The organism is Paeniglutamicibacter gangotriensis Lz1y, assembly GCF_000348945.1.
Lineage (GTDB): Bacteria > Actinomycetota > Actinomycetes > Actinomycetales > Micrococcaceae > Paeniglutamicibacter > Paeniglutamicibacter gangotriensis.
This window is the reverse complement of record NZ_AOCK01000016.1, coordinates 1-43,766: the sequence shown is the minus strand read 5'-3', so window position 1 is coordinate 43,766 and position 43,766 is coordinate 1. Positions and strand designations below refer to the sequence as shown.

Sequence of the window (43,766 nt, the reverse complement as noted above, 5' to 3'; positions counted from 1 at the left end):
GTGCTCACAGCGTCCGGCCTGGTTCTCCAATGCTCATCACGGGGTCTTACTGGTAACGCCCGCTATTCAAGTGGTCTGTATTCATGTGGCGTCCCGGCTGTGGCCGATGGGTCATGGGCCCCTGCTGCATAGCCACTCCAGGGTGATCCTGCTTCGGCGGCGATCCTGGTGGTGCTGGTGTGGTGGTAGCCCAGGGCTTGGGCAAGGACAGGTGCCGGGATCTGGAGCGCAAGGTGTCGTATCGCGGAGATTCGTCCACGTTGGGGCGGGATGCCTAGTTTGTGAAGGAAACTGAGAAGCGTGGACTGGTGAAGGGGTTCTCCGGCGCGGTGCCCCGGGAACAGCCAGCAAGATCCGGGATTTGTTGCCGAATCCATGTGGGGGCGGTTTGCCACATAATCATGCAAGATCCGGGCCAGCGGTTCGGGTACCGGCGTCGGCGGATCTCCCAGACGAATGGTGGTGGTGCCACCGTCGGTGGTGATGTCGCTGGTTCTGAGTCTCAAGATGCGCGTTACCGGTTGGGCGTAGAGCAGTACCAGCAGCCCGGCGATTCTGGCAGGCAGCGGGATGCTCTCCTCGGTGAGGAGTCGCTGGATGGCGTTGATTCTGTGGTGTTGGCCCATGGGTGTCTGGGCGCTTGACTTGCGGTAATGGACGGTCAGGACGGGCATGGTGCCGATTTTCATGCACCACGTCAGAAATGCGTTGGATGAGCGGCGTGTCGAGTAATTCTCGCTTTGCCAGAGATCCAAATCGGTTTGCCGGGTGTGGTTGAGGGCCGTGCCGCGGCGGTTGATCCAGATCAGGAACGCCAAGGCCTGGGGCCATTTTGGTCGGAGAGATGCCCAGCGGGGCCTTGGCTGCCTTGGCCCGGAGCTTGCGGAGTTGGTGCCAGGTGGCGAAACGGCGCAGCAGCCGGGCGTGCTCCAAATCCGTCACGGCTGCCAGATGGGTGTCCAACCACCGTTCGAAGAGCAGGAGCTGCCTGTCCTTGAGGGGCAGGATGCCGCTTTGCATGAGCAGGTCGCGTAAATAGGCCGCGCTTCTCCAATTGGGCAGTTGCTGGAACGCTTCTTGGGTCAACTCGAGCCGACCGGAGGCAAGATCACTGAGCAGGGCTTGGGGTTGTGGACTCCTGAGCCAGCCCAGCCCCAGTGCTGGCTGCTGCATGGTCCTCAGCTGATCGAACAGCGGGATCAAGGGTGGGTGGATGCGGCCGGTGCCATCATCAAGAAGTGCCCTCAACCGGTCGGTGAGGGTGCATCCTTCACACAGTCTTTTACCGAGCAGTCGTCCTTCAAAGCGGCAACGGTTGCAGAAAAAATCCCGGGTAATTCCCGCGCAGTCCCGGCAGATAGGCGCCCCCGCACCGTCCCTGCCCGGCAGCAGTCGTTCGGCATCGCAGCAGGGGCAGGAACCGTAGGTGCGGGTGGCATTGTCCAGGCAGTTCCGGCAGATTGGTCCATCCGACCAGTTCGCCGCTTTGGCAGCCCACCGGCCGCAGCGGACACAGGTGCGCACGTGCCACCGCTCATACTTCTCACGACTGTCGTAGGCCGGGCTCACGGTTCGGGGGTGATCCTGGCGCGCTTGGGCCGAATGGTGGCGGTAAAGTCCACGACTTCGGCGCCAGCGGTGGCCGTGCGGCGCGGGGCCACGGCCTCTGCCCGGGTGGCGATCAGCTCTGCGGGGGTCACATCCAGGATGTCGCAGAGCGCGGCGAGGACCGGTAGGGAGAGTCGCTCGGGGATCCGGGTGACCAACCGCCAGACCTGCACCGAGGACAGCTCGATGCCACGCTGGAGCAGCAGCGGGGATAGGTCGGTGGCGGTGAAGATCCCTCGGGTGGCCATGACCTCCCGCAGCATCCACTGGTAACTGACATGGCGTTTCATTGTGGTTTCCTTTCAAGCTTCAGGGCAGCAGCAACAGCGGTGTCCAGGGCGCGGCGGAGCGTCCTGGTGCGGAAGTCGGAAGAGACACAGGTATAGATCGAGGTGGTGGATGCGTGTTCGTGGCCGACCTGTTCCTGGACGAATCGGGCGTCCCAGCCATCCTCGATCAGGTGCGTGACGTAGGAACGCCGGAAGGAATGGAAGTCCAGTCCCTGGTCCAGGCCCAGGCTGTCCCGGTAGGTGCCGAAGCGGGTGTTCATCTGGGTGAAGCCCACGTGTGCGGATCGTTCCGAGGGCCATAATGCCCCGGCCTTGGCCGTTGGGAACATCGGACGGACTTCTTCATTCCATTGCTGCAGGATCTCCGCTGACCAGTCGAAGACCGTCAGCACGCTGCGGCGTTTGGGTGGGGAGCCTTTGTTTGCCTTGCCGTGGAGGACGTAGAGGACGCCGTATTCCCCGAACTCAGGGCCCCGGGGGTTGCGGCCAAAGTCCACAACATCAAGCATCCTCGTCTCGTTGCGGCGCAGTCCGAAGGCGTATGCGGTCTTGAAGAGCATTGCGTCACGGAATGCCGGCAGCCAGCCCTTGCGTCCTTGCCCGCGCACCCGGCTGACCTGTTCATCGGCATGGTCAAAGAATGCCTGTAGTTCATCGCGGGTGAAGGCTCGCTTGGCCGGTCCTGCCTCGGCTTCCTGGACATGCACGGCGGCGTTCCACTCGTGGATCACCTGGATCGGGTGGGTTCCGAAGCGTTCCTGGCAGACGGTGGCCCAGCCATAGCCGGGATCGGTAATAAAGGCACAGAACGAACGGATGGTGCCTTGGTAGTTCCGCAACGTGGAGCGACGCAGGTTCCGGACCGAACGCAGATCACCCATCCACTCATCGACCATTTGCGGGGTCCAGGTCCACGGAAAGGCATCGGCGTGGTGGATGAATGACCGCACAGCATTCTCGCGGCCCTCGATCGTGGAGAAAGCCAGGTTCCGCGCCAGCTGCTGGTTGCGCCAGCCGTCAAGCATGGCGGTGAAGACCTGCTCCTCCGGCCGCAGCAGCGGCAGATTACCGAGCAGATGGAGTCCCACCGCCCCTCGTTCGAAGCCGTTTCCGACCATCAAAAATCACCCCTTCACCGCTTACATCAGGTGAATGTATCTTTCATCAGATGTAAATCGATTACAAGGGTTCAGGTCAAAAGGAATTTCATGGCCGCACACCAGCCCCACCGGGCTGGCTCGTCCGAGAGAGCCCCGCGCCGGGTTATGCCTCTGACCTGACCCAATGGCGAAATCTCTCGGAATGTTCAAAGTGCCCGCAATAGAACATCAGATGAAATTGCGTTTATAAGGATGATCGGCCCGGAAATTCACGCTAAGGAGTCCGCTGCCTGTTGAATGGGTTCCATGGCGGTCGATTTTCTAAGTGATGAGCAGGCCGCAGGGTTCGGCAGATTCCCCGACGAGTTACCGGCGGAGGACCTGGAACGCTTCTGTTGGTTGGACGATGCCGACCTGTCAGTCGTTGGTCGTCGCCGGGGAAAGCACAACCGCCTGGGATTCGCCGTCCAACTGATCACGGTGCGGGCGGTGGGACGGTTCCTGACGGATCCGCTGGCAGTCCCGTGGCCGGTGGTGGAATCCCTGGCCGGGCAGCTGGGCATTGCCGATGCCTCCGTTCTCAAGCTCTACGCGCAACGGGGACAGACCGCTTACGAGCACGCCGCGGAAATCTCCACCGTGTACGGGTACATGGAATTGGCCGATCCGGCCAAGCACGAGGAGCTGAGGCTTTTCCTTTCGGCCCGCGCGTGGACCTCGCCGGAGGGACCGGTGCGCCTGTTTGAACGGGCGGCCCTCTGGCTGCGCGAGCGCAAGGTCCTTCTCCCCGGCGTCTCCACGTTGACGCGCCTGGTCTCGGAGGTCCGTGCCGGATCCAATGAACGTCTTTATACCATGCTGGTCGATGCGGCCGGACCCGCCCTGGTCCTGGAGCTGGAAGGCCTGCTGCGCGTTGGGGACGGCTCCAGGCTGACCGCGTGGGAAAGGCTGCGGACCGGGCCCTCGAGGGTATCGGTGCCGGAATTGCTGCGGCAGCTGGACCGGCTGGCACGCCTGCGGGCCCTGGGGGCCGGGACCATCGATGTACAGACGATCCCCGAGAGCCGCATGAATGCCCTGGCCCGCTACGGGTTGGCGGGCAAGGCCTCATCGCTTCGAGGACTATCGGGCCAGCGCCGGGGCGCAACCCTGCTCTGTGCCGTGCGCGCCTTGACGTCGGAGGTTGCCGATGACTTGTGTGACGCCCTGGACGCCATTGTCACCGAACGCGTTCTGCGCAAGGCAACCAGGGAATCCACTGCCGCCCGCTTGAAGTCACTGCCCCGCTTGTCCAAGGCCTCACTGCAGCTGGCAAAGGCCGCGAAAACACTGGTCGAGGTCCTGAGCAACACTCAATATTCCAGCACAGAGACCGCCTCGGCGCTGGCCGAGCAGGTTTCCCTGCCCGAGCTACGCGCCGCGGTGGACGTGGTGAACGAATTGGTGAATCCCGAAGGCACCGAGGGCGACACTGCGGCGCAGATGATGCGCAGGTTCACCACCGTACGGTCATTCCTGCCGACGTTGGCCGCGGCGGCACCCTTCGGGTCCACCGCGGGCGGGGCGCCAACGCTGGCGGCACTGGCAGCGCTGCCGGAGATCCTGGACGGCCGCAGAAAGGCCCCGGGCGAGGTTGACCTGTCCGTGCTCTCGCCGGCATGGCAGCGCCTCGTCACGGCTTCGGATGACATCAATCGCAAGGCCTACACGGTGGCGGTGATGGATGCCGTGCACAAGGCGCTGCGGCGCAGGGACATCTTCGTGGTGGGCGGGCGCCGCTGGGGAGATCCCAGGGCGCGGTTGCTGAGCGATCCGGCGTGGCAGGAAACCAAGAACGAGACCTTGAGGGCACTCCAGCTGCCCGAAGAGCCCGCAGAGCACCTTCAGGGTGTCCGCCACCGCCTGGATGCCCGCTATCGTGCGGCGGCAGGCCAGCTGGCAGGTCATCCCGCGGTACGCATTGACGACGCCGGAAAGGTCCACCTCTCACCCCTGGAAGCCAAGACGATACCGGAGTCCCTGGCGCAGTTGCGGGGGCTGGTCTCAGGGATGCTGCCGCGGGTGGACCTGCCCGATGTGCTGCTGGAAGTGCATTCCTGGACGGGTTTCCTCTCGGAATTCAGCCACGTCTCGGAGGCCTCCGCGAGGATGGGCCGGCTCGATGTCTCCGTCGCCGCCATCCTGGTCGCCGAGGCCTGCAACGTAGGGCTGACACCTGTGGTCAAGGACGGCCACCCCGCCCTGACCCGCGGACGCCTGAGCCACGTCGACCAGAACTATGTGCGCGCCGATACGCTGCGCGCGGCCAACGCCCGCCTCATCCAAGCCCAGTCCGGTCTCGGACTCGCGCAGCGCTGGGGCACCGGCCTGCTGGCGTCCGTCGACGGGATGCGGTTCGTGGTGCCGGTGTCCACCGTCAATGCCGGGGCGAATCCGCGCTACTTCGGCCAGGGCCGCGGCCTGACCTGGCTGAACTATCTCAACGACCAGGTCTCCGGCCTGGGCGCCGTCGTCGTCCCGGGAACGGTCCGCGATTCCCTGCACATTCTGGACGGGCTGCTCGATCTCGAAGGGGGCCAACGCCCCGAGATGGTCGCCACCGACACGGCCTCCTACTCGGACCAGGTTTTCGGGCTTTTCACCCTGCTCGGATACCGGTTCTCGCCCCGCCTGGCGGGGTTGCCGGACCAGCGGTTCTGGCGCATCGACACCGCGGCGGACTACGGGGAGCTGAACGCGGTGGCCGGCCGCAACCGCATCAACATGGATCTGATCACGACCAATTGGCCAGACATGCTCCACCTGGCCGGATCCCTGACCGCCGGGACCGTGCGCGCCTCGGAAATCCTGCGGGTCACCCAGGGCGGAGGGACACCCACCCTGCTCGGAAAGGCATTGGCGGAGTACGGCAGGATCGCCAAGACCGAGCACCTGCTGGACTTCATCGATGCCGACGAGGGTTACCGCCGGCAAATCCACACGCAGCTGACGCTGCAGGAATCCCGGCATGCCCTGGCCAGGCTTATCTTCCACGGCAGGAGGGGGCAGATACGCCAGTCTTACCGGGAAGGCCAGGAAGACCAGCTCGGCGCCCTCGGCTTGGTCCTGAACGCGGTCATCTTGTGGAACACCCGCTACCTGGATGCCGCGCTCACCGAGCTCCGCGGCCGGGGAGCAGGTGTTGCCGATGAGGATGTGAAGCGTCTTTCGCCGCTGGGATCGGAACACATCAACATGCTGGGCCGCTACTCTTTCGCTGCGGACGCCACTGGCACGCAGCTTCGACCCTTCCGGAACCCCGATGAGGAGTGAGAGGGGCGGCCATAATGTGAAAAAGTGAAATATCCGACGCTAAGGATTAGTTCAGTGTCGTAAGTGCCTGTCATTTCGGTTCCCCATAGGATTGACCTTCTGCTTTCACGGGCGGGGCAAGGGTGTGCAGAAATGTCGCGCACAGTAACGATGCGACGGATGCGAGGAGCACGAGCACTCCGAACCCCGCAGCGATGCTGACTGCCATTGCGATCGAGCCGACGAGGAAAGTGTCCTCCGGAGTCACCGATTTGCCGGTCGAGTTCTGCCGATCCCACGGTTCGGTCCATTTGTTCCGGAGGAGTTGTTGCGGCGAGCTGGGCAAACGCAAGAGGTGTCGTGATGCCGATGAGGACTGCTGCCGCGTAGAGCGTCGCGGGCCATGGCGCGAGGACGACGATCCCCACAGCGAAAAGGCCAACCCCGAACCGTGCACGTGGGATCTTCACCGCTGAGCCGGAATGCCGGATGATGAATTCTGTGTTTGGGGACGGCCCCGTCGGGTGGAGGTACTGCGTGATTGTCCTTTCGGATGCACGCTCCCGTAAAATGATGCAGAGTCATCCGGAGCACCGGACCCATGGCCGTGGTTTCGATGGCCCTGCGTTTTGGCAGTCGCACCCGGTGCCATGGCACCGGCAACAGCCGCGGGCCCCACCTGGTTCTCGACGCGTACCGGGTGGCTCACTGCACCATAGTTGTGGCGCGTTGACCTGAATCCCGGCCAGCTCTCCGGAACGCCGCACGAACAGGTCCGAAACTACTGGGAAAGGAAGCCCGCCGTGAACAAACGACGAGCAATCCTGCCCTCGGTGATTCGCCCTGCGTTCCTGATGGTGGCCCTGATCCTTGGCCTGCTCGCGATGCATATCCTCGGCGTGGACCACCAGGTACCGCACGCAACACATGGTTCCCCTGTCACAGTCACCGAGCAGGCAGGGACTCCGGATTCCTCCCGGGACCTGACCCACCTGTCGGCGCCGGCGCAGCACGCCCCTGTCGACGATTCCAATGCCTCTTTTGCCGGGGATTCCCTGGGCGGCATGGAATCGGCCGTGCTCGGCATGTGTATCCTGGCCCTGTCCCTCGGCGGAATCTTCTTACACCTGGTGTCCCGAGCCTTCCGACCGGTCCCCGGGCGCGGGCTCGCTGCCCCGCCGGTGACCTGGTTCCCACCAAGCCGCGCCCGCACCACACCTTCACTGGTTCAGCTCTCGATCAGCCGCACGTAAAACCAATGGCTTGCCCCGGGCCAGCCATCCCTTTTTCGTGCCCGTTTCCGCCACAGAAGCCCCGATAAGCACTGAGGCTAAAGCCGTCCTTGGTGCCACCACATTATCCGTGCCCAGGATCGCCGACCATGTCTTGACCTGCTCCACTTCCTTGCTTGCTGCGGTGATCCCAGCTGTCACGCGACAGCTGCGATCGGCGATGAACGCCACGGAAAAAGCACTGCCGAACAACAGGTGGCATTTGCCGGACCGACCAATGCATTCGGTCGGCTGCCCGCCGACACCATCTACGCAGTGAGTGGGTTTGGGGCACCCAAGCATCACTCCATCAGGCTCATTCCTGCACTTTTTCCCCTGGAGAACCATGTCTTCCACCCTGCCCATTTTTCGTCGCACCCGAAGGTGGTCGGCGACGGCCGTCGCCGTGCTTGCCACCCTGGGACTTGCCGCGTGCGGCGAGCCCACGAATTCGAGTGCCGGCGAACTGCCACCGGCCAACCCCTATGGCCACATCCACGCCATCACCATCGTGGAATCAACCCACCGAGTCCTGCTCGCCACCCACAACGGCCTCTTTGACGCCACCGAAACCGCTCCCCAAAAGATCGGCCCAACGGTCGACCTCATGGGATTCACTGCCACATCGGACGGGACCTTCTACGCATCCGGGCATCCCGGGCCGGGTGCCGATCTGCCCAATCCTCTGGGCCTGACCAAATCCACCGACGGCGGAGAATCCTGGACACCCCTCTCGTTGCAGGGTGCATCCGATTTTCATGCGTTGACCGTGACCAGCGACCTGATCATCGGCTACGACGGGAACCTCCGCTCAACGGTTGATGGCCACCAGTGGTCGGATATCGGTCCCATGGCACCAACCCCCTACGCGCTGGTGGGAAGCCCCGAGAGTACCGTGGTCCTGGCGACCACCGAGGAGGGGGTCTGGCGATCCCTGGACAGCGGAAGAACCTGGTCGGCCCCCAACGGAGGACCCCGGCTCCTGACGGCCGCATTCGCGGATCCAATGACCATCGTGGGTGTCACGCCCGAAGGCAGCGTGCACCTGAGCCTCGATGCCGGGCTGTCCTGGAAAGGAACCGGAGCCGAGGTGGATCAACCGGCGACCATGGGCGCCACCCGAAACGCGGATGGAAACATTTCCCTCTGGATGGCTATGGAACGCGGACTGGTGAAGTTCACCTACGACGGCACCACCCTCACCGAGGAGACCCGATGAGCCAGATGGAACTGAAATTTCCCAGCACCCGATCCCCCGTGGTCATCAGGCAGGCCACGGAAGAAGACCTGCAATTGATGGCCTCGGACGTGATCCTGTTTCTGCCCGAGGGGCTGTTCCCCCGTTTGGGCAAACGCTTCGTGCGGCGGTGGATGAGAACCTTTCTGACCGAACAATATGGGGTGGCCCTGGTCGCGGTGACCATCGATGCCCCGCAGCAGCAAGTGGGGCTCCTGATCGGCTCCACCAACCAAATCCACCACGTCGCCGACGTCCTGCACCAGCACAAGTGGAGCCTGCTGCGCGCGGGGTTGGCGGCGCTCTGCCTTCGTCCACGGGTGCTGCTTCACTTTCTGCGCACCCGGGCCCGACCCTACCTGCGCCGCATCATGGGGCACACCAACAACCCGGAGGCCGGGTCCGGCCCCAGACCGGCAACGGCCGTGATCACCTCGCTCGTGGTGCGGCCCACGATGCGGGCCGGGGGAATCGGACGATTCCTGGTGGAGGAATTCCTCGACCGTGCAACGGCGGACCAAGCGTCCCTGGCCGAGCTCGTGACCACGGCAGGAGCCGAGGGGGCGGGGGCCTTCTACACGAAGATTGGCTGGAAACGCGTGGAGGAACGATATTCAAAGGACGGGACGCCAATCCACACCTATCACCGCTCCCTGCCGTAGCCGGCCGCAGTAACAACGCGGCGCTCCGGCCGGGAGATGGGCAACGGCATCGAGCGGGCGCCGCAGCAGACGCCGCCGCTCAGGAATCTGCCGTTTGAACATGTATACCCCATGGGGGTATGTTTGGGGTGTTGTTGGTGAAGTAGCCGGCCGTCTGCCGGGTCCGCACTGATCAAGGAGAATCATGGAAGAGCAAAGCAAGGGGCACCTCCACCAGGAGACGATGCCTGGCATGGATCACGCGGCCATGGGGCACGGGGAGATAGTCCACGACGACCATGCTCTCCATACCCAGGGCCAGCATGCCGGGCACAGCACCGCCATGTTCAAAAACCGCTTCTGGCTGACCCTGGCCCTGTCGATTCCGGTGGTGTACTTCAGCCCCATGGTCGGGCACCTGCTCGGATACAACCCACCGCAATTTCCCGGCTCACTGTGGATCGCCCCGATCCTGGGCACGATCATCTTTTTCTATGGCGGCCAGCCGTTCCTGAAGGGCGGCTGGCAGGAGATCAAGGCCCGACAACCGGGCATGATGCTGCTGATTTCCATGGCCATCACGGTCGCGTTCATCGCCTCCTGGGTGACAAGCCTGGGGATCGGCGGATTCGACCTGGACTTCTGGTGGGAACTGGCCCTGCTGGTGGCCATCATGCTGCTGGGGCACTGGATCGAAATGCGGGCCCTGGGCTCTGCCCGCGGCGCCCTGGACGCGCTGGCGGCCCTGCTCCCCGACGAGGCCGAGCGGGTCATCGACGGCGGCACCGAAACCATCGGCATCACCGAACTGGTGGCCGGGGATATTGTCCTGGTGCGCTCGGGGTCGCGCATGCCCGCTGACGGGCTCATCACCGAAGGCTCCGCCGAGGTGGATGAATCGATGATCACCGGGGAGTCAAAAACCGTCCCCCGCACCATCGGGGACCCCGTGGTGGCAGGGACCGTTGCCACCGACAGCTCCCTGCGCCTGAAGGTCACCGCCGTCGGGGATGACACCGCACTGGCCGGGATCCAGCGATTGGTGGCCGAGGCCCAGTCATCCACCTCCCGGGCCCAGGCGCTGGCCGACCGGGCCGCCGCGTTCCTGTTCTACTTCGCCGCCGGTGCCGGCGTCATCACCTTCATCGTCTGGTCAATGCTGGGCAGCATCCCGGAGGCGGTGACCCGCACCGTGACGGTCCTGGTCATTGCCTGCCCACATGCCTTGGGGCTGGCCATCCCGCTGGTGATCGCGATCTCTACCGAGCGGGCCGCCCGCGCCGGGGTGTTGATCAAGAACAGGATGGCCCTGGAGCGGATGCGCACCATCGATGTGGTCTTGTTCGACAAGACCGGCACCCTGACCAAGGGAGAATCGGCACTCACCGATATCGAGTCGATCCCTGGCCTGCCGACCGACGAGGTGTTGGCTCTGGCCGCCGCCGTCGAATCCGACAGTGAACACCCCGTGGCCCGTGCCATCGTCAACGCCGCCCACCTCACCGGTGCACCGGTGCCAACGGCCACGGACTTCAGGTCCATGACCGGACGCGGCGTCCAGGCAACCGTTGAGGGCTCGGTGCTCGCCGTGGGCGGACCGGCACTTCTGGCGGAGTTGAACCTGACCGAGCCCGAACAGATCGCTGCGGCCACTAGGGGTTGGAAGGACCGGGGCGCCTCGGTGCTGCACGTCATTCGGGACGGGGCCGTGATCGGGGCCGTCGCCCTGGAGGACGAGGTCCGGGACGAATCCCGCCAAGCGGTCCAGGCGTTGCAGAACAGGGGCATCAAGGTCGCCATGATCACCGGGGATGCACGCCAGGTGGCCCAGGCAGTGGCCGCCGAACTGCACATCGATGAGGTGTTCGCCGAGGTCCTGCCGCAAGACAAGGACCAGAAGGTCGCCGAGCTGCAGGCCCGCGGACTGAAGGTCGCCATGGTCGGTGACGGCGTCAACGACGCCCCGGCCCTGGCCCGTGCCGAGGTCGGCATCGCGATCGGTGCCGGCACGGATGTCGCCATGGAATCGGCCGGGGTGGTGCTGGCCGGCAACGACCCGAGGGCCGTGTTGTCCATGGTGGATCTCTCCCACGCCAGCTACCGGAAAATGTGGCAGAACCTGGTGTGGGCCACCGGCTACAACATCATTTCCGTGCCGCTGGCGGCCGGGGTGTTCGCGTTTGCCGGGATCGTGCTGTCCCCTGCCGCCGGTGCGGTGCTGATGTCCCTGTCCACCATTGTTGTGGCGTTGAATGCCCAATTGTTGCGTCGACTCAAGCTCAACCCGGCCGACGTCCGCTGACCCCTTCCGAGGCGCAGAGGAACCACCCAGCTTGCGTCCGTAGAATACACAACGACCTCATCACCCCCGCCATTGACCGGAAGGACCGCCACGGTGCGCACGACCAAAACATCACCCGGTGTGGGGTCCGTCCTGTCCAGGATCGGGTGGTTGGCCGTTGTCTTGGCCATCGTCGGAGGGCTCCTTGGCATGCATGTGATTGGTGCGGTCCCGGCAATGTCGATGGAGCATTCGGAGGTGACCAGCACCGATGCGACGACCACTGCGCTCATGCACACCGCGGCGCCGAGGCACACGATGTCCCCAACCTCACCGCCAGCGGGACAACCGGCTGCCCACATGTTCATGCCTGACCAACAGGGCGGTCCGATGGACTGCGGCGGTTCGCCCTCCGAAGGCCACGCCTCCATGAACGGCCACGGAACCTGTGTCCCCTCCTTCGGCTCAGACATCTTGAGCTTGCCCTTGCCCGGTGTTCTCACCGGGATGCAAACCGGTACGGCATTTACCAGCGTGCCGGGACCCAAGTCGAAGGGTCGGGTCCCCGACCCACCCTCGTTGACTCAGCTCTCGATCATTCGAACGTAAACCACCGATGTTTCCCGCCACCCCGGTGGCGGGACCCTCATCCATGTGTCCCAACGGGATGCTTGTTTACCTTTCGAAACCTTTGAACGAAGGAATGATCCCTTTGAAGAAATTTCTAGTCCTTTCAACCACCGCACTGGCCGCCGTCATCGCCCTGGCCGGGTGCGCCACCGGGGCCGGCGAAGAGATGCCGGGCATGGACCACAGCACCTCGGCGACCTCCGGCACGACAACGGATGTCGCCGTCGGGGAGCATAATTCAGCTGACACCATGTTCTCCCAGATGATGATTCCCCACCACGAACAGGCAGTGGAGATGAGTGACATCATGCTGGCCAAGACCGGCCTGGACCCCAAGATCGAGACCTTGGCCCAAGACATCAAGGCCGCCCAAGCCCCGGAAATCCAAAAAATGACCGATTGGCTCACCGCTTGGTCCGAGCCGACCTCCATGTCCGGAAGCCACGGCATGGACGGCATGATGACCGACGCCGACCTGGACAAGCTCACCGCGGCACAGGGAACCGAGGCGAGCAAGCTGTTCCTGACCCAGATGATCGCCCACCACGAAGGGGCCGTGAAGATGGCCAAGACAGAGGTCGCCGACGGCAAGAACGCCGACGCGGTTGCCCTGGCCAAGGACATCGTTTCCTCCCAGGAAGCCGAGATCCAGGATATGAGGGACCTGCTCGCCACCTTGTAGCAGCCCCCGGCATTGCCTTTTGCGGTGGTGGTTCCGAAATGTTTCGGAACCATCACCTGCGCCCCTTCTGCCCTGCGTGTTCTTCGGAGTGTTCACCCAACCCAGTGTGGCTCGGTTCCGAGCTCCGGGTCGGTGGTCGGTGGGTCAGCTTAGATGCAGGCCGGTGAGACAGGTGGGTCCGTCCGGTCCGGAGTTGAAGGTAGAGGTGGCTGTTTCGCCGGGAGTCGTTACGGTGACCGTTCCGGTGTGATCTCGGGGGATCCAGAAGCCGATGAATCCGTTGGTGTAAGTGACCGCGTCTTCGTCCACGAGGCTCTGGCCGGAATCGGTCGTCACGGTGACGTGGACCGGGGTGCCGGTGAGCTCTCCCTGGCATCCACCGAGGCTGTGATAGTAGCATTCGTGCGTCTGCGTGCGATATGGCGCCATGGAAAGGTAGAACTGCCCTCCCGTGAGGGGGACGTTCACTTGGTTTGTGTCATCCGAGAAGAGCACTTGGTCGTAGCCCACGGAGCCGGTAAGTGGCAGTGGGCGCTGCTTGGCCATCTGGTCGAGTGCGGTGATGGCATCTTCGGCGGTGTCGGCCTGGATGCCGTGGGCGGCGAACAGCTTGCGGGCCTGGGGACCGAGTGCTTTCGCGGCCCCGTCTGTGGGAACCGTGCCGGAACTTTTGGGGGCCGCCGGAAGCGTGGATGAAGTCTGGGGTGAGCAGGCCACCAGGGCCGTGGAGCCGAGCAGGCCAAGGCCGCCGGCGATGATGGATCTGCGGGACAGGGATGTCATGGGGGTCCTTTCCTCCCCGAGGGAACCACCGGGGTCAACGTCCCATTATCCCTTGACTTTGCCCCTGCGTTGCCTGTTTCGGTTTGTGTTCAAGGCCTCGTGAAGTTTTGCTGGCGCGAAGTCCCTGCCGTGGTTCCGCCCGCTGGTCGAAGCCGGTGGGAACAGACTGAGGTTATGGGGGTGAATTCGTCGAGCATCCGGTGCCGAGACATCTTAGCGTCCGGTAACGATCGTTCGCGAGACACTGCTACTTCGGTTTCGTGGCCCCCGGATTCCCGAGGCCGATTTTGTGTGGTTTTCAACGCTAAATGTCGCACTTCCACCCGCCCAAGGCTCACGGCATCCTTCAAACGCGGTGCCGCCGGCGGCCCGGGGACCACTGTCCCGGAAAGGTTCTTGGGGGCCGCGAACGAGCCAGCCCGGAAGACGGAAGAATCCCCAACGAGATGTGCGGGGTCTTGAGTGCTGATCGTTTGTCACCGACAGAAAAACCTGGCTGTGACTCCTATCGATTCCCGGGTCGGAAATCGGTCAGATGTAGCGACAGACCTGGTCGGCGGAGCAGGAATCCGGCTCCGGCTTGCTTGCCTTTTCGTGGAGCTGGGAAATGGTTTCCCTGAGGGCCAGAAGCTCGGAGATCTGGGCATCGAGTTCCCGGAGGCGTTCACCCAGCAAGCCCTGGACGTGCGAGCACGGTGTTTGGCCGTGCTCACGGATCTTCAGGATCTGCCGGATCTGGGCGAGGGTGAGCCCGGCGGCCTGGCCGCGGTGGATGAACCCGACCCGTCCCACGGCCTCCTCGGCGTAGTCCCGATAGCCGGAGGCCAGGCGCTCGGTCGGAGGGAGCAACCCCGACTCCTCGTAGAACCGCAGAGTCTTGGTCGTGGTCCCGGTCGCTTCCGCAAGTTGCCCGATCCTCATGTTCGCCGATTCCCCTCACTCAATGGCCACCCCACTTGACCTTCCACTGTACTGGAAGGTTCATGATGGTGCATAGGAACTTTTGAACCACAGGGAAGAGGCATCTGGAATGACAAACGAACGGTTCGATCTGGCGATTATTGGTTCCGGGGGCGGGGCGTTTGCGGCCGCGATCCGGGCCACCGGACTGGGCAAGCGCGTCGTGATGGTGGAGCGCGGCACCGTGGGCGGGACATGCGTGAACACCGGATGCGTGCCCTCCAAAGCGCTCCTGGCCGCCGCGGAGGCCCGCCACGTGGCGTTGGACTCGGCCCGCTTCCCCGGGGTGGCGGCCTCGGCGGGCCCGGTGGATATACCGGCCCTGATCCAGGGCAAGGCCGCGCTGGTGGAAAGCATGCGCACGGAGAAGTACATCGATCTGGCCGCGGACTACGGCTGGGCCATGGTCGCGGGGGACGCCTCGTTCACCGGGACCCCGGACGCACCGCTGCTCCGGGTCGCCTCCCCGGACGGCGCGCTGCGAACGATCGAGGCCGAACACTACCTCGTGGCCACCGGCTCCACCCCCTATGTGCCGTCCGTCCCAGGACTGGCCGAGTCCGGGTACCTGACCTCGACGACGGCGATGGAACTGGACGAGGTGCCCGAATCTTTGTTGGTCCTGGGTGGGGGCTATGTTGCCCTGGAAATGGCGCAGCTTTTCTCCCGGCTCGGCTCCCGGGTGACCATGCTGGTCCGCTCCCGGTTGGCTTCGCAGGAGGAACCGGAGGCATCCAAGGCCCTGGCGGGGGTGTTCGCCGACGAGGGGATCCGGGTGGTCCGGCGGGCCACCGTGGACACCGTGGAGCGCGATGAGGCAAGCGGAGGGATCATCGCCTCCGCATCCGTGGCCGGCGGAAAGGAAACGTTCCGGGCCGACCGGCTGCTGGTGGCTGTGGGGCGCCGCCCCGTCACCGAGGACCTGGACCTTGACGCCGTCGGGGTGAAGACCGGCACCGCGGGCGAGATCGTGGTCGATTCCCGCCTGGCCACGTCCAACCCGCGCATCTGGGCCGCCGGGGACGTGACCGGCCACCGGGAGTTCGTTTACGTCGCGGCGGCCCACGGCGCCCTGGCCGTGGACAATGCGTTCACCGACGCCGTGGCCGAGGTCAACTACCGGAACCTGCCGCGAGTAACCTTCACCAGTCCCGCACTCGGGTCGGTCGGGATGACGGAGAAGGAAGTCGTGGAGGCCGGGATCCGTTGCGAGTGCCGGGTCCTGCCCCTGGAGTACGTGCCGCGCGCCGTGGTCAACCGAGACACCCGCGGCTTCATCAAGGTGGTCGCCGAACTAGGCACAGGACGGATCCTGGGCATTTCCGCGGTGGCCAAGGACGCCGGGGAAATCGCCGCCGCCGGCGTCTACATCCTCGAAGCGGGAATGACCACCGCACAGGTCGCCGCCGCCTGGAGCCTGTACCTGACGATGGCCGAGGGCATCAGGATTGCCTGCAAGGCCTTCACCACCGACGTGGCAAAGCTCTCCTGCTGCGCCTGAACCGCAGCTCACCTGCAGCAAAGGCATGCCACGAGCCGTGGCTGTCAACCCCGAATTTCGCATTGTTCGCAGCGATATATGCCGCCGACCCGGGTGGGGCAGCGACAATCGGGCCCGTGGAGCTCCACGCCAAATCGCCTGATTCCGGCGATGCCTGGCGGTTGTTGAGTGGAGGTGCCTTCGACTATGGTCAGTCGCCGGGCCGGGGCGCCGATCGAAGCGTGCCGAGGGCATAAAACACGACCCCTGCGGTGACAAAGACATCGGCCAGGTTGAAGGTGGGGAACCACCCGGTGTGCAGGTAGTCCACGACGCCACGCCCGTCGAGCCGGTCAATGAAGTTGCCCATTGCGCCGCCCAGCAGCAGTGCCCCGCCAGCCCGCGAGAGCCCCGTCATGGTGGGTGCCGATGAGAGCAGATACCAGGCCAGGGCGACGATGATCAGTCCGGTCGCGGCAATGACGGCCCACGAGGGCAGGGAGGACCCGAAGCTGAACGCAACGCCGGGGTTGTAGAGCAACCGGAAGTTGACCAACCCCAGATCAATCACCTGCCCGTCGGAGAGCAGGGCCTCGGCCGCCGCCTTGATCACCAGGTCGGCGGCGGCCAGGGCGGCGGCCCAGGCGAGCAGCACGGCCCGGAACCGCCGGACCGGGCGCGGACGCGTCCCGGTCCCCGGTCCCGTTTCGGCGCTCACGCGCTAGGCTCCAGCGCCGGGGCCGACTGCGTGCTTTTCAGTGCGGTCCTGCGGTTGATCCGGCCGGCCCGGACTCCGTTGGCGATCACGACGATTTCCGCCAGTTCGTGGATGAGCACCACAGCGGCCAGCCCGAGCACCCCGAAGAGGGCCAGCGGGATCAGCACGGCAATCAGCAGCAGGGACAGGCCCACGTTTTGCAGCATGATGCGGCGGGTGTTGCGCGCGTGGTCCAGGACCTGGGGCAGGTGGTGCAGGTCCTCGCCCATCAGGGCAATGTCGGCGGTTTCGATGGCCACGTCGGTGCCCATGGCCCCCATGGCGATGCCGGTGTCTGCGGTGGCCAGGGCGGGAGCGTCGTTGATGCCGTCCCCGACCATCGCGGTGGGCTGCCGGGTTTGGAGGGTGCGGATGATCTCCGCCTTGTCCTCGGGGCGCAGGTCGGCGTGGACTTCGGTGATGCCCGCGGCCTTGGCCAGGGCGGTTGCGGTGATGAGGTTGTCCCCGGTGAGCATGGCGGTGGTGTAGCCGGAGGCCGTGAGCCTGGCGATGACCTCGGTTGCTTCGGGGCGCAGTTCGTCGCGGACCCCGATGGCGCCGATGACCTTGCCGTCGTCCTCGATGAGCACGGCCGTGGCTCCGGCGTGCTGCATCCGCTCGATGTCCGGGGTCAGGGCTCCGGCATCGATCCATCCTGGGCGTCCGAGCCGGACACGCCTGCCCTCGAGCCGTCCCTCCAGGCCCGCCCCGGGGACGGTGTCCACGTCGGTGACCGATGCGCGCTCGGTGGTGGCGGCGAGGATGGCGCGGGCCAGCGGGTGTTCGCTGCGGGATTCCAGGCCCGCAGCCAGGGCAAGCACCTGTGTCCGGGTGGCGGGTGCGGTGCCCACGACCTCGATCACGGAGGGTTTGTTTTGGGTCAGGGTTCCGGTCTTGTCCAGGGCGATGGTGCGGATCTTGCCCAGGGTTTCCAGTGCTCCGCCGCCCTTGATGAGTACCCCGATCCGGCTGGCGGCCCCGACGGAGGCAACGACGGTGACGGGCACGGAGATGGCCAGCGCGCAGGGCGAGGCGGCAACCAGGACGACCAGGGCGCGTTCGAACCACAGTGCCGGTTCCCCGACGATGAAGCCGAAGACGATGATCAGGGCGGCGGCGATCAGGATGCCGGGGACCAGTTTCCTGGCGATGGAGTCGGCCAGGCGTTGGCCCGGGCCCTTGCGGGATTGCTCGGCCTCGACGATGTGCACGATTTTGGCCAGTGAGTTGTTCTCGGCGGTGCTGGTGACTTCCACTTCCAGCGGGCCGGTGCCGTTGATGGACCCGGCGTAGACCTCGGAGCCGGGGCCGACCTCGACGGGGACGGATTCGCCGGTCAGCGCAGAGGTGTCCAGGGAGGTGCGTCCGGTGAGGATGCGCCCGTCGGTGGCCAGGCGTTCCCCGGGGCGGACCACCATGCGGTCCCCGGGGACCAGGTCGGAGGGGGACACCGTGGTTTCGGTGCCGTTGCGCAGGACCCGGGCTTCGGCCGGCACCAGGTCCAGTAGTGCCCGCAGGCCGCGTCGGGTTTTTGCCAGGGAGTATTCCTCAAGCCCCTCGGAAATCGCATAGAGGAAGGCCAGCATCGCGGCTTCCTCGAACTGGCCCAGGGCCACCGCGCCGATGGCGGCGATCGTCATCAGTGTCCCGACGCCGATTTTTCCCTTGAGCAGGCGTCGGAGCGTGGAGGGAACGAACGTCCAGGCGGCAACCAGCAGCGCACCGAGTTCCAGGGGAAGCGTCAGTATCCGGGGGCCTCCGGCCAGCGAGGCAATCCATCCCGCCAGCAGCAGCACGCCGGAAACGGCGGCCGCGCGGACCTCGGTGACCTGCCAAAACCCCGGGGCCTCTTCGGTTTCACCGGTTTCGGTGGTCTCGTCGCTGCATCCGCAGGCGTCACTCATCGGGCGTTCTCCTCTTCAGTCATCGGGGCGGTGGTGCCGTCGGGGCCGTAGGTCGGGCACAGGCTCACCGCGCTGCCGGTGGCGGCCAGCAGGACCTCGGCCTGGGCGAGCATGTCCATCAGTTCCGGATGGGACAACGAGTAGTACACGCTGCGTCCCTGGGAGCGTCCCTCAACCAGACCGCAGTCACGCAGGCAGGCCACATGCATCGAGGCCGTGGACTGGGGAAGACCCAGCTCGCGGGTGAGGTCTCCGACCCGCACTTCGCCGCCGACCATGCGCTTGAGTATCTTCAGCCGGATCGGGTCGCCGAGGGAGCGAAACAGCGCGGCCGCGGGGTCCAGACCGCACGCATCCGCAGGGGTTTTATGATTGATCAGCATTTTATGATGATATCAGGAAATGTTGATCAATCCTTTGCGGAATGATCACTGGAGTCCGCCTCAGCGGCCGCCCGGGCTTGCTGGGAGGGGCACCCCGGGGCGTTCGCATCTTAGCCGCGCCCCCACGCCTGTCTCATAAATGTAAAGCTTTTTGAGACATTGATGCGGAGCCCGATCCAGATACCGGCTGGCCCGGGGTGGCGGGGCGCCACGTGTCTCGTCAAGTCGTCCCGCTGCAAAACGTCTTAGCGGCTTGGCGTCGAGGGGTTTTTGAGTCAAAATGACTGGGTGAGACTTTTGGGATACACGCGGGTAAGCACCTCGGGCCAGGATGCGCAGCTGCAGCTCGACGCGCTGGTCAAGGACGGGGTGCAGAATCGGGACGTGTTCGCCGATATCACCTCCGGCAGCAGGACGGCGATCGAGCGGCCGGGGATGAAGAAGCTGCTCGAGTACGCCGAGGCCGGGGACACCGTGGTGGTCTGGCGGGTCGACCGGCTCGGACGCTCACTGGTCGATGTGCTGAACACCGTGAACCTGCTGCGCGAACGCGGCGTGCAGGTCCGGTCCATTTCAGACGGGATCGACCCGGCGACCTCGACCGGGCGGATGATGCTGAACCTGCTGGCTTCCTTGGCAGAGTACGAGCGAGAGTTGATCGTGGAACGCGTCAATGCCGGGATTGCCGCCGCCCGCCAAAACGGCACCCGCTTCGGCCGGCCGCTCTCGGACCCGGCGGTCATCGCGGACAAGCTCGCGATCGCCAAGGACGCCCGCGCGAAGGGACGCACAGCCGAAGACGCGGCACGCCTGGTCGGATGGAGCCGCGCAACCCTGTACCGCCACCTCGGCCAAAGCACCGGATCCGTCACGGGCCAGTGACCGCCGATTTCCATGCGGAGTGCGGTCAAATTCTGAATGACACATGTCCGAAGGGAAAAACCTCCGCGAGCGTCATCAACTTCACCCTCAGCCGGGGACCAGGATCATATGCTTAGCGCCACCCGCTGTACCGATGGTCCTACGGGCCAAATTTCAACACCCACATCCGAAATCAATACCGGTCCGTCCTTAGCGTGAATTTCCGTAAGAATCTTCCTCAGACCCCTGACCCATGTCATCGAAGAGGACGGTGCCGGCACGTACCGTTCGCAGGCACTGTGGCAGTTCGTCCTCAAGGACCGGCAACATGGGGGTGCCTGCACGGGCGTCTGTACTCCAGGATGAAACCCGCAGATCGGGTGTCTGGACTGAAAGCTCGGCGGCATCCCAGATAGCGAACGTCGCTTCGGCACCGTTGACCAATTGCCCGGCGAATGGGCTGGGCGAGCCCAAGGCACGGAACCCCGAACGAGTGTGGGCCATGAATGCGGCCCGGGCCGAGATTCGTGCCGCCGGGTCGCGGAGCTCCAAGCAGGCCTTGACCGCTGACCAGGGGCTCACGGGGGTGACCGGAGCATCCGAACCGATGACCACCGGCACACCCGTGGATAGGAACTGCCCAATACCGTTCATCGCGTCGGCACGGGTGGCCCCGAGCCGTTGTTCGTACATCCCGCCGGTCCCGGACCATGCAGCATCGAAGCCCGGCTGCATCGAAGCTGTCAAGGCGAAGCCCAGCATCCGTTCCCGCGCAGCGTCATCAACCATTTCTACATGCTCAAGCCGGTGCCGGCCCGCCTGCACCTTGGCCAGTCCCACCTTTTCTGCCGCGCGGTCAAAGCCTTCGAGGGCAAGGTCCAGACCGGCGTCACCAATGACGTGGAACGAGGTTTGAATACCGGCCAGCGAACAAGCAGCGATGTGGGCGCCGATGCGCTGTGCGTCCAGGTACGCGGTGCCGCGATCACCGGGAGCGTCTGCATAGTCCGCGCGGAGCAGTGCCGTGCGTGAGCCAATGGAGCCATCAATGTTCAAATCTCCGCCCAGGCCCACCACTGCGGTGGAATCGAAGGAAGCCAGCAGGTCTCGGGCCTGCTGTTCGCTGTCCACCAGCTCCGCCCAATAGGCGAAGACCTCGGGGGTAGCGGCTTTCTCCTGATCGCTGCGTCCCAGTAGCGCCTCGAGGTCGGCACGTCCGGAAACGTGCTCGGCTGCCATCTCCACCACCGTGCCGTGTCCGGTGGATGCCAGGTGCGCTAGGGCGCTGTTGCGGTTCCGTGCAGACGTTGCCTCCTCGAAGGCGAACACCGCGGCTCGGACGCGTTCGTGGGCTCTTCCGCGCACCAATGCGCCGGAATACTCAGGTCCTTCGACCAGACCCAGACGGTCGGCCAGTTTGGGGCTGACCAAGGCCGAATGGACATCGGCACGGGCCAAATACACCTCCCGGTCACCGACGGCTCGCTGCAGTTCCTCCGGTCCCGGAACGGTGCCGGAAGCAAAGCCTGACTCGTCCCAGCCAGCGCCGAGCAGCAGTCCGGTCCCCTCGTCGGCGGCAACGGCCGCCAGCAGTTCGTCGGCACTGCGGACCCCGGAGAGGTCCAAGCCGTTGAGCTTCGCACCCAGGGAAGCCAAGTGCGCGTGCGAGTCCACGAACGCGGGAGTCACCAGGGCGCCTTGCAAGTCAATCTCGGTCATCCGCGAATCGAGCAGGGCACCAGCCGCGGCCTCGGTGCCGATCCAGGCCACCGTCCCGTTTTCGACCAGCATGGCGGTGGCGAAAGGGTCTGCCGGGGAGTAAATGGAACCATTGCGGTACAGCTCGAGTGACATTCTTTACCTTTACTTGTCAGCGCCCGAAATTCACTGGCGCCCTTGGATCTTGCACGTGCCGGGTATCCCCCGGTCCCTGGTTCTGTCAGTCAACGACGTTCGAATAGGACACGACGCCGCGGCGCACACGTTGCACCGCACGGTTGCAGGAGCGGACCAGACCCGCATCCAGGTCCGGGATCTTGGCCAACTGGTCCAGCACGTCGATGACCTGCTTGGCCCACCGCACGAAGTCCCCGGCCGCCAGATCGGTACCGCGCAGGCATTCGCGCAGATCCGAGCCCCGAGCCCACTTGTACATGGGCCAGATCAGCCCCGAATCCGGAGCAGCGGTCTCCGGCAGTCCGGCGCTGGCTTCGGCGTCCGAGAGTTGCGACCAGAGATTCACGGAGGTCTCCCAGGCCAATTGCACCTTTGCGGTGGGCATGCGCGGATCGGGTCCGTTTTCTTCGCGGCGGGCATGGAAGACCAGCGCAGAAATGAACCCGGCCAGCTCCTCCGCTGTCATGGTGTTCATGGCCCCGGTCTCCATGACCAGGGAGGTGAGCAGATCCCGCTCCCCATAGATCCGACGCAGCCGCTGACCGGCCACGGTGATCTGCCCCTGGTCCGCATCCGCGGAAGCCGGGACCAGGTACTCAAAGTCCTCGAGCACCGTCGCCACCTTGTCAAAGGTCTTCGAGATGGTGTTGGTCCGGCCGCTGATCTGGCTACGGAGCTTGCTGGTGTCGCGTAGCAGCCTGGTGTAGCGCTCACCCCAGCGGGCATGGTCCTCGCGTTCCGGGCAGCCGTGGCACGGGTGAGCCTTCAAGGCGGTGCGTAGTTCGGTGATCCGGGCTTCTTCTTCGGCGCTGCCGGTGAAGTCGAAGCCCGGCGCCCCGCGACGCGGCGGACGGGACTCGGCCAAGGCATTACGGAGCGATGCGGCCAGGTCCTTGCGTTCCTTGGGGCTGCGACCGGTGAATCCCTTGGGGACGCGGATCTGCGAAACGACCTCAACGGGACCGTTGAGGTCCTGTACTCCGATGCGGCGGATGTGTTTGTCTTCGGTGAGCACCGTGGGGCGCGGATCGTGCCACGCCGAATCCAGTTCGATGACCACGCAGCGGCCCAACCGCCGGGTGCCGGTGACTTCGATGACATCCCCGCGCATGAGTGTTTCTAGCGATTCTGCGGCGGCGGAGCGGCGCAACCGTGACACGGTCTTGGCCGCGTCCTTTTCCGCGTTTGAGAGCTCCGCGCGCAGGCGCGCGTACTCGGTGAAGTCCCCCAGATGGCAGGTCATCGACTTCGCGTACCCGGCCAGGGATTCCTCGCGGGAACGTACCTGCTTGGCCATGCCCACCACGGAACGGTCAGCCTGAAATTGGGCGAAGGAGGTTTCTAGGATGCCGCGTGCCCGCTCGCGACCAAATTGCGAGGTCAGGTTCAACGACATGTTGTAGGTGGGTCGGAAGCTCGAGTTCAGCGGGTAGGTGCGCTTGGAGGCCAGTCCGGCGACGGCCGCCGGGTCGGTGTCCTGCTGCCAGAGCACCACCGCGTGCCCCTCGACGTCGATGCCACGGCGTCCGGCCCGACCGGTGAGCTGGGTGTACTCCCCCGCCGTGATGGCCACATGCGATTCGCCGTTGAATTTCTCCAGCTTCTCCATGACCACCGAGCGTGCGGGCATGTTCACGCCTAGGGCCAGAGTCTCGGTGGCGAAGACCACCTTGACCAGGCCTCGGATAAAGAGGTCCTCGACGATCTCCTTGAAGATGGGCAACAGCCCTGCATGGTGGGCGGCAAATCCACGCATGAGCCCCTCGCGCCACGGCCAGAAGCCGAGCACCTCGAGGTCGTCGGGCGGCAGCTTATGTGCCACCAGATCGATGGCCTGTTCGATTTCGGTGGCCTCGGCGATGGTGGTCACGGCCAAGCCGGAGCGCACACATTGGGCCACCGCCGCGTCGCAGCCCTTGCGCGAGAAAATGAAGACCAGCGCGGGCAGCAGCCCGGCATGGTCAAGGGCCATGATTATCTCGGGGCGGGAGACCCGGGTGCTCAGCTGCTCGCGCTTGTCCCCCCAGGATCCTGACCCGGGGCGGCGACCGCGTTGGCCGTGTGGCCTGTTGGACGCCATGGTGCGGTGCGCGAGCTTCGTCAGTTCGGGGTTGACCGTTGCCACGGACTCCGGGGCGTTGGGAGCCTGGTCGAAGGACAGGTCTTCCGCGAACAGGTTCAGCAGCCTGCCGCCGACCATCACGTGCTGATAGAGAGGAATCGGGCGGTGTTCGGAGACGATGATGCGGGTATCCCCGCGTACCGCGTCCAGCCAGCCACCGAACTCCTCGGCGTTGGAGACCGTGGCGGAGAGCGAAATGACCTGGACGTCGTCGCGCAGGTGGATGATGACTTCTTCCCAGACCGCGCCGCGGAACTTATCCGCCAGGTAGTGGACCTCGTCCATGACCACGAACCCGAGCGAATCGAGGGTATCGGAATCAGCATAGAGCATGTTGCGCAGCACTTCGGTGGTCATCACCACGATCTCTGCTTCGCCGTTGATGGTCATGTCACCGGTGAGCAGTCCGACGCGCTCGGCACCGTAGGTGTCCACTAAATCCGAGTACTTCTGGTTGCTCAGCGCCTTGATGGGGGTGGTGTAGAACGCCTTGCGGCCCGTGCGTAGCGCCTGGAAGATCGCGAATTCTCCCACCACGGTTTTGCCGGCTCCTGTGGGGGCTGCAACCAGCACCCCGGACCCGGTGGCCACGGCACGGCAGGCCTCTTCCTGGAAGGGATCAAGGTCGAAGCCCAGGCTGGCCCGGAACTCCGGCAGACCGGTTTCCGTCTCCTGGCTGCGTTCCTTGGCTGCGGTGTATCGCTCGGTCGGCGTGTTCACGCTGGGACCCCTTTCACGGCTGTTGCGGCTGCGCCCCGGAACCACTCTCTGGCGCCGGGGACACTAGCTATGGAAGATCCGGTGTTTCGGGCAGGGTGGAACCCTGCCCAGCGGTGGCGGCGTTTTTCGCCTCTTGTTGCGCCCGCTTCTTATCGCGCTTCTTGTCGTTGAAGTGGCAGATCAGCGTGGCCGTGGCAAAGGTGATGAACAGCGGACCGGCCAGTGCAAACATGGTGATCGCGTCGCCGCCCGGTGCGGCCATGGCGGCCACCAAGGCAATGAGGAATACCGTGATGCGCCAGTGCTTGAGGATCATTTTCGCCTTGAGCACCCCGACCATGTTCAGCCCGACCATCAGCACCGGAGCCAGCATGGCCAGCCCAAAGGCAATCAGCAGCCTGAAGACAAACGGCAGGTAGGTGTCGGTGGTGAGCCACGATTGGGCGTTGTCGGGAGTCAACGAGATGAAGAACTTCAGCGCGTGCGGCAGCACCCAGTAGGCCATGCCGACACCCATGATGAACAAGGGCGCCGCGGCCGCCGCGAAGGCAATGGCGGTATTGCGTTCCTTCTTTTTCAGGCCCGGGACGATGAACGCCCACACCTGATAGATCCAAATGGGGGCCGAGAACACCAGGCCCAAGAGCATCGAGGTCTTGAGCATGATGTCAAAGGGTGCCATGACGGAGGCGAAGTTGACCTCGCCGCCGTTGTCTCGTACCGGCGCCACCAGCAGATCAAGAACGTTGTCGTAGAGGAAGAATCCGCCGACGGTGCCCAGGACCAGGGCGATCAACGAAATGAAGAGACGGTTCCTGGCCTCAACGAGGTGCGCCTTCAGGGCCATGCGGCCCTCGGGGTCCTTCTTCCGTCCCTTTTTAGGGGTGGCTTCTTGTTCGCTCACGAAATATTAGGCGTTGTTCTCACGACGGTCGGGATCAACGATGTTGCCCTCGACGGTTTCTTCGCCGGCTTCCGGGGACTTGTCGTCGTCCTTCATCTGGCGCACTTCGGACTTGAAAATGCGCAGGGACTGGCCCACGGAGCGTGCCAAGCCCGGAAGCTTCGGGGCACCAAACAGCAGGAGTGCCAAAATTACGATGATGACCAGATGCCATCCTTGGATTCCACCCATAGGGAACCTACCTTTCAATCACCTTTAGTCTACCGTCAGAACAGCTCTAGATCGGCCACACGCTGCGGCTGTCCGCGGCGGTACTTGCGCTGCACCCGGGCATCGCGCCTAGCGGTGATGCGCCGCAGCTTCCCGTCTTCACGGAGCTCACGGGCCGTACCGGGGTCTTGGAAAAGTGCTGCAACCCCCGAGGGCATTCGGTCGGCGACCGCAGGATATTCTCTCGGATCGGCGTCGGCGCCCATGGCCGTACCTACTGCGTCCATGGCCTCACCGACGTCCCCGGCCAGAGCCATGAACCCGCGAAAGAGCCTAATTCCGGCCAACACCAGGAAAAGTAGCGTGGCCAACGCCAGCACGGTCCACAATAGGATCCAAAACCACCAAGGCAACATCAGCTACTTCACTTCCGATCCGGTTGTTGCGGCACTGAGCCAGGCTTTGACCTCGGTGCACAGGGATACGGGACCGATGGCCCGCAGGTCTCCCCCATGATATGCGACCATGCCGGGGATGGTGCGGGTTGAAGACATACGGATCTCGGCGATGATTTCGTCCCCGGCCTTCGCCCATCCCTCGGGTGCGTATTCGTCCACGAGCGAGGCAAGCCGCGGAGAAAAGCCGAGTACTACCAGCTGATCTGCCGGACCCGGGGTGAAGAAAATCTCGTCGGTATCCTCGTGCCGCGCGGGATCCAGGGCAAAGGAAACACCGGTTTCGGTGGCTGACTGGATCCTGTCGAGGCGGAAGCTGCGGATCTGCTCGTTGCGCAGCGAGTAGGCGCGCAGGTATTGGCGTCCTGCATGTTCCAGGAGCCGCAGTGGCTCGACGCGCCGCTGAGTGACAGCGTCGCTGGACGCGCTGTAGTAGGTCATTTCGACTTCCAAGTGTTCGCGGATAGCGTGCACCAGGGTCGCATAGGCGGCGTTTTCTTCGGTGGAGCGCAACGCGATCGAGAGCACGGACTCGAGTCCCTCGAAGCCGACCGCCGCTTCGCGCAGCTTGGCGTGGGCCGAATCAACGGCGTGCGCATGTTCGAAGTCCGGCAGCCCGCGCAGCGAGGCCAGGCCGGCAAGCATGGTGGCGGCCTCGGGCAGGCTCAGCCGGATCGGAGCGTTGAGCGCCTCAGCGTTGTTGATGCTGATGGTCCCGGCTTCCCACTCCACATCGATCAGTTCATCGGGCAGCCCGTTGGGGACCCCGCACATCATGATGGTCTGCAGGTGGGCGAGCAATTGCTTTTCGCTCAGGTCAAAGTGCGCGGCAGTCTGTCCCACCGTGGGTGAGCCGTGTCTAGCCACATAGGAAATAATGTCCAGATTGCGGGCCACCGCGGCGGTGGAGGGCGGGCGTCCGGCGTTGCGGCGCCTACTGAGCTTGTACTCGGGCACCGGGGCTTTCTGGGCCGCCAAGGCGTCGTCGAGTTTCCGCCGCACCATCACGGCCAAGGGCGCAGGTGACAGCACCTGGGCGCCGTCCCCGAGCTTGGCCACCTCAGCGGCAAGCCCCATCAAGTCATGGAATTGTACGTAGACCTCGTCGTGGGTCTCTGCGGGGGTGATGGAGGTGGCGCGGGCGCGCAGGGCCCACCCGGTGTCCTTGCCCAGCCGAAGGTGCGCTGCTTCTCCGGCGATGTCCGGATCGAGTCGTCCCAGGGTGTCGGCCATGGAGAAGCCGGCGGGCCGTGACTCGTGGGTCTTTCCGGTGTGCAGTCCGCTGAGGATGCGGGTGAGGCGGAACATCCGGGTTTCTTGGCGCTTGTGGTCCAGACCCACCAGGTACCAGTTGCCGAAGCGTGAGCCGATCCCCCAGGCATCGACGGTGCGTTGGGTGATCAGGCCCTGCGCATCGAGATATTCGAAGGAGAGTTCCTGACTGGCCCAGACTGCCTCGAGACAGGCTCCTACGGCGGGACCAACGGCGTGCAGCCGTGGCACGTATTCGGTGAAGTGCACCCCGTGGCCGATGTCTTCCAAGCCGGCCGAGAGTCGGCCGTTGGCACGTGAAGCAAAAGATTCCAGATCCGTGTCTTTCCAGAGCTGGGCGGCCAGGCCAAGTACTGCGGCTTCCTCGGTGCTGAAGGCGACCTCGGGGAGCCGATAGCTTTCGGGGGTGATCAGGTAGCGTTCCTCGGCGCCGGTGCCAATGGTTTTCACCGGAACCGCCATGTCGCGCAGGTCTTTTTTGTCGCGGTCGAACTTCCGGTCGAAGGCGGCGTCGTTCAACCCCTGATAGTCGTCAACGATCTTGCGCAGTTCACGCTTGGAATACCCGTGCGGGGTGTTGATCAACGCATAGGTGAGACTGACGAGTTTCTCGGCACGGGAAGGGGTGCCGGGGTTGAATTGAGCCACGTTCGCAAGATTACCCCGTGGTGGTGAAGCGGGGCCAATGCAACGCCGCGTTAAACGCCTTCGGCCGTGTTTTCCCGGTTCAACATGGGAAAACACGGCCAAAGGCTGCCACTAAGAGCGGGTGCTAGCGCACTGCCACGAGGTCGACGACGAAGATCAAGGCTTCGTTCGGGCCAATGGCTCCGCCGGCTCCACGGGAACCGTAGGCCATCTCCGAAGGAATCTCCAGACGGCGGCGTCCGCCGACCTTCATCCCGATCAGGCCCTGGTCCCAGCCCTGGATGACCTGGCCGACACCCGCACGGAAGTCCAGCGGCGCACCGCGGCCCCAGGAAGCGTCGAACTCTTCGCCGGTGGACCAGGCCACACCGACGTAGTGAGCCGAGATGTTAGAGCCCGGGACAACTTCGGTGCCGTCGCCGGGGATCAAGTCCTCGATCTTCAGCTCGGTCGGTGCCTCGGTTCCCGGGAAATCGATCTCGGGTTTGGTGCGATCGTAGTCGCGCTGTCCAAAAGACATAGGTGGGGTCCTTTCGGTTGATTGCTAAAAGCTACTGGCTACTTTACTTCTTTGAGCTCCACAAAGAACACCAGGGTGCCGGCCGGGCGCCCCTGGGCCGAGGCTTCGTCAAGCCCGTAGGCCAGATCGCCGGGAATGGTGAGCATGACCTGGGTGCCGGCCTTCAGACCGGTCAGGCCCTGGGTCCAGCCGGCGATGACGCCGTCGAGGCCGAAGTCCGAAGCCTCGCCCCGGTCGTAGCTGGAGTCGAACTGCTTGCCGTCTTCCCAGCGCACGCCGGTGTAGTTAGCCGAGACCTTCGAGGTGGCGGTGGCAACCTTGCCGGTGCCTTCCTTGACGACGTCAACGACGAGTCCGGCTGGTGCTTCCTTGTCCTTCGGGATGGTGATGGACGGCTTATCGTCCTTCATCTCGACGGTCGGCAGCGCGCCTTCGTCCTTCAGCTTCTTGACCTCGTCGTCACCGAGCTTCTTGGAAGGCTCTGCTGCCGGCGGGATCTCCTCGGTGGAAACGACCTTCAGGACCACCACGGTCTTGGCCTGTGGCGTACCTTCCTCGGCCGACGGCGAGGCGCCTTCCTCGGTGGTTGCTGCTGCCTCGGCGGCAGGTTCGACCATGGCAACCCAGGAACCGACCTTGGCCTGCATGAGGGTTTCATACAGGGCAGGCAGCTGAGTCTTGAATTCTTCGTTGGTCGGCAGGGTCACCGGCTCGCCGGCAAAACCGGATCCGGCTATGGCGCCGTCTTCAGCATTGTAGGCAATGGACTTGAACTTGATGTTCTGGTTTTCCTTGATGTCATCGCCCTTGCCCTTCACGATGACCTGGGCCGCGGTTTCCGTGGCGACCAGGGGGGTATCGAAGGTGACCGTCGGGTCCGAAGTGTCATCGGATCCCGGGGTGATCTTGATCGAGGACAGGGGGGCAGCGTCTCCACTGGAGGCCCCGGTTGAGCCACAGGCCGTCACGAGCAGCAACGAGGCCGTTGCAACGAGTGCCATAACTTTGCGCACGAAATCAACTTTCAGTTGGGGATTTGTACATGAAACACCCACACTGAGCGGTGAGCTTTCGAAAACATGTCTTAATCAGCTTAAGGGCCGTATCTGTGAATCTCCTTATTGCTGGCCGAGGGCGGCCCGTGCCTGCTTAGGCACCCAGCGAGGCAATCAGGGCATCGACGCGCGGGTCCGTATTGGCGAAGGGGTCCTTGCACTGCACCGTCTGCCCCGGGTGGTCGTTGAGCTTCAAGTGCACCCAATCCACGGTGAAGTCCCGTTCGGCGTTCTTGGCCGCGCGCACGAAGTCTCCGCGCAGCTTCGCCCGGGTACTTTGCGGCGGGTTGTCCACCGCAGAGTCGATGGCGTCTTGGTCGACGACCGAGGCGACCCGTCCGCGGGCTGCCAGCAGGTGGAAGAGCCCGCGCTTGGTATCGATGTCGTGATAGGTCAGATCCAGCTGGGCCAGCCGCGGGGACTCCAGGGACAGGGAGTGCCGGTTCGCGTAGGAATTGATCAGCTTGTGCTTGATGGCCCAGTCGATCTCGGTGTCGATGCCCGAGAAATTGCCGGACTCCACCGCATCCAATGTCCGGGTCCACAGATCCAGCACGGCCGGGACCTGCTCGTGGTGTGCACCCTCGCGCTCCACGAAATCGGTGGCCAGGGTCAGGAAGCGGCGCTGCAGCTGAAGTGCGGAGAGCTGCTTGCCGTTGGCGAGCTTGACCATGGTGGTGCCGTTGAAGTCGTGGGAGATCTCGCGGATGGTGCGGATCGGGTTCTCCAGGCGCAGATCTTCCATGATCTTGCCCGATTCGATGATCCGCAGCATCAGGTCGGTGGCCCCGAGCTTGACCAGCTGGGTGGTTTCGGACATGTTCGAGTCCCCCACGATCACGTGCAGCCGACGGAAGTATTCGGCGTCGGCGTGCGGCTCGTCGCGGGTGTTGATGATCGGCCGAGAACGGGTGGTCGCCGAGGAGACACCTTCCCAGACGTGGTCGGCGCGCTGCGAGAACGCGTAGAGCGGTTCTCCTTCGATGTTCACGATTTTTCCGGCACCGGCGATCAGCTGTCGGGTGACCAGGAACGGGATCAGGATCTCGGCCAGCCGGGCGAACTCGAGTTTGCGCGGGATCAGGAAGTTCTCGTGGCAGCCGTAGGAGTTCCCGGCGGTGTCGGTGTTGTTCTTGAACAGGTAGAGCCGCCCGTTGAAGCCGTCGGCGGCCATGCGTTCCTCGGCGCTTCCCACCAGGTCGTTGAGGATCGATTCCCCGGCCCGGTCATGGGCGATCAACTGCGTGATCGAATCGCATTCGGCGGTGGCGTATTCGGGGTGCGAGCCGACATCCAGGTACAGCCGGGAGCCGTTGGTCAGGAACACGTTTGAGCTGCGCCCCCAGGCCACCACCCGCCGGAAGAGGTAGCGTGCAGATTCTTCCGGGGTCAGCGGGCGCCCGGTCGGATCCGAATAGTTGATCCCGTATTCGGTTTCGATGCCCATGATTCTGCGGTCCATGACTCTACTTTCCTGCTCCCAGGATGCGGGAAATCGTGTGGTCGTCGAGGCGTCGGAAATGCCGGTGGGACCCGGTGGAGGTGCTGCGTTCAAGCATCGCGACCTCCAACAGATGCGCGTCCTGCGCGCTTTCGCCCACGCCGGGCAGCACCAGGGCAGCGGCGCGGATGACTTCGTCGATCCCGGCCGAGGCCAGGTCCTTGCCCTGCCAGATGGTGTTCCAGGTTTCGCGCAACGCCGCGGTGTCCCCGCCCATGATGATGAAGCCGGGCATTTCGGCGATCGACCCATCGAAGTTCAGTGAGAACAAGGTATCTGTTTCCGGTGTGGCACCGAGTTCCAGGACCGCCAATTCCACCTCGAAGGGTTTGGCGTCGGCGGTGAAAACTCCGCCCAGGGACTGGGCATAAACACTGGCCAGCCCGCGGCCGGTCACATCAAAGCGGGAGTAGGAGTAGCCGCGGGTGTCGGCGTAGCGCACCCCGGCCTGGCGCAAGGACTCGAACTCGTTGTACTTGCCCACCGCGGCGAACGCGATCCTGTCGTAGATCTCACCGATCTTATGCAGTGACCCCGAGGGGTTTTCGGCGATCAACGCGATCCCATCCGCGCAGGAGGCGGTGATGACGGCCCGACCGCGGGCGATGCCCTTGCGAGCAAAATCCGCGCGGTCCTTCATCAGCTGTTCGGGTGAGACGTAATATTGTGCGCTCATCTAGGACTGCCTCCCGTTGGCGGTGCGGTCCGCGACGATTGCCGCGGCCATGTCGGCGAGGATCGCATCCTCGACGCGGTGTGCCCCGGTGGCGTCCACGGTGTAGACCACCGGCCAGAGCTTGCGCACGGTGTCAGGTCCCCCGGTGGCCGAGTCGTCGTCTGCTGCATCGTAGAGCGCCTCCACGGCGACCCGTACCGCGGCAGTGGCCCCCAGCCCGGGTTCCCAGAGCTTTTTCAGGGCCCCGTGGGCGTACGGGGAGCCGGAGCCGATGGTGTGGTGCTCGACCTCCTCGTAGCGCCCGCCGGTGATGTCGAAGGAGAAGATCCGCCCGGTGCCCGCATGGGTGTCGAAGCCGGCGAAGAGCGGGACGACGCTCATCCCCTGCATGGCCATGTGCAGGTTGGCACGGATCATCGAGGCCAGCCGGTTGGCCTTGCCATCCAGCGAGAGCCGGGTGCCCTCGATCTTCTCGTAGTGCTCCAACTCGACGGTGAAGAGCTTGGCGATGTCGATGGCAACACCCGCGGCACCGGCAATGCCCAGCACCGAGAACCTGTCGGTCTCGAAGACCTTCTCAATGCGCCTGGAGGCGATCACATTGCCCATGGTCGCCCGGCGGTCCCCGGCCATCACGATGCCATCGGCGTAGCTGGCCGCCACGATGGTGGTCCCGTGCGGGACCTGGCCCGAGGCATCGGCGTGGAGCAGGGCCGCGGTGGCCGGCAGCAGGTCGGGGCGGTCCCGGTGCAGGTGCTCGACGAAGGAAGGTCCAGGCCCGAGCTCGTTCACTGTCCGCCCTTTTGCACGAAGCCGCGCACGAACTCCTCGGCGTTTTGCTCCAGTACACCGTCGATCTCATCGAGCAGGTCATCGACCCCGGCATCCTGGCCGGCCGCCGCGACGACGTCCTGGTCCTGGGCCGTGGTCTCTTCGCGGCGTTGTCCGGAGTGTTGTTCCTGTGTCATTGCGGTACCGCTTTCTTCCGTAGTGGTGCGGCGGGGATTCGAGACGGTGCGGCGTTTCTCTGCGCACCGGGGTCTGATCCCGCCCGAGGGGTTGTGCCCTTCACTTACATCTTGCCACTGGGTAGGGGTTTTAGCTCCGCAGCGAGGCGATGAACTCGCCGATCTCCAGATCCCGGTCCAGCAGCTCCCCCACCAGCGCCTTGGTGCCGCGCAACGGTTCCAGGGTACTGATACGTTCCAACCGGCGGGCACCGGGAACCGCGAAGGACACCGAGTCCCAGCTGGCCGCCACCACGTGCTCCGGGTACTGGTTCAGCACCCGGCCGCGGAAGTAGGCCCGGGTGTCTTCCGGCGGATTGGCCGCGGCATGGGCGATCTGCGCGCCCGAGTACAGGGTTTCCATCATCCCGCGCTCGGCCAACCGGTGGTACAGGCCTTTTTCCGGGCGGATGTCGGCCCATTGCAGGTCCATGGCCGCGATCCGGGTGTCGGTGAAATCCACCTGGTGGCGTTGGGCGTAGGAGCTCATCAGCTTGTACTTCGCCACCCAGTCCACGGTGGCGGCCGCGGAGAAGACATCGGTGCCCAACTGGGCCAGGGTTTCCTCCCAGCGACGCTGAATTTCCACGGTGGCCTCGTCGGTGGCATCGGTGGCCCCGCAATGATCGGCAGCAGCCTCGGCGTAGATCTCCTGGATTTCCAAGGCGGTGAGCCTCCGTCCGTCCACCAGCTCCACGGTGGCTCTGAGCGTGGGGTCATGGCTGATCGCTTGCAGTGCGGCCACCGGATCACGCAGTTCCAGAGCCGGGGCGGTGCCCGCCTCGATCATGGACAGCACCAGGGCGGTGGTGCCGGTGCGCAGCAGCGTGGACACCTGTCCGAGGTTCGCATCTCCGATGATCACGTGCAGCCGACGGTACTTCTCCCAATGCGCGTGCGGCTCATCGCGGGTATTGATGATCGGACGCCTAATGGTGGTTTCCAGGCCGATTTGCGCCTCGAAAAAGTCCGCGCGGGCCGAGACCTGGAAGCCGGGGTGTGAACCGAGCATGCCGCGCCCCACCCGACCGGAGGCACAGATGATCTGGCGGGTGACGAAGAACGGGATCAGTCCGGCGGCGATCTTCTCAAAGGGCACCGAACGGGGCATCAGGTAGTTCTCATGCGCCCCGTAGGAGACCGACTTGTTATCGGTGTTGTTCTTGTACAGGTGCACATCGGGCACCCCGGCCAGCGTGGCGATCCGGCGCATCGCGGCCAGGGCCACATGGTCCCCTGCCTGGTCCCAGAGCACCGCATCAAAGGGGTTGGTGGTCTCCGGGGAGGAATACTCCGGGTGCGCGTGATCCACGTAGAGCCGCGCCCCGTTGCCCAGCACCATGTTCATCAGCACCTCGGGTTCGGTGCCCTCCCGGGAGTAGAGTGTGTCCCCTAGGACCGCGTCCCCGCCCGAGAGCGCGACGGCCTCCGCGTCCAGTTCCGGCTCCACGTCGGTGAGCTGGGAGGGATCGGCGGCGGCACGCTCAACGGTGAAGCCGCGTGCATCGTTCAGCGGGGTCTCATCGGTGTAGTCCCAGTGGGTTCCGGCGATGGCCCCGTGCCCGGCCCGCACCAGGGCAGCATAGGAGTTGATGACCTGGGCGGAGAGCATCGTGGCGTTGGCTCCGGGCATGGTGGGGGCCAACACCCCGTATTCGGTCTCCAGGCCCATCACCCGGTGCACGCTCACAGGTACTGTCCGGTGTCGTCGGCCCCGGGGGTGGGCAGGGTCTTGCCGCGCCCGTTCTTGTCCGCCACGATGGTGCGGATGTAGGTGATCCGCTCGCCCTTGCGCCCGGAGATCCGTGCCCAGTCATCCGGGTTGGTGGTGTTGGGCATGTCCTCGTGCTCATGGAATTCCTCCACCACGGCATCGAGCAGGTGCTCCATGCGCAGCCCGCGCTGCTGGCCGGTGAGCAGCGCCTTGATGGCAGATTTTTTGGCGCGGTCCACGACGTTGCTGATCACCGCTCCGGAGGAGAAGTCCTTGAAGTACAGGATCTCTGTTTCGGTGTTGGCGTAGGTGACCTCCAGGAACTGGTTTTGTTCCCCGGTGGAGTACATGGCATCGACCGTCGCCTGAATCATGGCGCGCACGCAGGCCTGAGGGTCGTTGCCGTGTTCGGCCAGATCATCCGGGTGCAGCGGCAAGTCCGCGGTGAGGTACTTCGCGAAGATCTCTGCCGCTCCCTGGGCGTCGGGCCGACGGATCTTGATCTTCACATCCAACCGGCCCGGGCGCAGGATGGCCGGGTCGATCATGTCCTCGCGGTTGGAGGCGCCGATGACGATGACGTTATCCAGTCGCTCCACTCCGTCGATCTCGGCCAGCAGCTGCGGGACGATGGTGGTTTCCACATCGGAGGAGATCCCGGTGCCACGGGTGCGGAACAGCGAATCCATCTCGTCGAAGAACACCACCACCGGGTTGCCGCCGGCGGCCTTTTCGCGGGCGCGGGCGAAGATCAGCCGGATATGGCGTTCGGTCTCCCCGACGTACTTATCGAGCAGCTCGGGGCCCTTGATGTTCAGGAAGTAGCTCTTGGCCGTCCCGGTGTCGCCGTTGCGCTCGTGGGTGCGCTCGGCCAGTGAGTGCGCCACGGCCTTGGCGATCAGCGTCTTGCCGCAGCCCGGGGGCCCGTACAGCAAGATACCCTTGGGGGCGGTGAGCCCGTGTTCGCGGTACAGATCCGGGTGCAGGAAGGGCAGTTCCACGGCGTCGCGGATGGCCTCGATCTGATCGCTCAGCCCGCCGATATCGGCGTAGGAGATGTTCGGGACCTCCTCGAGCACCAGCGACTGCATGTCGGAGAGGTGCACCTTTTCCAGGCCCAACCCGGTGCGGGTATCCAGGGTCAACACGTCGCCCACCCGGACGTTGTCGTTGATCAGCGGGGCGGCCAGACGGATGACCCGCTGATCATCGGCCCGTCCCATGGCCACCACCCGGTGATCCTCCAGGACCTCTTTCACGGTGACCAGTTCCCCGGATTTCTCGTAGCCGAGCCCGGCGACGATGACCAGGGATTCGTTGAGCAGCACGTCCTGGCCGATGGCCAGCTTGGTGAATTCGAGCAGCGGGGAGATCCCCACGCGCAGTTTGCGCCCGCCCTGGACAATGTCTGCCGATTGCACGCCGGTGGAGGAAATGGCGATCCCGGCCTCCGGGTGGCTGCGGGCGTGCAGATCCACGATGGTGCCGTGGCTGAAGGGGGTGTCCCCGTCCTTCTCGAGCCCGGACTTGAGGTTCAGGATCTCCTCGCGGGTGCGCTCCAGCATCGCGACCATCCGGGAGTTGTTGGCCCCGGCGGTGGCTAGTTGCCGATCGAGCTGGCGGTTTTTGTCCCGCACGATGTTCAGCTGCCGCTCGGCCGCGGTGAGCAGGCCCTCGAGCCGTGTGGGTTCCGTATTTTCGCCCATCATCCACCTGTTTCGCATAGTCCTGTGGCCCGATGCCCTCCGACGCGAGCCGACGGACATCTTCATTAATCCCATCCTAGGCATGGGGACGGCCGAAAGCAGGAAATATGACCGCAGCACCTTCCCTCACGGTGTGCCAAGGGCCTTGTGGGGGAAGGTGCTGCGTGTCTGGTGCTTGGTGAAGCTAGTTGCCGGTGTCGGCTTCGGTGCTCGGCTCCGTCAGGGTCCCGGCATCGGCGCTTTCGGTGCCGGCGGGCAGCGAGCCACGCTGGATCATCGACTTGGCGTCCTTCGCGGCGCGACGCAATTTCTTGTCCGAGACCGGCCGCTCCCCCAAGGCTTCTTGGCTCCAGGCCTCGGGATCCTGCGAGCGGGTCCAGGTTTCCAGGTCCTCTGGCGAGTACGAGTGCTCCTTCACGCGCTTGGCCCCGGGGATGCCCACGGCACCGTCGGCAAGCCGGCGGCAGGTGATCAGGAACGCGGTGTGCGCGACCATCCGGTGATCGGGACGTACGGCCAGCCCGTCGACATGCCAGCCACGGACCATGGTCTCGAACGACTCGGGCTCGGTGTACAGGCCGCTGGCACGGATCGCCTCCACGGTGCGTGACATCTGCGTCACGGTGGCCACGTAGTTGACCCAGACCCCGCCGGAAGCCAACACGGTGGAAACCGCATCAACACATTCCCACGGTGAGAGCATGTCCAACACCACGCGGTCCACCGTGCCGGGTTCCTCGGTTTTGAGCACCTGCTCCTGGAAGTCTCCGATGGTGATCTGCCAGGCCGGGTGCCGGCCGCCGAAGACGGTGTCCACGTTGCCGCGGGCGATCTCGGCAAATTCCTCGCGGCGTTCGAAGGAGTGCAGGTAGCCGGCATCGCCCACCGCGCGCAGCAGCGACATCGACAGGGCACCGGAGCCGACCCCCGCCTCCACCACGCGGGCACCGGGGTAGATATCGCCCATCGCGATGATCTGGCCGGCATCCTTCGGGTAGACCACGGTGGCGCCACGCGGCATCGAGAGCACAAAATCTTTCAGCAGCGGGCGCAACGCCTGGTAGCGGATCTCGTTGGTGTTCTCCACCAGTGAGCCCTCGGGCAGTCCGATCAAATCGTCGTGGAACAGCACGCCCTTATGCGTGTGGAATTCGCCGCCCGGAGTCAGCGTGATCGTGTTGATCCGCCGCTTCTCGTCGGTGAGCTGGATCCTGTCGCCGGGACGGAAGGGTCCGCGGCGGCTCTCGGCGCCGTGGGGTGCTGCTGGCGTGTGGCTCATGTGCTTCTGGGGTGTCCTTATCTGGGTGGTTGTCTGCGGTTCATCCGGCCCTGCGGGCCGGGGGTGCGATGCTAGTGGGGTTTGCCGGTGATGGCCGCGACGATGCGTGCCTGGCTCAGCAGGCCCACGACCCGGTGGCCGGAGTCGATGACCGCGTATTCGCTGCCCTGCAGGGTGGCCAGGTAGCCGATCAACGCCCGTCCGTCGGCATCGGCGTCCACCACGGCCCCGGATCCCAGGGCGCGGGCGGCGGATAGTGCGGGGCTTTGGGCCAGCACCGCCTCATCGATGGTGTGAAGGGTTGCCTCGTCGATGACCGCCACGGGCATTCCGGTGGAATCGATGAGGATGACCCGTCCGCCGCGGTCGGCCAGCCGGGCGGAGACGTCGGCGAGGGTGGAATCCTGGCGGATGGCCGTTGCCGGCTCCATCAGCTCGCGCACCTTCACCAGCGGCAGGCGCAGGCGCAGCTTGGCGTGGGTGATGCCCTGGGAGGCGCCCACCCACATGAATCCGCCCACCAGCACCGCGATGATCAGGACCTGGAGGTCCAGTGGCTTGTCTTGAACCAGCGGGCCGATCACGAAGAAGCCCACCACCAGGATCACCAGCACGCGTCCGGCCCAGCCGGCGGCGATGGTCCCGCGGTCCTGGTTCCCGGTGTAGCGCCAGACGGCGGATTCGACCAGCCGACCGCCATCCAGCGGCAGCCCGGGCAGCACATTGAAGATTGCCACCAGCAGGTTCGCCCAGATCACGATGTCCCACAAGAGGTAGGGCACCCCGGTGGGTTGGACCCAGAGCAACAGCCAGTAGCCCAGCCCGGCCAGCACGAAGTTCGCCGCGGGTCCGGCCATGGCCACGGCCAGTGAGCGGCCGGGGGTGGCGTTGAAGGAGGAGAACTGGGTGTGTCCGCCCCAGAGGGTCAGTGTGATCCGCGCGCCGGGCCAACCGAAGGCCTTGGCGGTGAGCGCGTGGGCGAGTTCGTGGATAAGCACCGAGATGGCCAGCAGCACCGCATAGGTGAAGGCCACCGCGTAGGCGCCGGCACCCAATCCCGGCATCGCGCGGGCCACCGTGGGCCCGAAGACGACCACGATGAACCCGGTGATCAGAAACCAGGACCAGGCCAGGGAGACCGGGACACCGAAGATGGAGCCCAGTGGGATCCCGGAGCGCTTGGTGCCTGCTTCGCTCATGCGCGAGTCCCGGTGCGCACGTAGCCGTCCAGCGTTGCCGGATCAAGCTCGCACAGCGAGTCGATGCGCTGGAAGTGCGGGGAATCGGGGACCTCGGCGATGTGCGGGATCAATAGGGCGGTGATGCCGCTGGCCGCGGCCGAGCTGATGCCGGGGGCTGAGTCTTCCAGGCCGATGACCCGGCCAGGGTCCAGATCGGGCACGAGTTCTCCCAGCTTCGCCAGTCCCAGCAGGTAGGGGTCCGGGTGCGGTTTGCCTCGCTGCACCATCTCCCCGGTTATGCGGAAGGCAAAGTACTCCCGCGGCAGGGCCTCCAGGACGAGTTTGGCCAGTGGTTCTTCGGACATGGTCACCAGTCCGCAGGGGATGTTGGCCAGGTGCAAGGCTTCGAGCAGTTCCAGGGCACCGGGACGCCATTCGACGTGGCGACGCACTCCGTCGAGCACCTCGGCCAGGAGCCTGTCGATGATCTGGCGAGGTTCAAGGTCGACCCCCGCGGCACGCAGCGCGGCGGCGGCGTCCGGCAGGGCGTTGCCCACCAGGCTCATCGCCTGTTCCTCGCTCCAGGTACCGCCGAAGTCGGCCACGAGTTTGGCCTCGGCGGCCATCCAATAGGGTTCGGTGTCAAGCAGGGTTCCGTCCATGTCCCACAGCACACCCTGGATTTGGGAGTCCTGGGCATGGGTGGGCGCGGGGGCGCAATTCTGGGTTGGCATGCCCCAATTCTAGTGGGTGCGGCCTTGACCCGGCGACCGATCCGCGCGCTAGGGTGAGGATGTGAGCGAAGATATGAATGATCCAGTGACACTGACCTCCCTGGTGGCGGCATCGGCACTCGAGGCACCGGCGCGACCGGCGATCATGGTGGTCGCCTTCGAGGGCTGGAATGACGCAGGCGATGCGGCGAGCCAGGCGCTGAAGACCATCAAGTCTGCTACCGGTGCGGTGAAGCTGGAAGGCATTGGCGATGACGACTACTACGACTACCAGTTCTCCCGCCCCCAGGTGAGCCGCAACGCCTCGGGCAAGCGAGTGATCAAATGGCCGACCACCAGGTTCTACCGGGCCACGGTGCCCGGCTCCCCCGTGGACCTGTTGCTAGTGCGCGGGGTGGAGCCGACGTATCGGTGGAAGGCGTTCATCACCGAGGTGCTCACCCGTGCCGAGGAAGAAAACGTGCAGGGGGTGATGGCCCTGGGCTCACTGTTGGCCGATGTGCCACACACCCGTCCCATCCAGGCCTCGGTCTCCAGCGACGACCCGGCGGTGCGCGAGGCCTTAGGTGCCCATGCCGCTGGCTATGAGGGACCCACCGGGATTCTGGGGGTGCTGGCCCAATTTTCCGAGGCCGCGGGGTTGCCCACACTCTCGGTTTGGTCAGCCGTCCCGCATTATGTGGCCCAGCCGCCCTCCCCCAAGGCCCAGTTGGCGTTGCTGCGCCGGGTGGAGGAGCTTCTGCCCTTGCAGCTTGACCTGCGTGAGCTCACCGAGGATGCCCAAGCCTGGGAACGTGGGGTCAACGCCCTGGCCACGGGAGATGCGGAAGTGGCTGCCTATGTGCAGCAGTTGGAGGAGGCGCAGGACGCCACCGAGCTGCCCGAAGCCACCGGCGAGGCTATCGCCAAGGAGTTCGAGCGCTATCTCAAGCGCCGGCACCACCCCGGCGGGCCCGGGATGCACCGCGAGCATGATCCGGGTCCGGATACCGGGGCACCCGAGGCACCGCGCTCCCCCGACACCCCCGACACCCCCGAGTCACCCGATGATCCGGCCTCGCCCGAGGGCCCGAATTCGCCCTAGCGACTTCCGGCTAGCCGGGCCCCGGCCCAGCTGATCTAACTGAAACAAAAACGCGTCCCGCAGCACCCGCCGTTTCAGGCAGGTGCTGCGGGACGTGTTTGAGGTGCTGGTCAGTTAGACGATCTTCAAGCCCAGCAGCGCATCGAGGGCATCAAGCAACAGCTTTTCCCCGGAGCCCTGGGAGCCATCGTCACTGGCTGCCTGGGCGGCAAACTCGTCGAGCACCATCAGCGCGCTCGGTGAGTCCAAGTCATTGGCCAGGCGCGCACGGATGCGGGTGATCACTGCCGTGGCTTCGGCCAGGGTGGCCGAGGTCACGCGCTGGCGCCAACGCGTCAGCCGTTCGGCGGCCTGGACCAGCAGGTCCTCGGTCCAGAACCAGTCGCTGCGGTAGTGCTGGCCCAGCAGCACCGTGCGGATCGCCACCGGCTCCACCCCGGCCTCGCGCAGACGCGAAACCAATACCAGGTTGCCCAGGGACTTGCTCATCTTTTCCCCGTCGAGCCCCACCATCCCGGTGTGCACGTAGGTCTCGGCCAGCGCCTTGCCATCGAGGGCTGCGGCGTGGCCGGCGGAGAACTCGTGGTGCGGGAAGATCAAATCCGAGCCGCCGCCCTGCACCGTGAAGGGCGCCGGAAGCAGCCGCCGGGCAATGACCGAACACTCAATGTGCCAGCCCGGACGGCCGGAGCCCAGCGTTTCCCCGTCCCATTCCGGTTCCCCGGCACGGGCCACACGCCAGAGCAGCGGATCCAGGGCGTCGCGCTTGCCCGGGCGCTGCGGATCCCCGCCGCGTTCGGCGAAGAAGCCCAGCATGGTCTCGCGGTCGTACCCGCTGACGGTACCCAGTTCCCAGGCCGCACTGGCGGCGCCCTCGGCGTCGAAGTAGATGTCCCCGTCGGGCTCACCATTTTCACCCGGTACCGGGTAGGCCAGGTCCTTGGCCAGCAGTTCCTCGACCAGCGGCACCAGCCACGGGATGGATTCCACGGCCCCAATGTAGTGCTCGGGCGGGATCACGTTCAGTGCTTCCATGTCGGCGCGGAACAGGTCGGTCTGTTCCTTGGCCAGCACCTGCCAGTCCATCCCCAGCTTCGTGGCACGCTCGAGCAGCGGGTCATCGATGTCGGTGACGTTCTGCACGTAGGTCACCGGGCGTCCGGCGTCGCGCCAGATGCGCAGCAGCAGGTCGAAGGCGACATAGGTTGCGGCGTGGCCCATGTGGGTCGCGTCGTACGGGGTGATGCCACAGACGTACATGCTCGCCGCGGCGTTGGCCGCAGCGGCGTCGGCGGTGTCTTGCAACTGACCGGTGGCGGTGTCATGCACCGCCAGGATGGGTGCGTTTCCCGGTAAATGCGGGACGGTGGGCGCTGACCATGCAAGCACGGGGGCGTCCTTTCTCTAGGTTCTTCTTCCCGGGCGCACCCGGGACACAATGTCAGTCATAAGGAACAAGTCCCAAGGCCCCTACGGTTATTCCGCAATCCGGGGACGGGTTTGCTACGCGTTGATCACGCCGAAGCCCAGCAGCAGGTACAGGGCCAGGCCCAGGGCCACCCGATACCAGACAAAAATGCGGTAGCTGTGGGTGGAAACGTACTTCAGGAACCAGCCGACGATGACAAAGCCGACGAGGAACGCGATCAGCGTCGCCAGGCCGGTCTGCGGCAGCGAGTAGATCCCGGGCTCGTCGAAGGACTTGGCCAGTTTGTAGAGCCCGGAGGCGAAGACCGCGGGGATGGCCAGCAGGAACGAGTAGCGTGCCGCAGCCTCACGGGTGTAGCCCATGAACAATCCCGCGGTGATGGTGCCTCCGGAGCGCGAGACCCCGGGGATCAGGGCCAGCGCCTGGGCGAAGCCGAAGAGAATGCCGTGCTTGGGGCTCAGCGCGGTGAGTTCGCGGTTCTGCTTTCCGTAGTAGTCGGCGACCGCCAGGATCAAGCCGAAGACCACCAGGGTGGTCGCCACGATCCACAGCGAACGGAAGGAGGTATCGATCTGCTCCTCGAAGAGCAGCCCCAGCACCGCGATGGGGATGGAGCCGATGATGATCAGCCAGCCCATCTTCGCGTCGGGGTCGCTGTGCGGCACCCGCCCGCGTAGTGCATTGAACCACGCACCGATGATGCGCACGATGTCCTTCCAAAAGAACACCAGCACCGCGGTTTCCGTGCCCAACTGCGTGATTGCAGTGAACGCGGCGCCGGGGTCGGCGGCGTTCGGCAGCAGCTCCCCCACGATGCGCAGGTGCGCGCTGGAGGAGATGGGGAGAAATTCTGTCAGACCCTGGATCAGCCCTAGGAAGGCCGCTTCAAACCAATTCACGTACCGACACTACTTCACCCAAGCACGTCAACACCCGTTGGCGCTCCCGTGTGCGGCGAAGTTCATACCCTGGTCCCATCCCCGGGGGCCCTGGGATGGGTCAAAGGTGCCGGTTGGCGGAACGGGTGCCGAAGCCGGGTGCTAGTTGCCCCCGCCGTCGTTTAACCCGTCCGGGTCGTAGGGGTCATCGTCGTCGTCCTCATCGGCCACGGTCAGCGGCAGGAACTCCGCGTATGACTCGTACAGTGCGTCCTCGTACTCCTCGTAGGAATCGGCCACCGCAAGGAACGCGGCGCTGACGGATGCATCCCGGGCGCCACGGTTGGCCGCCACCGCCGAAAGGTGTTCTTCGAGGCAGCTGATCAATACACTGAGGGCAACACGCGGGTCTGTACTCATGTGTTCGACGTTACAGGCACAAGCCACACTATGGACAGGGTCATGATCGAAAAGAAAATTGCTGCACCACACCCCCTTGACCAGGTCCCCGGGGAGACCGGGCACAGGTTCGAATACCTGGTCATCACCGCCCGGCCCGGTGAGCACAGATCGGTGGCGCGCGCCACGCTGCGTGAGCATTCCGAGTACGGCAAAT

Annotated in this window: 38 protein-coding genes; 10 read left to right on the top strand and 28 right to left on the bottom strand. The window is 64.9% G+C overall.

Features of this window, described 5'->3' with window-relative positions:
• Positions 1 to 62: 62 nt before the first annotated feature.
• The 3 genes from ADIAG_RS19680 to ADIAG_RS19670 form a co-directional block, all read right to left on the bottom strand.
• Entirely contained in the window at positions 63 to 689 is a 627-nt protein-coding gene (locus ADIAG_RS19680) for a site-specific integrase (protein ID WP_235045978.1), read from the bottom strand.
• A gap of 876 nt (positions 690 to 1,565) precedes the next feature.
• Entirely contained in the window at positions 1,566 to 1,898 is a 333-nt protein-coding gene (locus ADIAG_RS19675; RefSeq protein WP_007273216.1) for a helix-turn-helix domain-containing protein, read from the bottom strand.
• Positions 1,895 to 3,016: a tyrosine-type recombinase/integrase gene (locus ADIAG_RS19670; protein ID WP_007273215.1), complete on the bottom strand. Its 1,122-nt coding sequence runs from the start codon at positions 3,014 to 3,016 to the stop codon at positions 1,895 to 1,897. Before ADIAG_RS19670 ends, ADIAG_RS19675 begins: the two co-directional genes overlap by 4 nt.
• A 288-nt stretch (positions 3,017 to 3,304) precedes the next feature.
• On the opposite strand from ADIAG_RS19670, the gene ADIAG_RS19665 reads away from it, so the two are divergent.
• The 7 genes from ADIAG_RS19665 to ADIAG_RS19635 all read left to right on the top strand — a co-directional run bounded on the left by ADIAG_RS19665 (position 3,305) and on the right by ADIAG_RS19635 (position 13,031).
• On the top strand, positions 3,305 to 6,310 hold the full coding sequence (locus ADIAG_RS19665) for a Tn3 family transposase (RefSeq protein WP_083874347.1): 3,006 nt from the start codon (positions 3,305 to 3,307) through the stop codon (positions 6,308 to 6,310).
• A 782-nt stretch (positions 6,311 to 7,092) separates the two neighbouring features.
• The gene (locus ADIAG_RS19660) at positions 7,093 to 7,542 is read left to right on the top strand and encodes a DUF6153 family protein (protein WP_007273212.1); all 450 of its coding nucleotides are present in this window, start codon (positions 7,093 to 7,095) and stop codon (positions 7,540 to 7,542) included.
• Positions 7,543 to 7,906: 364 nt separating this feature from the next.
• The gene (locus ADIAG_RS19655) at positions 7,907 to 8,779 is read left to right on the top strand and encodes a F510_1955 family glycosylhydrolase (protein ID WP_007273211.1); all 873 of its coding nucleotides are present in this window, start codon (positions 7,907 to 7,909) and stop codon (positions 8,777 to 8,779) included.
• Positions 8,776 to 9,459, top strand: a complete 684-nt coding sequence (locus ADIAG_RS19650) for a GNAT family N-acetyltransferase (RefSeq protein WP_007273210.1) — start codon at positions 8,776 to 8,778, stop codon at positions 9,457 to 9,459. Before ADIAG_RS19655 ends, ADIAG_RS19650 begins: the two co-directional genes overlap by 4 nt.
• A gap of 223 nt (positions 9,460 to 9,682) precedes the next feature.
• Positions 9,683 to 11,740, top strand: coding sequence for a copper-translocating P-type ATPase (locus tag ADIAG_RS19645; protein ID WP_051060027.1), 2,058 nt, complete (start codon positions 9,683 to 9,685; stop codon positions 11,738 to 11,740).
• A 93-nt stretch (positions 11,741 to 11,833) separates the two neighbouring features.
• Complete coding sequence (locus ADIAG_RS22720; RefSeq protein WP_152426241.1) at positions 11,834 to 12,328, top strand: DUF6153 family protein; 495 nt, start codon at positions 11,834 to 11,836, stop codon at positions 12,326 to 12,328.
• Between the two features lie 94 nt (positions 12,329 to 12,422).
• Complete coding sequence (locus ADIAG_RS19635) at positions 12,423 to 13,031, top strand: DUF305 domain-containing protein (RefSeq protein ID WP_235045977.1); 609 nt, start codon at positions 12,423 to 12,425, stop codon at positions 13,029 to 13,031.
• A 144-nt stretch (positions 13,032 to 13,175) separates the two neighbouring features.
• Here the strand turns inward: ADIAG_RS19635 and ADIAG_RS19630 are convergent, their stop codons facing one another.
• Together ADIAG_RS19630 and ADIAG_RS19625 are read right to left on the bottom strand one after the other, a co-directional pair.
• Positions 13,176 to 13,814: a CueP family metal-binding protein gene (locus tag ADIAG_RS19630; protein ID WP_007273205.1), complete on the bottom strand. Its 639-nt coding sequence runs from the start codon at positions 13,812 to 13,814 to the stop codon at positions 13,176 to 13,178.
• A gap of 531 nt (positions 13,815 to 14,345) precedes the next feature.
• Entirely contained in the window at positions 14,346 to 14,735 is a 390-nt protein-coding gene (locus tag ADIAG_RS19625) for a heavy metal-responsive transcriptional regulator (RefSeq protein ID WP_007273204.1), read from the bottom strand.
• Positions 14,736 to 14,844: 109 nt separating this feature from the next.
• Here ADIAG_RS19625 and merA point away from each other — a divergent pair, with 109 nt between their 5' ends.
• Entirely contained in the window at positions 14,845 to 16,275 is a 1,431-nt protein-coding gene (gene merA, locus ADIAG_RS19620; protein ID WP_007273203.1) for a mercury(II) reductase, read from the top strand.
• Between the two features lie 190 nt (positions 16,276 to 16,465).
• Here the strand turns inward: merA and ADIAG_RS19615 are convergent, their stop codons facing one another.
• Genes ADIAG_RS19615 through ADIAG_RS19605 form a run of 3 tightly spaced genes read right to left on the bottom strand, consistent with a single transcriptional unit; the run spans position 16,466 to position 19,298 of the window.
• Positions 16,466 to 16,972, bottom strand: a complete 507-nt coding sequence (locus tag ADIAG_RS19615; RefSeq protein ID WP_007273202.1) for a signal peptidase II — start codon at positions 16,970 to 16,972, stop codon at positions 16,466 to 16,468.
• Positions 16,969 to 18,915, bottom strand: coding sequence for a heavy metal translocating P-type ATPase (locus ADIAG_RS19610; protein ID WP_007273201.1), 1,947 nt, complete (start codon positions 18,913 to 18,915; stop codon positions 16,969 to 16,971). The genes ADIAG_RS19615 and ADIAG_RS19610 overlap by 4 nt, the downstream gene beginning before the upstream one ends.
• Positions 18,912 to 19,298 (bottom strand): ArsR/SmtB family transcription factor, encoded by a 387-nt coding sequence (locus ADIAG_RS19605; RefSeq protein WP_007273200.1) that lies wholly within the window; start codon positions 19,296 to 19,298, stop codon positions 18,912 to 18,914. The genes ADIAG_RS19610 and ADIAG_RS19605 overlap by 4 nt, the downstream gene beginning before the upstream one ends.
• 288 nt (positions 19,299 to 19,586) lie before the next feature.
• On the opposite strand from ADIAG_RS19605, the gene ADIAG_RS19600 reads away from it, so the two are divergent.
• Positions 19,587 to 20,180 carry a recombinase family protein gene (locus ADIAG_RS19600; protein ID WP_043476230.1) on the top strand — a complete coding sequence of 198 codons (594 nt, stop codon included), beginning with the start codon at positions 19,587 to 19,589 and terminating at the stop codon, positions 20,178 to 20,180.
• A 189-nt stretch (positions 20,181 to 20,369) separates the two neighbouring features.
• On the opposite strand, the gene ADIAG_RS19595 is transcribed toward ADIAG_RS19600, so the two are convergent.
• The 17 genes from ADIAG_RS19595 to ADIAG_RS19515 all read right to left on the bottom strand — a co-directional run bounded on the left by ADIAG_RS19595 (position 20,370) and on the right by ADIAG_RS19515 (position 39,759).
• Complete coding sequence (locus ADIAG_RS19595; protein WP_007273198.1) at positions 20,370 to 22,013, bottom strand: amidohydrolase; 1,644 nt, start codon at positions 22,011 to 22,013, stop codon at positions 20,370 to 20,372.
• 85 nt (positions 22,014 to 22,098) lie between these two features.
• Positions 22,099 to 24,897 (bottom strand): DEAD/DEAH box helicase, encoded by a 2,799-nt coding sequence (locus ADIAG_RS19590; protein ID WP_007273197.1) that lies wholly within the window; start codon positions 24,895 to 24,897, stop codon positions 22,099 to 22,101.
• A gap of 67 nt (positions 24,898 to 24,964) precedes the next feature.
• Positions 24,965 to 25,801, bottom strand: a complete 837-nt coding sequence (gene tatC / locus ADIAG_RS19585) for a twin-arginine translocase subunit TatC (protein ID WP_235045976.1) — start codon at positions 25,799 to 25,801, stop codon at positions 24,965 to 24,967.
• A gap of 6 nt (positions 25,802 to 25,807) precedes the next feature.
• Positions 25,808 to 26,032, bottom strand: a complete 225-nt coding sequence (tatA, locus tag ADIAG_RS19580) for a Sec-independent protein translocase subunit TatA (protein ID WP_007273195.1) — start codon at positions 26,030 to 26,032, stop codon at positions 25,808 to 25,810.
• 35 nt (positions 26,033 to 26,067) lie between these two features.
• On the bottom strand, positions 26,068 to 26,427 hold the full coding sequence (locus ADIAG_RS19575; RefSeq protein WP_007273194.1) for a hypothetical protein: 360 nt from the start codon (positions 26,425 to 26,427) through the stop codon (positions 26,068 to 26,070).
• Positions 26,428 to 26,430: 3 nt separating this feature from the next.
• Positions 26,431 to 28,386 carry a helix-turn-helix transcriptional regulator gene (locus ADIAG_RS19570; RefSeq protein ID WP_007273193.1) on the bottom strand — a complete coding sequence of 652 codons (1,956 nt, stop codon included), beginning with the start codon at positions 28,384 to 28,386 and terminating at the stop codon, positions 26,431 to 26,433.
• Positions 28,387 to 28,510: 124 nt separating this feature from the next.
• A complete protein-coding gene (locus tag ADIAG_RS19565) occupies positions 28,511 to 28,906 on the bottom strand; it encodes an FKBP-type peptidyl-prolyl cis-trans isomerase (RefSeq protein ID WP_007273192.1) in 396 nt (131 codons plus the stop codon).
• A gap of 38 nt (positions 28,907 to 28,944) precedes the next feature.
• Entirely contained in the window at positions 28,945 to 29,919 is a 975-nt protein-coding gene (locus ADIAG_RS19560) for an FKBP-type peptidyl-prolyl cis-trans isomerase (RefSeq protein ID WP_149619651.1), read from the bottom strand.
• Between the two features lie 136 nt (positions 29,920 to 30,055).
• Positions 30,056 to 31,423 (bottom strand): Pup--protein ligase, encoded by a 1,368-nt coding sequence (gene pafA, locus ADIAG_RS19555; RefSeq protein WP_007273190.1) that lies wholly within the window; start codon positions 31,421 to 31,423, stop codon positions 30,056 to 30,058.
• A gap of 4 nt (positions 31,424 to 31,427) precedes the next feature.
• Complete coding sequence (gene prcA, locus ADIAG_RS19550; protein ID WP_007273189.1) at positions 31,428 to 32,138, bottom strand: proteasome subunit alpha; 711 nt, start codon at positions 32,136 to 32,138, stop codon at positions 31,428 to 31,430.
• Complete coding sequence (prcB, locus tag ADIAG_RS19545) at positions 32,139 to 32,930, bottom strand: proteasome subunit beta (protein WP_007273188.1); 792 nt, start codon at positions 32,928 to 32,930, stop codon at positions 32,139 to 32,141. It abuts the gene before it with no gap.
• On the bottom strand, positions 32,927 to 33,106 hold the full coding sequence (locus tag ADIAG_RS19540; protein ID WP_007273187.1) for a ubiquitin-like protein Pup: 180 nt from the start codon (positions 33,104 to 33,106) through the stop codon (positions 32,927 to 32,929). The genes prcB and ADIAG_RS19540 overlap by 4 nt, the downstream gene beginning before the upstream one ends.
• A 130-nt stretch (positions 33,107 to 33,236) precedes the next feature.
• Positions 33,237 to 34,817, bottom strand: a complete 1,581-nt coding sequence (gene dop, locus ADIAG_RS19535; protein ID WP_083874344.1) for a depupylase/deamidase Dop — start codon at positions 34,815 to 34,817, stop codon at positions 33,237 to 33,239.
• A gap of 14 nt (positions 34,818 to 34,831) precedes the next feature.
• Positions 34,832 to 36,583 carry a proteasome ATPase gene (arc, locus tag ADIAG_RS19530; RefSeq protein ID WP_043476226.1) on the bottom strand — a complete coding sequence of 584 codons (1,752 nt, stop codon included), beginning with the start codon at positions 36,581 to 36,583 and terminating at the stop codon, positions 34,832 to 34,834.
• Positions 36,584 to 36,749: 166 nt separating this feature from the next.
• The gene (locus ADIAG_RS19525; RefSeq protein ID WP_007273184.1) at positions 36,750 to 37,844 is read right to left on the bottom strand and encodes a tRNA (adenine-N1)-methyltransferase; all 1,095 of its coding nucleotides are present in this window, start codon (positions 37,842 to 37,844) and stop codon (positions 36,750 to 36,752) included.
• Between the two features lie 71 nt (positions 37,845 to 37,915).
• On the bottom strand, positions 37,916 to 39,043 hold the full coding sequence (locus ADIAG_RS19520; RefSeq protein ID WP_007273183.1) for a site-2 protease family protein: 1,128 nt from the start codon (positions 39,041 to 39,043) through the stop codon (positions 37,916 to 37,918).
• The gene (locus ADIAG_RS19515; RefSeq protein ID WP_007273182.1) at positions 39,040 to 39,759 is read right to left on the bottom strand and encodes an HAD family hydrolase; all 720 of its coding nucleotides are present in this window, start codon (positions 39,757 to 39,759) and stop codon (positions 39,040 to 39,042) included. Before ADIAG_RS19515 ends, ADIAG_RS19520 begins: the two co-directional genes overlap by 4 nt.
• A 73-nt stretch (positions 39,760 to 39,832) precedes the next feature.
• On the opposite strand from ADIAG_RS19515, the gene ADIAG_RS19510 reads away from it, so the two are divergent.
• Complete coding sequence (locus tag ADIAG_RS19510) at positions 39,833 to 40,843, top strand: PAC2 family protein (RefSeq protein ID WP_007273181.1); 1,011 nt, start codon at positions 39,833 to 39,835, stop codon at positions 40,841 to 40,843.
• 114 nt (positions 40,844 to 40,957) lie between these two features.
• Here ADIAG_RS19510 and mshC read toward each other — a convergent pair whose 3' ends face one another.
• The 3 genes from mshC to ADIAG_RS19495 all read right to left on the bottom strand — a co-directional run bounded on the left by mshC (position 40,958) and on the right by ADIAG_RS19495 (position 43,570).
• Positions 40,958 to 42,232, bottom strand: a complete 1,275-nt coding sequence (gene mshC / locus ADIAG_RS19505; protein WP_007273180.1) for a cysteine--1-D-myo-inosityl 2-amino-2-deoxy-alpha-D-glucopyranoside ligase — start codon at positions 42,230 to 42,232, stop codon at positions 40,958 to 40,960.
• A 114-nt stretch (positions 42,233 to 42,346) separates the two neighbouring features.
• Positions 42,347 to 43,171, bottom strand: a complete 825-nt coding sequence (locus ADIAG_RS19500) for an undecaprenyl-diphosphate phosphatase (protein WP_007273179.1) — start codon at positions 43,169 to 43,171, stop codon at positions 42,347 to 42,349.
• Positions 43,172 to 43,312: 141 nt separating this feature from the next.
• On the bottom strand, positions 43,313 to 43,570 hold the full coding sequence (locus ADIAG_RS19495; RefSeq protein ID WP_007273178.1) for a hypothetical protein: 258 nt from the start codon (positions 43,568 to 43,570) through the stop codon (positions 43,313 to 43,315).
• Positions 43,571 to 43,766: the final 196 nt, after the last annotated feature.

What these genes read in the sequence shown, in the direction of transcription:
- ADIAG_RS19680 (WP_235045978.1), bottom strand. Translation starts at nt 689, where the DNA reads ATGAAAATCGGCACCATGCCCGTCCTGACCGTCCATTACCGCAAGTCA.
- ADIAG_RS19675 (WP_007273216.1), bottom strand. Translation starts at nt 1,898, where the DNA reads ATGAAACGCCATGTCAGTTACCAGTGGATGCTGCGGGAGGTCATGGCC.
- ADIAG_RS19670 (WP_007273215.1), bottom strand. Translation starts at nt 3,016, where the DNA reads ATGGTCGGAAACGGCTTCGAACGAGGGGCGGTGGGACTCCATCTGCTC.
- ADIAG_RS19665 (WP_083874347.1), top strand. Translation starts at nt 3,305, where the DNA reads ATGGCGGTCGATTTTCTAAGTGATGAGCAGGCCGCAGGGTTCGGCAGA.
- ADIAG_RS19655 (WP_007273211.1), top strand. Translation starts at nt 7,907, where the DNA reads ATGTCTTCCACCCTGCCCATTTTTCGTCGCACCCGAAGGTGGTCGGCG.
- ADIAG_RS19650 (WP_007273210.1), top strand. Translation starts at nt 8,776, where the DNA reads ATGAGCCAGATGGAACTGAAATTTCCCAGCACCCGATCCCCCGTGGTC.
- ADIAG_RS19645 (WP_051060027.1), top strand. Translation starts at nt 9,683, where the DNA reads ATGCCTGGCATGGATCACGCGGCCATGGGGCACGGGGAGATAGTCCAC.
- ADIAG_RS19635 (WP_235045977.1), top strand. Translation starts at nt 12,423, where the DNA reads ATGATCCCTTTGAAGAAATTTCTAGTCCTTTCAACCACCGCACTGGCC.
- ADIAG_RS19630 (WP_007273205.1), bottom strand. Translation starts at nt 13,814, where the DNA reads ATGACATCCCTGTCCCGCAGATCCATCATCGCCGGCGGCCTTGGCCTG.
- ADIAG_RS19625 (WP_007273204.1), bottom strand. Translation starts at nt 14,735, where the DNA reads ATGAGGATCGGGCAACTTGCGGAAGCGACCGGGACCACGACCAAGACT.
- merA (WP_007273203.1), top strand. Translation starts at nt 14,845, where the DNA reads ATGACAAACGAACGGTTCGATCTGGCGATTATTGGTTCCGGGGGCGGG.
- ADIAG_RS19610 (WP_007273201.1), bottom strand. Translation starts at nt 18,915, where the DNA reads ATGAGTGACGCCTGCGGATGCAGCGACGAGACCACCGAAACCGGTGAA.
- ADIAG_RS19605 (WP_007273200.1), bottom strand. Translation starts at nt 19,298, where the DNA reads ATGCTGATCAATCATAAAACCCCTGCGGATGCGTGCGGTCTGGACCCC.
- ADIAG_RS19595 (WP_007273198.1), bottom strand. Translation starts at nt 22,013, where the DNA reads ATGTCACTCGAGCTGTACCGCAATGGTTCCATTTACTCCCCGGCAGAC.
- tatA (WP_007273195.1), bottom strand. Translation starts at nt 26,032, where the DNA reads ATGGGTGGAATCCAAGGATGGCATCTGGTCATCATCGTAATTTTGGCA.
- ADIAG_RS19575 (WP_007273194.1), bottom strand. Translation starts at nt 26,427, where the DNA reads ATGTTGCCTTGGTGGTTTTGGATCCTATTGTGGACCGTGCTGGCGTTG.
- ADIAG_RS19565 (WP_007273192.1), bottom strand. Translation starts at nt 28,906, where the DNA reads ATGTCTTTTGGACAGCGCGACTACGATCGCACCAAACCCGAGATCGAT.
- pafA (WP_007273190.1), bottom strand. Translation starts at nt 31,423, where the DNA reads ATGGACCGCAGAATCATGGGCATCGAAACCGAATACGGGATCAACTAT.
- prcA (WP_007273189.1), bottom strand. Translation starts at nt 32,138, where the DNA reads ATGAGCGCACAATATTACGTCTCACCCGAACAGCTGATGAAGGACCGC.
- ADIAG_RS19540 (WP_007273187.1), bottom strand. Translation starts at nt 33,106, where the DNA reads ATGACACAGGAACAACACTCCGGACAACGCCGCGAAGAGACCACGGCC.
- dop (WP_083874344.1), bottom strand. Translation starts at nt 34,817, where the DNA reads ATGGGCCTGGAGACCGAATACGGGGTGTTGGCCCCCACCATGCCCGGA.
- arc (WP_043476226.1), bottom strand. Translation starts at nt 36,583, where the DNA reads ATGCGAAACAGGTGGATGATGGGCGAAAATACGGAACCCACACGGCTC.
- ADIAG_RS19525 (WP_007273184.1), bottom strand. Translation starts at nt 37,844, where the DNA reads ATGAGCCACACGCCAGCAGCACCCCACGGCGCCGAGAGCCGCCGCGGA.
- ADIAG_RS19520 (WP_007273183.1), bottom strand. Translation starts at nt 39,043, where the DNA reads ATGAGCGAAGCAGGCACCAAGCGCTCCGGGATCCCACTGGGCTCCATC.
- ADIAG_RS19515 (WP_007273182.1), bottom strand. Translation starts at nt 39,759, where the DNA reads ATGCCAACCCAGAATTGCGCCCCCGCGCCCACCCATGCCCAGGACTCC.
- ADIAG_RS19510 (WP_007273181.1), top strand. Translation starts at nt 39,833, where the DNA reads ATGAATGATCCAGTGACACTGACCTCCCTGGTGGCGGCATCGGCACTC.
- ADIAG_RS19495 (WP_007273178.1), bottom strand. Translation starts at nt 43,570, where the DNA reads ATGAGTACAGACCCGCGTGTTGCCCTCAGTGTATTGATCAGCTGCCTC.